The following is a 55374-nucleotide window of genomic DNA, read 5'->3' as shown; positions in this document are numbered from 1 at the left end:
TCACTGGACGGACGAAGGCTGGGCGAAGCCCTCGGGCGTCGACTCGGTGCTGGCAGCATTCCGTGGCTTCGACACCGTTGCGCGCACCGTGCTGATGGCCACGCCGCCCGAGCAGTCTTTGTCGCGCGGACTTTTCGCTCGCGATCCGCTGCCGGCCTGGACGCAGGGCCGTGTAACCCTGCTCGGCGATGCCGCACATCCTGCCGCACCGTTTCTGGATCGCGCCACCGATCTTGCGCTGGAAGACGCGCTCGTCCTGGCCCGTGCGATTGCCGCGGCCGGCACAACGCCGGAAGCCCTGCAGCGTTATGCGGCGGCAAGGATTCCGCGCGCCAGCGCGTCAATGGTGGCGGCCGAAGAACAGGGCGTGCGCCTCACCACCCTCAATCCCGATACCTATGTGGCAGGTGCCACGGACGATTCGGACTATGACCCCGTCACGGTATCCGTCTGAATGAGCATCACGGTTGAAGAACCGCTGGCCGCCGGTTCGCTCGATATCGTCGGCGACGTACACGGCGAACTCGAAGCACTGCGCGCCCTGCTGCAACACCTTGGCTATGACGCCGACGGGCAGCATCGGGACGGCCGTCACCTGGTCTTCGTCGGCGACCTCTGCGACCGCGGCCCCGACAGTCCCGGCGTAATCGAACTGGTGCAGGCGCTGATCGCGGGCGGCAGTGCGCAATGCGTGCTCGGCAATCACGAACTCAGCGTGCTGCGCGGCGCGAGAAAATCCGGCAATGGCTGGTTCTTTGCCGAAAACCACGATCACGCCAAGGGCCGGTTTCCGGACTGCCGGGGAACGAGCGCAGCCCAGCGCGAGGAGTTTCCGGTTTTTCTGGCCAGCCTGCCGCTCACACTGTCGCGCGATGATCTGCGCGTGGTGCATGCCGCCTGGCACCAGGAATCGCTGCTGGCGCTTGCCGCCGATGCCAGCCGACAGCCGCTCACGGACATCTATCGCGAATATCACCGGCGCGCCGGGCAGTGGCTGGAGGATTCCGGACTGTCGGACAGCCTGGCCAAAGAGCACGAGCAGTGGGGAACCGCGATGGCCGACGAACAGGCCCCCGTACCGCTGCTGCGGGCAACTGGCCAGATGAGCGCGTACTTCCAGATGAACAACCCGATCCGCGTGCTGACTTCAGGTGTCGAGCGACTAGCCGGGAAACCCTTCTACGCCACCGGCAAGTGGCGCATGGTGGACCGCGTCGCCTGGTGGCACGACTACCGGGACGAGGTGCCGGTCATCTTCGGGCACTACTGGCGCTGGAGCGATCATGCCGTACCGCCGGGTCATTCCCGCGGCGAACCGGACCTGTTCAAGGGACGGGCTGCGGGGGCATGGCTGGGACCGCGCGCCAACGCCTTCTGTGTGGATTTCTCCGTCGGTGTGCGCTACCGCGAACGCCCGCTGGCACCCGGTGCGCGACACATGGGCCGGCTGGCCGCAGTCCGCTGGCCGGAGCGCGAACTGGTATTCGACGATGGCGAGCGGCTGGCTTTGATTGCCGACTGAAGGCGCTTCACCTGCCCGGCGATGACCCCAGCGCCGAGCGCAGACCCCCGATCAGCCGCTCCCGGTCTACCTTGTGTGCCACGCCCGCACGCCGCCGTTCTGCCCACACCGGATCGGGGAAGTGGGCGTCGTCGGCAAAGCGCGGGATCACATGCCAGTGCAGATGCGGCACCTGGTTGCCGAGCGTGGCGAGGTTGATCTTGTCGGGCGCAAGCTCGGTACGCAGCACACCTTCGACCGCCAGCACCACGCGCAGCAGATGTTGCTGTCCGGCCGGATCCAGATCGGTCATCTCGCGCACATGGGCCTGCCAGATCACGCGCAGAAAAGCCGGGTAGTCGGCGTCGTCCGCACTGACCACCCGGCATTTCTCGTCACGCCACAACGCCGGTGCCGCAGCATCTCGGCACAGCGGACAGTCATTCGTCTGCATGCAGAACCTGCTCGCTTCAGAACCAGAAACGCAGACCGGCAACGATGTGCGCATCACGTACCGCTTCATCGTTGCTGCGGGCCATATCGGCAGTATCGCCGAACTTGCCCGTCCACTCGACGCCGACATAGGGCGCAAACTCGCGACGGATTTCGTAGCGCAGACGCAGGCCGGCCTTTACATCGCTGACACCGTTGCCGATCTCGTTTGCCATATCGTCCTTGCCATAGATGTCGGTTTCGAACTTCGGCGTCAGGATCAGCCGGTTGGTCAGCAGCAGCTCATACTCGAGCTTGAGCGTTGCCGCCGTCTGTCCGCGTTCGCCGGCCCAGGCCGTCGCCTCCACATGCAGCCACTGCGGTGCGAGACCCTGCACGCCGATACCGACGTAGTTGCGTGTCGTCCCCGGCTCGGTATCCATGCGTGCGCCGGCCACCAGGTCCCAGTAGGCGGCGACCGGGTGTGCCCACAGCAGTTCGAGACGGTTTTCCGTGGTGTTGCCGTCTTCACGCTGACCTTCGGCGCGCAGCAGCGCGCGGTGCATGTCGGTACCGATCCACGCATGGGCATCCCAGCTCAGGGCATCGCCGTCGCGCTGGTCCTGCCACTCGAATTCGTCGAAGAGCAGCATCCAGTACACGGGATCGTCAGGCATCTGCTGGCTCATGGTGGTGCCGAGCTGCGGAAACGCCGCATCGCGCTCATCTTCGGCGTGCACCGGTGTCACGCCCGGCAGCATGGACAGGAGCGTGACCAGCCATACCAGGCGGGCCGCTTCTCGTATGCGATCAACCATGGTGATGCCCTCCGTGCCCGCCGGCATCCGCACCGTCGCGGTCCACGATGACGACACGAAAGATTCCCGCCATGTGCAGCGCCAGGTGACAGTGATAGGCCCAGCGCCCGAAGGCATCGGCGGCTACGCGGTAGCTCAGCTTCTGGCCCGCCTTGATGTTGATGGTGTGCTTGCGGACCTTGAACGCACCCGCTTCGTCTTCGAGGTCACTCCACATGCCGTGCAGATGGATTGGATGGTCCATCATGGTGTCGTTGACGAGTACGACGCGGATCCGCTCACCATGAATGAGCCGGATCGGTCCGGCTTCCTCCATCGGGATGCCGTCGAACGACCACATGTACCGCTCCATATTGCCGGTCACATGCAGCTCGATGGTGCGACCGGGCTCGCGGCCATCCGGATCGTCGTACACACTTTCGAGATCAGCATAAGTGAGTACACGTCGCCCGTTGTCACGCAGACCCACGCCGGGATCGTCGAGGCGAGTCGAGGGCTGATCCACCCGCATGTCCACACCGGGGCCGAATTCCGTCGCCGCATGCGTGATCACTGCCGGCGCGCCACCGCCCTCCATGGCCGACATGTCGTGGCCCGCATGCATGCTGTGCGCGGAGTGATCCATCGCCGCGCCGGAGTCGGCGGGCATCGCATGACCCATGTCCGCCATGGTCAGCGGCACGCGCCGGTCAGGCACGGGCACCACGGCGCTCATGCCGGCGCGCGGCGCGAGCGTACCGGCCGCAAATCCGCTCCGGTCCATGGACTGCGCAAACAGCGTATAGGCCTGATCCTGGTCGGGCGTCACGATCACGTCGTAGGTTTCGCCGGCGCTGATGCGGAACTCATCGACGGCCACCGGCCTGACGGGCTGACCATCGGTGCCGATCACCGTCATTTGCAAGCCGGGAATGCGCACGTCGAAGATCGTCATTGCGCCGGCATTGATGAAGCGCAGGCGGATGCGCTCGCCCGGACTGAAGAGTCCCGTCCAGTTGGCGGCCGGCGGCTTGCCATTCAGCAGATAGGTATAGGTGCAGCCGCTGACGTCAGCCATATCCATGGGATTCATGCGCATCGCGCCCCACATGCGACGCTCGGCAACTGTCGCGAAAAAGCCGTCGCGACGTACATCGCCGAGAAAGTCGCCAGCCGTACGCTGTCCGTGGTTGTAGTAGTCCGATTGCTTCTTGAGCTTCGCGACAACGCGGGCCGGGTTCTCATCGGTCCAGTCGGACAGCATCACCACGTAATCGCGGTCGCAGGCCACCGGGTCCGGCGTGCGCGGCTCGATGACGATCGCGCCGTAGATGCCGGTCTGCTCCTGCAGGCCGGAGTGGCTGTGATACCAGTAGGTGCCGGTCTGACGGACGGGAAAGCGGTAGACAAAAGTTTCGCCGGGGCCGATGCCGTCGTAGCTGAGCCCCGGTACACCGTCCATCGCCGCCGGTACGAGCACGCCATGCCAGTGCATGGAACTGGATTCAGCGAGGTTGTTGGTGACGCGGACGGTGACCGTATCGCCATCGCGAAAGCGCAGGGTCGGCCCCGGCAGCGAGTCATTGATCAGCGTCGCCAGTCGCGGTTGACCGGTGATATTGACCGGCGACGCGCCGAGGCGCAGGTCAAACTCCGTACCACTGATAATTTGCGTCGTGCCCCGGGCGTCGAGCGCCCAGGCCGGATTCCGCCACAGGCCCAGCCCGGCGGTGATACCGCCGAGGGCAAGGCCGCGGACAAAGGTCCGCCTGGCCGGGTCGGCAATCGGATTGCAGATGGGGGCAACCCGCCCCTTTTTGTCGTGCATGAACAGTCTCCTCGAGTTGAACCAGGTATGGCCAGCAGTCGAGGGGACGGTCTAGTTGCGGAAATGTCCGTAGAGCAGGTGGAGAGGCGGATCACCGCCATGGCGTCCACTGCGGCGGGCGATTGCGGCCGCAGCCGATTCAGCGCGCTGCAGAACCTGTGGCGCAGCGGGCAGAAGCAGAATACTGAAAACACCGCCGGACGGCGGAACAGCGCCCAATCGATCAGGCGAGTTCAGCCCTGCATCGACTGCGGACTCATCGGCGGCAACCATGCAGTGTGAGGGCCGCTCGGCACCGTCACAGTGTTCGCAATCGCCGCCTGACTGCATGGCCATCGCACAGGGCAGCACGGCAAACTGCAGGGCAACCACGAGGGCGGGCAGCAGTCCACGAATTTTCAGCTCGGCGAACATGCCTGAACTATACACCGGTGCATTCACGCCATGCAGCGGTCCCGGTAGTATGTGCGCCGCACCAGAACCACAAGGACCTCCATGTCAGGCCGCATATTGCTGCTGTCCGCTGTCGTCGGCTTTGCCACGCTGTGTCAGGCAGCGACCGACCCCCTGCCCGCCTGGCGTGACGGTGCGGGCAAGCAGCGTATTCTCGATTTCGTGCGGGAGGTGAGTACACCCGGTGGCAGTCATTATGTGACCCCGGCGGAACGCATCGCCGTATTCGATGATGACGGCACCCTTTGGCCCGAGAAACCCGGCCCCCAGGGCCTGTTCGCCCTTGAGCGACTGCGCCTGCAGGCGCCACAGCACCCGGAATGGCAGAACCAGATGCCTTTCAAGGCCGCACTGGAACTGCAGGGCAGGTACCTGCAGGAAGCCGACGATGCTTCCGTGTTCCAACTGGTGGCAGCGGCCCATGCCGGACGCACGCAGGCCGCGTTCCGCAGCGATGCGCGCGAATTCCTCGGCACCGCCCGGCATCCGCGCTTTCAGCAGACCTGGACCCGGCTCGCCTATACACCGATGCGCGAGTTGCTGGCTTATCTGCGCGCCAACGGCTTTCACAATTTCATCGTTTCGGCGGGCAGCGTGGACCTGGCGCGCATACTGGCCAGCGAGACCTACGGCATTTCCAGCGACGATGTGATCGGCAGCAGCGTGGTGGCCACGCTGCGCGAAGAGGACGGAAAACTGGTGCTGCGCCGTCTCGCCACAGTGCACTCATTGAATGACGGCGCGATAAAGCCACTCAGCATCGACCAGCATATCGGCCTGCGGCCCATACTGGCCGCGGGCAATGTCCGTTCAGGTGGCGACATCGACATGCTTCGTTACAGTCAGCGCGCAGAAACCCCGGGTGCCCGCCCACAGCAGAGCCTGCAGATCTTGATCCGGCATGACGACTTCGAGCGCGAGTACGCATACGATGAAAAGGATCGTGCCTCCCTCAATGCTGCTGATGCCAACGGCTGGATGATCGTGAGCATGCGCTACGACTGGCGACAGGTCTTTTCCTTCCAGACTGCCGAGGCGCCCGCGCCCGCACCGGCCGACGCACCGTGACGGCTCCTTTCGTCACCGAGGCCGGATCGCGCCACCCGCCCGGCGCGACCTGGAGCCGGCAGCGCACCAACTTCTGCATCTACAGCCGGGAGGCCACCGGCGTCGAACTGCTCCTGTATGCCGACGCCAAGGCAACCGCACCGCTGCAGGCCATCCGGCTGGAACCCCGGGAGAACCGCAGCTACTTCTTCTGGCATGTTGCCGTATGCGGGCTGCCGGCCGGCATGCACTACAACTGGCGTGTGACCTTGCCGCCGGCTGCACGGCACAGTGAAAACGCCGGTACCCCGGTCGCCACGCGGCTGGAAGTACTCGACCCGCTTTGTCGTGCCGTCAGCGACCACCACTGGGACCGCAGCGCACGCGTCGCCGCACCCGGATCGGCGCTTGGCCTGCGCGGCATCGTCACCCGACCGCCAGAACACGGCGCACCGCGCCCCCCGCCGCGCGGCCTCGACCAGGCCATCATCTATGAACTGCATGTCGGTGGTTTCACCCGGCACCCCTCGGCCGGCGTCGATCAGCCTGGCAGTTATGCCGGGCTGATCGAGAAGATTCCGTACTTGCGGGACCTCGGCATCACCCACGTGCAGCTCCTGCCGGTCGCCGCCTTCGATGAGCAGGACGTACCGGCGTCGGTGGCTGCAATGGGTTTGCGCAATTACTGGGGTTACGCCCCTCATTCGCTGTGCAGCCCGCATCCGGGTTATTGCCTGAACCGTGATCAGGCCGGCCAGACGGATGAATTCCGCGCCCTCGTCGAGGCGCTGCACGCGGCGGACATCGGCCTGATACTCGATGTGGTACTCAACCACACCGCCGAAAGCGGCGAAGGTGGCCCGGTCATCAACTACAAGGGCCTGATGCCGGAAATCTTTTATCACCACGACAAGGGCGTACTGCGCGACTACACCGGCTGCGGCAATACCATCAACTGCAACAACCCCCTGGTCACGCAGACGCTGCTGCGTGCGCTGGAGGTCTGGGTTCAGGAGTATGGCGTCGATGGTTTCCGCTTTGACCTCGCCAGCGTCTTCGTGCGCGGCGAAGACGGTGAACCGCTGGCAAACCCGCCTTTTCCAGCCGCGATCGAGTTCTCACCGGCACTGGCTGGCGTGCCGCTGATCGCCGAGGCCTGGGATGCGGCCGGCCTGTACCACGTCGGCAATTTCCCCGGTGTGGCCTGGAGCGAATGGAACGGCCGCTATCGGGATGCCATACGCCGCTTTCTGCGCGGCGACGCCGGACTCGCCGGCGAGATGGCCACCTGTCTGGCGGGCAGCAGCGACCTGTATCAGGCCAGCGATCGCACACCGCAGAGCAGTATCAACTACATCACCTGTCACGACGGATTCACGCTCAACGATCTGGTCAGTTACCGCGAGAAGCACAACGAGGCCAACGGCGAAGAGAATCGCGACGGCTGGGCGCACAACGACAGCTGGAACTGCGGCACCGAAGGCGAAACGCTCGATGAGAGCGTCATGCGTCGGCGCCGGCAGGACATCCGCAATGCCTTTGCCCTGCTGCTGCTCTCGCAGGGCGTGCCGATGCTGCTCGCCGGCGACGAAGTACTGCGCACGCAGCACGGCAACAACAACGCCTGGTGCCAGGACAACGGGATCTCGTGGTTTGACTGGCGGCTGACTGAAACCAACAGCGACATGCTGCGCTTCGTGCGCGAGATGATCGCCCTGCGGAAGCGTCACCCCGCACTGTCACGGGCGCGGTTCCTCAGTGGCGAGACGGACCCCGCACACGGCAGGCCGGATATCCGCTGGTATGACGCGAAACTCGGCACACCCCGCTGGGAGGATCCGGACACGCGCTTCCTGTCCTTCACGCTGACCGGCATCACGCCCGCCGAAGAAGACCTGCATGTCCTGATCAACATGTCAGACGAGGTTGAAAGGGTGGACCTGCCTCCCGTCGCGGAACGGTACTGGCATGTCGCAGTCGATACGGAGATGGAACCACCCGGGGACATCATCACGCGTGATGCACGGATTCCATGGACGCAGCCGCAATACCTGTGTCAGCCGCGCAGCGTGGTGGTCTTCGAGGCGGGTCAGGGCTGACAGAGACGCGGCATGCCGGCCATCAGTGCCTGCGTCTTGTCGAACTGCGCGACCAGTGCCGGCGAGGGCTCACGGCTCTCGGGCAGATAGACGCCGAACATGCCTTCCCCCTGCTGATCCACGAAGGTCACGCCGCGCATCGGGCCTTCGGCACCAACGAGATTCACCGCGTAGATCGCGCCGATGAGATCGGGGCGCAGGTGACCACCGAGGCCGGTCTCGGCCGACTGCAGATTGAAAAACGGGCTCTTCGTTGACGGTACACCGGCCGGAATCCGCCCGTGGATCTCGAATACGTTGGCACCCTTCAGGACCAGCGTGAGCGCCTGATCCCAGCCCTGCAGGGATTCCCATACCTTGCCGAAAGCCGCACCCGACACACCGGTTGCCTGCGCAGCTGGCAGGGCGCTGGCAACGATGCCCTCGGGCAGACCAAGCTTCGTTGCCGCCATGAAAGGCGGCGGCACAACGGTGCCGGCGTACAGTGGTGCGATCTGCGCCTTCTGTTCAGCCGTTGCGCAGAGCGCGGCTGCTTCGCCCGCCGAAACAAGTGACGGCAGACAGGCGATCAGGGCCGCTGCGGCGATCCGGGCAGTACGCATGACTTTGTCTCGCATGATGATCTTCCGGTTGTGATTCAGCGCGGTGGCCGCGGCACGAAAGCACTCGTGCGCCGCATGTAATCCTGATACGCCGGACGGCGCGTGGCAATATCTTTTTCCGTCAACGCGATACCCGAGACCTTGAGCAGGAACACGCTCAGCAGGAACGGGCCGATGAGCGCCCACCACGCCCCGCCGGCGACCGCGATCAGGCCAATACCCCACCAGAGGACGAACTCGCCAAAATAGTTCGGATGGCGGCTGAAGCGCCACAGACCGGTATTCATCACGCCACGCGCTGCCCCACCATCCCGCTGAAAGCGTGCCAACTGGTAATCCGCCACCGATTCAAAGACCAGACCAAAGGCCCACAGGAGCGTACCGAAGCGGTCCAGGCTGCCGATCGGCGCACTGCTGATGACGCCACCGAGCAGTGGCATCGCGACCAGCCAGGCGAGCACGGCCTGCAGACCAAAAACCAGGTAAAGGCTCTTGAAGCGGAAGTTCGGCTCATTGCGGGCACGGATTTCCCGATAGCGCCGGTCTTCGGCCTGCCCGCGGCCGCGCCAGAGCAGATGTGCGCCGAGCCGTATGGCCCAGACAGTTGCCAGCAGCGCGACCAGTACGCCACGCGTACTGGTCGCCGGCCAGAGATAAAGCCAGCTGATGCCGGCACCGGCAATCGCAATGCCCCAGAACACATCGACGATTGCCACGTTGTGCGTGCGGAGACTGATCAGCCATGCAACCAGCATCAGCGTGAGCGTTGCGCTGAAACCGGACAGGGCGAGCGGCAACAGGTTGTTCATGCCGGACTCATGGCCGCGCGAAGCGGTAATGGGCGACAAACCACTCGGTGCCACGCGCATAACCGAACAGCTCGGCGACGGCCATGAAGAACATGCGCCAGCGGTTGAACCAGAGCAGCGCGTCGGCCGGCCCATGGGCCTGTCTCAGGACCGCCATCACCGCCTCGCGATTGCGGTCCTGACGGGCCAGCCAGTCGTTCGCCGTACGCGCATAGTGCGTGCCCGGCACACGCCACTGCTCCTCGATCTTCAGCTGCTCCTGGAAATACAGCAGGGTCGATTCGGCCGGCATCAACCCGCCGCTGAAGAAATACTTTGCCATCCAGTCGTAGCTGTCGCCGGTGGTGAAGGGATACATCAGCGTGCGATGACAGAAGATATGCACGAAGAGCTTGCCACCCGGCTGCAGCCAGCCGGCAATGCGTCCCATCAGCGTGGCGTAGTTGCGCATGTGCTCGAACATCTCGACCGAAACGACCCGGTCAAAGCGCTGGTCCGTACTGAACGCATTGGCATCGGCCGTGATCACCTCGACGTTGGAAAGGCCGCGTTCACGCGCCTGCCCGACGATGAACTCGCGCTGCGACGCCGAGTTCGATACCGCGGTGATCCGGCTGCGCGGATAGTGCGCTGCCATCCACAGCGTGAGTGAACCCCAGCCGCAGCCCAGCTCGAGGATGCGCTGGCCATCGGCGAGCTCGGCCCGCTCGCAACTGAGGCGCAGCATGGCGGCTTCCGCCGCATCAAGGTCCTGCACACCCTCACCGTACCAGCAGCAGCTGTACTTCAGATGCGTACCGAGCACCTGACGGAAGAATGCTGCCGGTACCTCGTAGTGCTGCTCATTGGCCTTGTCGGTCTCGATTGCCACCGGACTGCTGCGCAGCTCGGCCAGCCGGCGGCGAAACTGCTCGGCCTCGGCAAGCCCGCGATCGGCCGACTCCTGCACCAGACGACTGGCCATCAGCCGTCGCATGCCGGCGCGGGTGATGAGATCCGGAACCAGGCCGCGCTCGCACAAATCAATCAGCATGTTTATTCCGCCCCCGCTTCGGCGGCGGCACGCACGCGGCGGACAACGCTGCCGAGCACCGGCAGCTGCTCATAAAGCGCCGTGCCTGAATCCCAGAAATCCTTGTGCAGCAAGACGCGTCCCTCGCTGTCGAACCGGAACTGCGTGACGCCATAACTCAGCACCGGCTTGCCGCCGGCGAGCGACCCGTGTTCAACGGTCATCTCCCAGCGCACGAAGTAATCGATGCCGGACTGGGCACGATCCAGAAAGCGGACATCCAGCTTCCGGGTGTCCTCCATCGTGTGCCCGAGGTAGGCCTGGATGCCTGCCACGCCATTGATACCCACGAGGGTGTCATTGAGATAGGCCTCGGGCGCATAGACGTTGGCCGTCTGCTCGCGGACCGAGGCTGCCGTCATGTCCCTGAAGTAGGCCTGCAGGCGATCGAACGCCACCCGCTGTGCCTCGCTGCCGGGCTCGTGAACGACCGCCAGCGGCGCGGTGCGCGCCAGCGCCTGCTCATAGGAGGCGTTGAGTTCCGGCAGGGGTACCGGCGACCCGCCGCAGCCAGCCACCACGCCGGTGAGCAGTAAAAGCAGTCCGCACCGGCCTCTGCGGCATCCGTTGAAGCTCGTTTGCATGGCAGGCATCAGCGATCTCTCCATCAGGCCACGTACAGGTGGCAACAGGGATTCGTCGCCAGGTGCAAATCTGATTCAGAAAAAGTGCATCCGGCTGCACACCAGCAACGAATCACATTCTATGCAACCATAACCCTGCAGGGGGATTCACGTGCGCGTAGCGATTATCGGCAGCGGCATTTCGGGCCTGTATGCCGCCCATCGGTTGTCCGGACACTGCGAGCTGACCATTTTCGAGGCCGACAGCCGGCCCGGCGGCCACAGCCATACGGTCGATGTGGCGATGGACGGGCAGCGTCTTGCCATGGATACCGGCTTTCTGGTCTTCAACGAGCGGAATTACCCCCATTTCACAAGGCTGCTGCGCGTCCTGGGCGTGGCATATCAGCCCGCAGACATGAGCTTCAGCTTTCGCTGTGCAGACAGCGGCGTCGAATATCGCGGCGATACCGACTTCAACGCGATTTTTGCCCAGCGCCGCAACCTGCTGCGCCCGGCCCACTACCGGATGCTGCTCGACATCCTGCGCTTCAACCGTCTCGGCGGCGAGCTGCTGGCGGCGCCACCCGAGCGGACCCTCGGCGACTTCCTGGACCAGCACGGCTTCAAGGGTCCCATGCTCGACGACTACCTGCTGCCGATGGCCGGTGCCATCTGGTCGGCGGAACCGGCACGCATCCTCGACTTTCCCGCCAGCCATTTCGGGCACTTCTTCAGCAACCACGGGCTGTTGCAGACCACAGGGCGACCGCAGTGGATGACGGTGAGCGGCGGCGCGCGGGAATATGTGCGCGCCATCATCACCCCGCTTCGCGACCGGTTGCTGCTCAATACCCCGGTCGAGTGGGTGCAGCGGCATGCCGACCGGGTGGTGATCAAGGCACGCGGGCGGGCGGAAGCCAGCTACGACCACGTCGTGCTGGCCTGTCACAGCGATCAGGCACTCAGCATGCTGCGCGATCCATCGACGGCCGAGCGCGAGATACTCGGCGCCGTTTCATTCCAGGACAACGAAGCGGTACTGCACACCGACGCAAGCCTGATGCCCCGCACCCGGCGTGCCCGGGCAGCCTGGAACTACCATCGCAGCAGCACACAGGACAGCGGTCGCGTATCCGTGACCTACGACCTCACCCGCCTGCAGTCGCTGCCCGGCCCACGGGAATTTCTGCTGACCCTGAACGACACTGGCGCCGTGGATCCGCGGGCTGTCGTGGAGCGACTCAACTACATGCACCCGGTGTACAACCACGCGACGATCGCGGCCCAGCAGCGGCACGCCGAGATCAACGGCGTGAATCGCAGCTACTATTGTGGCGCCTGGTGGGGTTATGGTTTCCACGAAGACGGGGTACGCAGCGCAATCGCCGTGTGCGATGCTTTCACGCGAATCACCGGCCTCGTCCTGGACGGGACCGCGGCAGAAACCACGACCGAAACACAGGCGGTAGCCTGAGCATGCACAGCTGCATCTATCAGGGTCAGGTCAGCCACCGGCGCTTTCATCCCGTGCGCCACGACTTCCGCTACCAGCTGTTCATGATGTATGTGGACCTGGCGGAACTCGATCACCTGTTTGACGGCTACTGGTTCTGGTCGGCACACCGCCCCGCCCCCGCCCGCTTCAGACGCAGCGATCACTGTGGTGATGCGGCCATTCCACTGGAGCGCACGATCCGCGACCTGGTGGAAGCCGAGGCCGGCTTCCGGCCGGCCGGTCCGATCCGGCTGCTGACGCACTTCAGCTACTTTGGCTACAACTTCAACCCGATGAGCGCGTACTACTGTTTCGATCAACACGGAACCCTGGAAGCGGTGGTGCTTGAAGTCAGCAACATGCCATGGCGGCAGATGCACCCCTATGTACTGACCGGCGGTCGGCCGATCGCCAACAACGGCATACGCTTCGAGTTCGCCAAGACCTTTCACGTTTCGCCCTTCATGCCGCTGGACATGCGCTACGTCTGCAAGCTGGCGCCACCGGGCGAACGGCTGGCGCTGGCACTGGAAAACTGGCGCGATGGTGCCCGGCGTTTCGATGCCCACCTCAGCTTCGAACGCCAGGCCATCAGTTCCGCCTCGCTGGCCCGCGTGCTTGCCACCGACCCCTTCGCCACCCTGCGGGTGGCCAGCCTGATCCACTGGCAGGCACTGAAACTATGGCGCAAGCGCGCGCCGGTATACGATCGTCCAGAGAACCGGAAGGCCGCATGAACGATTTCGACGACACCTTTGACAGTGTGGAGAGCAACTCCACCGCGCAGCACACGGGCCTCGCCATCCGCCTGGCCCGGCGCGCCGTGCATCGGCACTTGCGTGCCCTGCGCCACGGCCGGCTGCACATCCAGGATGCGCTGGGCACGGCCGTTTTCGGGCAGACATCCGGTCCTGCAGCCATCGACACAAGCGTGCGGATTCACGACCTGTCTGCCTGGCTGGATATCGCCAGCGGCGGGACCATCGGTGCCGGTGAAGCCTGGATGGCCGGAAAGTTCAGCAGCAACGATCTGCTCGCGGCCATGCGCCTGCTGGTCATCAACCGCGAAGCGATGGACGGGATTGAATCCGGCATGGCGCGCTTCGGCAGCACACTGCTGCGTCTCGCTCACTGGCGACACCGCAATACGCGTGCGGGCAGCCGGCGCAACATCCACGCCCATTACGATCTGGGCGACGAACTGTTCAGCCTGTTCCTCGATCCGGCGATGATGTACTCGGCGGCCGTCTTTCCGCACGCCGGCGCAACACTCGAAGAGGCCTCCCTGCACAAGCTCGACCTGATCTGCCGCAAACTCGAACTGAAAGCCGGCGATCACCTGCTGGAAATCGGCACCGGCTGGGGTGGCCTTGCCATCCATGCGGCGCGCCACCATGGCTGCCGGGTCACGACCACCACGATCTCGGAAAACCAGTTCCGCTTTGCACAGCGTCGGGTGCAGGAGGCAGGACTCGCCGATCGCATCGCGGTACTGAGCCAGGATTACCGCGATCTGCAGGGCCAGTTCGACAAGCTCGTGTCGGTGGAGATGATCGAGGCGGTCGGCCACCGTTTTGTGGACCAGTACTTCCGGATCTGCAGCGAGCGGCTCAAACCGGCCGGCCGCATGCTGCTGCAGTCCATCACCATCGCCGATCGCTATCACGAACGGGCCCGGCATGCGGTGGACTTCATACAAAAGTACATTTTCCCGGGCGGGGCCCTGCCATCGATCACTTCGATCAGCTCTGCGGTTTCGCGCATGACCGATCTGCAGCTGACGCATATGCAGGAAATCGGCCTCGACTACGCACGCACGCTGCACATCTGGCGCGAGCGTTTCCTCCAGCGCCTGCCGGAAGTCCGCCGTCTCGGCTATCCGGACGAGTTCATCCGCATGTGGGAGTGGTATCTGCTCTATTGCGAAGCGGGTTTCATGGAGCGTGCGATCGGCACCGTGCAACTGGTGTTCGACAAGCCCGACTGCCGGCTGGCGCCCGCCGGCGCACAATGACACGAATCTGGCGGCATCTGGGGATGTCAGTGGTCGTTGCGGCGCTCTGCGCTGCAACCTGGTATGCCGGTGAACCGACAGAAGCGACAGCCCGGCTGAGCCTGCTCACCGCCTGGCTGTGCTTCGCGCTGCTGGCAGCAGCACTGTGCATCGGGCCGTGGCGGGTACTGCATGGCGGACAGCCCACAGTCAATTCCCTGCTGCGAAGGGATCTCGGCATCTGGGCGGCAATCACCGCGCTCGCACATCTGCTTGCCGCAACCGTCGTGGTGATGACGCCCGTGTACTACGGCCGTTACATCAACGGTACGGATAACCAGCCGCTGTCGTTTCCGGTCGGACAGGCCAGCATCATCAGCGGCTACCTCATCGGCATCGTTTGCCTGCTGCTGCTGGCCGTTTCCAGCAACCTGGCATTGCGCGTACTCGGCGCACAACGCTGGAAGTTCCTGCAACGCTGGGCCTATGGCGTGTTCGCCCTGACTGCGGCACACGGCCTGGCGTTTCAGTACATCGAGTTTCGCACCGGGATATGGCTGATCGTGCTCGGCCTCTGCAGCCTTGCGGTGCTGGCCCTGCAACTTGCCGGAAGACGTGCCGTGCTCCGCCGTACACGGCGGGGCTGAGTATCAGCTGATGCCGACCAGCCGGGCACCGAGCGCCAGGGCCTCATCGATACTGGCGGCATAGCCATCGCTGCCGATGCGCGACCACAGATCGGGCGCGTCGTCGAAAGCCGCACCACCGACCACGATACGTACCGGACGCTCGCAGCGTTCCCGGATCGCGGCGATCGCCTGCTCCACACGGGGTATATGCGTGACCAGGGTCGCCCCCAGCATCAGCAGATCGGCTTCATAAAAGCCGAGCAGCGCCGGCAGATCCAGCATCGGCACATCGGAACCCGCGTAGATCACGCGCCAGCCGGCCAGCTGGTACATGTCGGCCAGCGCACGCAGGCCGATGTCGTGCACATTGCCGGATACCGCCGCGACGACGGCCGTGTGCCCGTTGGCGGGCAAGGGTGCGGCCTGGCTGATCACCACTGCCATCGCACGCTGGGTAACCGCCGTCACCATGTGCTCCTCGGCGACGCTCAGTTCGCCGGCATGCCACAAGCGCCCGACTTCACGCTGGGCCGGCAGCAGCACCTGCATGTACAACGCCTGCGGGCCGAGACCGTTGGCCACCGCGCTGCTGGCAAGACGCACCGCTTCGGCCGCATTGCCCTCGAGGATCTTCTGCAGATATTCGAGGGCCAGGCGATCCGTTGGACGTTGCGGATCCAGTTCAGTCGGCTCCGGTGCGCCAGGGGGCGCGGCGAGTTCGTCCAGTGTCGCGTCGAGACAGGCCAGGGGCGCGTCGAGCGCCGGCTTCGGGAGTCGCTCGGCCAGCACATCGCGCAGCGCCTGGATGCTCCGCCGGATGTCCGCCTCGTCCCGCGCCTGGGCGCGGAAGGCCTTGCGCGTCCACAACACCCGGCCCGTAAAGAGCTGCGGCTCACCTGCCGACAGGGCTGCGGCCAGATCGAGCACACGCTGGGTCAGGTGCGAACGCCACGCGGCCGGTGCACCGGCGCCATCGCGCTCCTGCATGGCCGGATCACGCTCGAGCATCAGCGCCGCGGCGAAGCCGGCATAACCGGAGGCGCTGCGCTCGAGAAGATCAGCCGAGAACCTGTCTGGTGTTGTCATCTGCATGCCTGGCCATTATTGCGGAATGTGCCCCTTCTGTGCACTTCGACAAACAGGGGGCAACGGATTCGAGGCCATTATTGCGTGGATCCCGACCGGGTCCCTCGTATCAGCCACCAGCCCACGATCAGCGCAGCGCCGGCCGCCACCACCATCCCGTAGGCCAGAAACATCCCGGTGGAAAAGCCCAGGGCGATGCCCCGGGTGATGTTCAGCACTGCGTGCCAGACCACCGCCGCAAGAATGCTGCGCGTCCGTTCACGCAGGAAGCTGAGCCAGACCGACGCGCAGAGGATTCCAAAACCAAAGCCGAAAAACTGCGCCAGCCCGAATGCCGGCCGGCTTAGAAAAAATGGCAGGTGCCACAACCACCACACCGGAAACAGGAGCAGGGTCGCCGGCAGTATCCTGAAGCGATTCAGCATCCTCGGCAGCAGGTAGCCTCGCCAGCCGGGTTCCTCGCCCAGCGCCTGCAGCAGTGCCGCGACGAGAACCAGATCGAGGACTTCCGACAGACTGCCCAGACGTCCGGTGGACAGCGCCTGCCATGATGGCGGCGTACCGGTCTGCAGGACGGTCAGCCCGGCAGCCAGCGCCAGAAATGCCAGTGGTGAAAGGAGTGTCAGTGCCCAGCCTGCCGCACCCAGACGCCATCGGCTCAGGCCCTGCCACAGGGCGGCAAGGCCACCCCGCCCTTCGGTGTGACGCAGAACCACACAGGCCGCGATGCAGGGCCCGAAGGCGCCGATGACCTCCCAGGCATCCGGCAGGCCGAAGTCGACCAGGCCGCGCTTCTGCAACAGCAGAGGCAAGATCGTCACCCAGGTCCACAGCCAGGCCACCGCGATATAAGCGAGAAGCGGATGTCTTTTCATGCCGGACCCACGTCAACCACCTGGCCACCCAAGCGTTTAACCGGACTATATGACAACAGCAGACCGTGACCTGCGGGTTAGCATTGACCACAGTTCAGACAAGAGCCATGTACCTTTGGGCACCACTGACACGCTCGACAGCTTTCTGGCCGGTGTGGAACGCCGGGCCTTCAGGATGGCGCGCATCAGCACCGGTGATGCCGACGCGGCGCTCGATATCGTGCAGGACGCCATGCTGAGGCTGGTCAGATCCTACCGGAGCCGACCTGCAGCGGAATGGACGCCCCTGTTCTACCGGATTCTGGGCAATGCCATGACCGACTGGCACAGGCAGCAGCGGCAGAGCGGGAAGATCTTTGACCGCTGGTTTGGCAGCAGTGTGGAAGATAACGACGACGCGATGGACAGCCTGCCAATGCCTGCCGGACAACAGCCGGATGAGCTGGTCGACATCGGGCAGAACCTTGCAGCTGTCGAAGCGGCGATCAATGCGCTGTCGCTGCGCCAGCAGCAGGCTTTCATGCTGCGCTGCTGGCAAGGCTTCTCGACGGCTGAAGCGGCTGCCGCGATGGGCTGTACCGAAGGCACGGTGAAGACCCTCTATTCACGCGCCCTGCACAGTCTGCGCGCCACGCTGACAGCAGATACGGCGAGCTGAGAACATGAGCAACGATCTCGAAAAGCAATTGCAGGATCAGCTTCGCGGCAGCGAAGAGCACCTCGATGCGCCCACGCTCGCCAGACTGCATGCGGCTCGCAATCGCGTACTTGAAGCTGGCGACCACCGGAAGCCACGTTGGGGGGGAAGCTGGCTGGCTGTGACGGCAGCGGCCGGCGCGGCAGCGATCGTCATGGCTGTCGCTCTCAGGCAACCGGCCGATACCGGGCAGCCCGCAGCGGCAGAATTTGAAAGCACCCTGCTGGCTGCCGCCGGCAACAACGAAATCATCAGCCCGGCGACCGACGAACCGCTAACCGGCGGAGGCGACGCTGACGAAACCCTCGACCTGCTGGAGAACCTCGATTTCTACGAGTGGCTAAGCCAGGAAGCAGCAGAGGAGCAGCCCACATGAAGCGCATCCTGCTCTGCTGCCTGCTGTTTGCCGCGAACCTGCAACCGGTACTCGCGCAGGAATGGGCGGAACTCACGACACGGCAGCAGGAATTGCTCGCACCGCTGGCTGACAAATGGCCAGCCATACCGGAAGAGCGCCGCCAAAAACTGCTGCGCGGCGCCGAGCGATGGAACAGCCTGACTCCTGAACAGCAACAGGGAATGCGCGATCGGATGCAGACCTGGCGTCGCATGAGCCCCGAACAGCAGGCCCGCGCGCGGCAGCGCTTCCAGCGGTTCCGCCGGCTGCCACCGGAAGAGCGCGCGCGACTGCGGAATGCGCAGCAGCGATTCCAGGACCTGTCGCCGGAACAGCGTGAACGCCTGCGCCAGCGCTTCCGCGACCTGACGCCGGAGCAGCGCCAGCAATTGCGGGAACGCCGGCACCCGCCGCCCTGAACAGGGGCCGGCTGCACGCGGCAGGCGCGATCCACTCCGTGGCGTCTTGCGCCGATCCTGCATGGCCGGCCGGCCGGGTCCTTATACTGGCGGCATCGTTCGCCCCGACCGAAAGGATCATTCATCCATGCGTACCACATTCACCCGCCTGATCGGCTGCGCCCTCCTCCTCGTCGCACAGGCCAGCCTCGCCGGCCTCAAGCCGGATCAGCCCACCGTACTGATCACCGGCGCCAATCGCGGCATCGGCCTCGAGTATGTGCAGCAGATCGCCGCACGCGGCTGGAATGTGATCGCGACAGCCCGCAATCCGGACGACGCAACGGAACTGCAGGCGCTGGCCAAGGACCATCCCGGCGTCGTGATCGAAAAACTGGATGTCACCGATCATCCGGGCATCGACGCGCTGGCGGCCCGCTACAAGGATCAGCCGATCGATGTGCTGATCAGCAACGCCGCGATCACCCCGCGCCTCAAGACCGCCTTCAGCGGCAAGGCGGAGATGATCGACTACGCCGTCGCGCGCAACAGTCTCGAGACCAATGCCCTCGGCGCGATCAAGGTGGCAAGCACCTTTCTGCCCAACGTGACGGCCTCGCAGCAGAAAAAGATCGTGTTCATCTCCAGCAAGGGCGGGTCTTTCACCGAGGGTCCGAAGGGGCCGATCATGTTCGAGTACCGCGCCAGCAAGGCGGCGCTGAACATGCTCGTCTACGCGTTCAGCTTTGAAACGAAGAACAAGGGCGTGACCACCATCGCACTGTCACCCGGCTCCGTGAATACCGAGCCCGCACCGGGTGAGTTCGGCTATGGCAAGAACATTCGCCAGCCGGGTGCCATCGAACCGGCCGAGAGCGTGAGCGCCATGCTGAAGGTCATCGACGGCCTGACCATCAAACAGAACGGCCAGTTCCTCGACTACAAGGATGGCCGCGTCCTCGGCTGGTAAGGCGAAGCGGCTACTCGGCCCCTGAACTGCCGGCGTCGATCGCCTCGTCCAGCTCGTTCTTGCGCCCGGCGTTGAGGTCCTCGACACCGGAAGCCTTGTCGAGTGCCTCGTGCAAGGGCGCGCCGATCACATCCGAAGCCGGGTCATAGGCTTTCGGTTCGGGTGGTTCTGCGGGTTTACCGCAGGCGGTGATGGCGAGTGCGGCGAGGGTGATTGTGAGGTTACGCATGAGGGTCTCCCTTTTGATGCCGAATAGCCCGCAGCTTAGTATTGGGGCACATTCGGCAACAATAGCCGATGCCCGAGGTGAATGAATGAGCGACGCGGCCAAATCACCTAAGAAAGGCGCAAGACGGTCAGCCAATTGGTCGAGAGAGCAGACCTTGCTCGCTTTCCAATTCTATTGCGAGACCCCTTTTGGCCAACTGCACGGCAAAAACAAGAGAGTTATAGAGCTGGCAAACTTGATCGGCCGTACGCCAGGTGCTCTTGCGATGAAATGCGTGAACATCGCCAGTCTCGACCCGGCAATCCGCGAAAGTGGGCGGAGCGGACTGAGTAATGCTTCTGCTCTTGATCGCGAAGTATGGAGAGAGTTCCATGCCAACTGGGAGCAACTAATTGATGAGTGCGAGTTGCTGAGATCACGCCTGCTGGCCGCGAGGAGCGACAAAATACCGCCAGCTGCTGATCGTGATACCGAAGCAGATTATTCGGGAGAAACTCGCGAGGCATTGGTACGGCAGCGCATTGGCCAGGCATTCTTTCGCCGCGCCATCTTAAGCAGCTATGGCAACAAGTGTTGTATTTCCGGAGTCAGCGATGGACGATTTCTCGTCGCAAGTCATATCGTTCCCTGGAGAGATGACGCGTCTATCCGTTTGCATCCGGGTAACGGCCTATGCCTTTCTGCAATACACGACAAGGCTTTCGATAGCCACCTGTTCTCCTTGACTGACGACTATCGTATCGTGCTATCGGAGCAACTGAAGACGACAAGAGACAAGTTCTTGCGCGAGGTATTTTGGTCGATTGAAGGTACTTCAATTTCCTTGCCGGACAAGTTTATTCCAGAGATCGATTTCGTGACTCGTCACAGGAGTCGTCTGGAAGGCGCAAACACCGCAGGAGTCTCGTCATGAAGATAAGTGGATACGACTTCATTTCTGAGCAGGATTTCGTTGCGCACTGGGGCGCGCATGCAAAGCCAAACGGCGATCTGTACTGCCACGATGAAGCCAGATCGTTGCCCATTGAGCATGTATGGACGGTATCTGAGGGCGAAGACCTTGATGAATATGGGTTCAATCGTGACGACAACTGGTATGCCTCCCCCGGAGTTTTCGTCATCAATGCGCTTGGCTACCTGATAACGGAAAGGCCATGGGCCGACGACACCCATGACGCAGTCTGGTACCTGGATGACGATGACGAAGCGCGCGAGGAGCGAAGAACGGATTTTGTCGCGCTGCTGGATGAGAGCTAGGCTTTGGGCTTCCCGCGTGGTCTCTGGAACGCTCCCGAAGCGTGAACTGGTTACGCCCGCAGCCGAACCGAGATTTCCAGGCCCGCCTCGCGGAGCACCGCATGCACGGTGCGAAACGACGGGTTGCCATGCCGCGACAGGGACCGGTAGGCCTGCGTCACATTGACCCCCACGCGCCGCGCAATGTGCGGCAGCCCACCGAACGCGTCGGCCACCCGCCGGACCGCCACGGCGATTTCCTCCGGCTTGCCATCGCGCAAGGTGTCATTGAGCATCTCGATGGCCAGATCGGGATCTGCGCGCAGCAGTTCGCCCATCACCTGGCGATGCGGCCTGACGGTTCCCGTTCTCTTTTTCTTCATCAAACGCTCCGAAATTCGTGCCACCAGCGCCGTACCCAGTGATGTACCACAGCAGACCCGTGGTCGTCTATAAACGAATGATGAAATGATACGGGTTACCACCCTGAACTGACAGACACCTGGATGGGAGCCACAATAGTCGTGCTTTCAGCGGAATAGCCCCAATTGCAGCTCGCAGAGCCCCGCAACTCCAGGTACCGGGGCTATTGTCGCCATCGTGACACAACGTAGAATTGGCCCATGCATCCACTGATCGAGCAAAACCGCAAGGCAATTGCCGACTTGTGCCGCCTTCATGGCGTTCACAAGCTGGAACTGTTCGGGTCCATCTTGCGGGACGACTTCGATCCGGCTCGCAGTGATATCGATGTGCTGGTCGAGTTTGCACCGGGTAGCGCAAGCAGCTTCAGCAATTTCATGCGACTCAAGGAATCGCTCGAAGCCTTGTTTGGACGGACTGTAGATCTTGTGGAACTGAAGGCGGTTCGCAATCGTCGATTGCGCTATTACATCGAGCACAGCAAGGCACCGGTGTATGCCGCAGCGTGACCCCGGCGTTTATCTTGAGGATATTGAGCACTACGCTGGGTCGGCCATCCGTTTCACTTCTGGAATCAGCCTTGAGCAGTACCTGGTTGATGAAAAGACGCAAGCGGCAGTCGAGCGCGTATTGGAAATCTGCGGCGAAGCCATGAGTAACCTTTACAAGGTTGCACCAGATATCGCAGCCGGCATTCCTCATGCGAGGAACATCGTTGGATTTCGCAATATATTGGCGCATGGCTACGCAGAGTTGGATCACAACAAGGTCTACGATATCGCCGTCAGATACGCTCCGGACTTGCTTGCGGCGACGCGAGAGCAATTGAAGCTATTTCCCGATCCATCCGCCCCATAGCGGGTAGTCCGACCACCGCCGATCACCCCGGCCAGTCGGCAACCCAGACGTCGTTGTCCATCGGCCAGGGCATGAATCGCTCGCGATCGCCGCCGAAAGTCCAGATCCTGTTGTCGCGAACCTCGATGCGGAAATCGCTCTTGCCCTGGCTCAGCGAATCGTCGGCAGCGCCCCAGACATTGTTGGTCACGAGTTGCCAGCCGTCGATGCCGTCCTGCGGATCCCAGAGCCACAGGTCATGGGCGACTGCCTGAATCTTCGATGCGTGGCCTTTCGGGCCCGGAACGTGCCCGCCGATCACGACGATCTTGCCGTTGTGCGCGATTGCCTGATGCCCGGTCCGCGGGCACCATGCCGCATGGCCTAGCAGTTCCCAGGTCGCACCCTTGTCGTCGGACTTCCAGACATCGTTGCGTCGGCCTGCCCAGTTCGGCAGGAACACCGGCCTGTCGTGATCGCCGCCCATGTAATAAAGGGTGCTGCCGACATGACAAACCTGCATGCCGGCCCGCCCCATGTCTTCGGGCAACTCGCAGCGCAGCTCCCAGGTCTCGCCGAGATCCTTGCTGACCCACAGTTCGGGGTAGAAGATCCGGTCACGGGAATTGCGCGCGCCGCCGAACAGGTAGATCTCGTCATCCATGACGTGACTGTGATGACCGGCGCGAATGCCCCACGGCGCTTCGGCACAGACCTGCTCCCAGGTGCGCCCCTGATCGGCCGAACGCCAGACGTCATTGTAAAAAGTCGTCAGGCTCTGGCCGCCGTTGAGGATCAGGTGACCCCGCACGACATCGACTTCCGGATAGCAGCGCTTGCCCCAGCCGGACGCCTTCGACATGCATTCCCAGTGGATGCCGTCGGCGCTGCGCCACGTGTCGCTGAACACGCTGAATGGTCCGGCACGACCGCTGATGATGTAGAAACAGCCGTCCATCTGCCCGCCGCGCGGCATCGCACGCCTGGCCCACGGTGCATGATCGAGAACGCGTTCCCATTTCATTTCACAACACCCGCAATACGTAGCACTTCAGGTAGCGGGTCTCGCGCAGCGCGAGCAGCACCGGGTGGTCGCGTCCGGCGCCGCGCCTTTCGATGATCTGCACATCGCGGTGCGCATCGGCGGCCGCGGCCTGCAGCATGCTTTCAAAATGCGCCTCGTCGACGTGATGACTGCAGCTTGAACTGATCAGGTAACCGCCGGGCGTCAGCAACTGCATGGCGCGCAGGTTGATCTCCTTGTAGCCGCGCAGGCCCGCATCACGGGCCGCCTTGTTCCTGGCAAAGGCCGGCGGGTCGAGGACGATGGTGTCGTACCGTTTGCCGGCGTCGAACTCTGCGCGCAGGAAATCAAACACATCGGCACACAGCACCTCGACATTGCCGAGCTTGTTGCGCCCGACGTTGGCACGGATCTGCTCGCAGGCCGGTTCCGAACTGTCGATGGCTGTCACCTGGTCCGCACGTCGCGCCATCTGCAGGGCAAATCCGCCGACATAGCTGAAGCAATCCAGCGCGCGGCCGCGTGCATAGCGCCCGGCGACGATGTGATTCTCGCGCTGATCGAGAAAGGCGCCGGTCTTCTGCCCCTCAAGCAGGTTTGCCGCCAGTTCGATCTGGCCTTCGCGCATCAGCACCGTATCCGGCACCGTGCCGTGGATCACCCCCTTCTCGGCGGGCAAGCCCTCGAGTCCGCGCACCGCGACATCCGAGCGGTTGACGATCCCCCGACAGGCAAAGGTCTCGACCAGCAGGCGCGTGAACATCTCCCGGCGCTGCTCGATGGCCGGAATCAGGAACTGTACGGACAGATAATCGCCGTAGCGGTCCACGACCAGACCGGGCAACTCGTCGCCATCGCCGTGTATCGCGCGCCAGCTGTTCTCGCCCGGCAGCATCGCCCGCCTCAATTGCACGGCAGTCTGGATACGCTGCCGGAAAAACGCCTCATCGACCGGCTGTTCGTCGCGACTCAGGCGTCGCAGTGAAATCTTTGAAGCCCGGGAATAGAAAGCCTGGCCCAGACAGCGGCCGCGCGGGTCGCAGACCCGCACGACCTCGCCCCCGGCGAGCGTGGCCGGGGGCGTGACGTCGGACTGGAAGATCCACGGATGCCCGGCCATCCAGCGGCTGGCGCCGCGCGGGCTGAGCACCACCTCCATCAGCGGTTCTTCAGCGCGTCGCGTATCTCGGTGAGCAGTACCTGGTCTGGCGTCGGGCCCGCTGGCGGCGGTGGCGGCTCGGCCTTTTTCAGCTTGTTCATGGCCCGCACCATCATGAAGATGATGAAGGCCAGGATCAGGAAATCGAGCACCGAGTTGAGAAAGGCGCCGTACTTGAGCACCGGGGCACCGGCATCCACTGCTTCCTGCAGCGTCGCGTAGTCGCCGCCCGACAGGTTGATGAACAGCGTGCTGAAGTCCACCTTGCCGAGCATCAGCCCGACGACCGGCATGATCACGTCGTTGGTCATCGACGCGACGATCTTGCCGAATGCAGCGCCGATGATGACGCCGACGGCAAGGTCCATGACATTGCCGCGCAGGGCAAATTTCTTGAATTCCTGCAGCATGACTTCCCCCTGAATTGACGATGGAAACAGGACCCCGATGGCGGGGAGCCGGCTTTAGGCTAAGCTCAGTGGCAGCGGACCGCAACAGGAGCGCGAATGGCGGGGCTGATTGCCGCCACGTCATGCGGGCGAATCGGACAACCCCGAAACAACACGGACAGGAATCATGCAGGATTACGAGAAGCTGGGTGTTTTCTACCTCGGCAAGCGATATGAAGCGCAGGGCGGGAAGCTCGGCGACGAACCGGTACTGTACGACTCGCGGGACCTGACCACGCACGCAGTGATCATCGGCATGACCGGCAGCGGCAAGACCGGTCTCGGCATCGACCTGCTCGAAGAAGCCGCCATCGACAAGGTGCCGGTCATCGCACTCGATCCAAAGGGCGACATGGGCAACCTGCTGCTCAGCTTTCCGGAACTGCGCGCTGCGGATTTCGAGCCATGGGTCGATGCCCAGGCAGCCGCGACTGCCGGCCAGTCGGTGGCTGAATTCGCCTCCGCGCAGGCGGAGACCTGGCGCAAGGGCCTCGCCGAATGGGGGCAGGCGCCGGAGCGGATCGCCCGGCTGCGTGCCGCGGCCGAGTTTGCCATCTACACACCGGGCAGCACGGCCGGCCTGCCGATCTCGGTACTCGGCTCCTTTGCGGCGCCGCCGGCAGCGGTACGCGAGGATGCCGACATCTACCGTCAGCAGGTACAGGCCACCGTCACCGGCCTGCTCACGCTGCTGGGCATCGATGCCGACCCGCTGTCGAGCCGCGAACACATCCTGCTCTCAGCGGTACTCGACCAGTGCTGGCAGCAGGGGCAGAGCCTGGACCTGGCCGGGCTGATTCATGCGGTACAAGAGCCTGGCATGAGCCGGATCGGTGTCATGGAACTCGAAACCTTCTACCCTGCCAAGGAGCGTTTCGAACTGGCGATGCGCCTCAACAACCTGCTCGCCGCACCCGGCTTCGAGGCCTGGACGCAGGGTGAGCCGCTCGACGCCGGCAAGCTCCTTTACACCGCGAGCGGCCAGCCGCGCGTTTCGGTGCTGTCCATCGCGCACCTCGACGATGCGGAGCGGATGTTCTTCGTCACCCTGCTGCTCAATGCCATCATCGCCTGGATGCGCAGTCAGCCGGGCACGGCATCGCTGCGCGCCATCTTTTACATGGACGAAGTGTTCGGCTATCTGCCGCCGGTGGCCAATCCGGCTTCAAAGCAGCTGCTGCTGACGCTTCTCAAACAGGCCCGCGCTTACGGCCTCGGCCTCGTGCTGTCCACGCAGAATCCGGTCGATCTCGACTACAAGGCGCTGTCGAACGCCGGAACGTGGTTCATCGGCCGCCTGCAGACCGAGCAGGATCGCAACCGCGTGCGCGACGGACTGCTGTCGGCAGCAGCCAGCGAGGGTCTCGATGGGGCGCAGCTCGACCAGATCCTCGGCGGCCTCGGCAAGCGCAGCTTCCTGATGCACAACGTGCATGAAAGCAGCCCGGTGCTGATGCAGTCGCGCTGGGCAATGGCTTATCTGCGCGGCCCCCTGACACGCGATGACATCCGGCGCCTGACGGGCACGAAGCCTCCTGCCGTGGCAGCAGCACCGCAGCAGCCGACCGCAGCGGCACCGGTTGCGACGCCGGCGGCCACGGTCGAGACGCGACCCCTGCTGTCGCCGGACATCCCGGTGGTGTATGCCGATCTCAGTCGAACGCCGCCCACTGCGGGGCCGCGTCTCTATCAGCCACGACTGCTGGCAGCGGCGCGCGTCGCCTATGTCAGCAGCAGGCACGATGTCGATCTGAGCCACAACGTCGTACTTGCACTCGATCCCGGCGACGGACCGCTGGACTGGGCTGCAGCCGAGGAGCTCGACATCGATATCACCCAACTCGGCCAGGAGGCGCCAGCCAGTGCAGCCTGGGCCACCTTGCCCGCTTCGCTCGGCGACCCGAAGAACTACAAGGCCTGGCAAAAGCAGTTTCAGACCTGGCTGTCTCGCGAACGGCCACTGACACTGTGGCGCTGCCCGGCGCTCAAGGAAGTATCGCGACCCGATGAAAGCGAGGGTACTTTTCGTGCCCGGCTCCAGCATCTGGCGCGCGAGGCACGCGACAGCCAGACCGATGCCCTGCGCAGGAAATACGCTGCAAAGGCTGCCACGCTTGCCGACAGGCTGCGCCGTGCCGAGCAGGCCGTACAGCGCGAGCAGGAACAGTCCACCGGTGCAAAGCTCGACGCGGTTGTCTCCGCCGGCTCCGCCATTCTCGGTGCGCTGTTCGGCCGGCGGAAAATCAGTGCCACATCAATGACACGGGCAGCGACAGCGATGCGCAAGGCCGGCAACGTGCGCAAGCAATCCGGCGACGTGGTCCGCGCTGACGAAACCGTCGCCAGCATCAATGCGCAGATTGAGGAACTCGAGAACAGCCTGCAGGCGGAGATCAGCGACATGGAAGAGACCATGAACGCACAGGCCAGCGAACTTGAAGAAGTGGCCATCCGGCCAAAGGCCGGTGACATCAGCATCCGCTTTTGCGGGCTCGCCTGGCTCAGCTAGACGAGCGGCAGGTCCATGGTCACCAGCAGGCCGGGCTGATTGTCCTCGAGGCGCAGACTGCCGCCATGCAGTCTTGCAACGGCAGCCGCAAGGCTCAAACCCAGCCCGGACCCGTCGCGCGAGGGTGTTTCGTTCAGCCGGACAAAGGGTTCGATGGCACGGCCACGCTCGTCGGCGGGTATGCCCGGCCCGGTATCGGCAACCGTGAGCACGAGACGGGCGCCATCAGCATGGGCGGCAAGCTGCACGCCGCCACCTGCCGGCGTGAACTTGAGCGCATTGTCGATCAGGTTGGCGACCGCCTGCGCGAGCAGCTGACGGTGCCCCATGACCTGCCTGTCGGGCTCCGCGGACACGCCCAGCGCGATACCCTGCTGTTCCGCCTGCGGCTGGTAGAGCTCGACCAGCTCGGCGAGCAGCACGTCCATGGCCACTGCTTCCGGACGCGCACCCACCGCACCGCTTTCCGCTTCGGCAATCTGCAGCAGCGCCGTGAGCACGCGCTGCATGTGATCGAGATCCTGCAGCGTCACCTCCACCGTTTCACGGGACGCACCGGCCACCGGATCGGCAAGCGCCCGCTCCATGCGCAGACGCATGCGGTGCATCGGACTGCGCAAATCATGGGCAGCGCTGTGCAGCGAGGCACGCAGGATTTCCGTGGTACGCGCGAGACGCGCGAGCAGCGCGTTCACCTCGCCTGCCAGCGTGTCGAACTCATCTTCCGCACCCACCACCGGCAGACGGCGCGACAGGTTGCCGCCGAGAATTTCCGCACAACTGCGGCTCACGTCAGCGACCCGCGCGAGGATGCGCTGACTCTGCCGGTAGCCGATACCCAGCGCGAGGATCGTCACCAGCAGACTGCCCACACCGGCTGCAACGGCAAAGCGCCGCACCAGGGCATGGCGCTCGCTCAGATCGGTGCCGACCATGAAGCGCAGGCCGGGCGCCGGTTCCAGCACCATCGCACGTATCGGCCGTTCGATTTCCACACCGGCTTCCTGTACCGAAATCACGAAATCCACCCAGGGCCCGCCGTCGCGGTGCACCGTCGGCCAGGCCGGGAGATTGCCGGCCAGCACATAGCCCTGTGAATCGGTGAGCAGATAGATCGCGTTGGTCCGGCTCCAGTTTTCGGCACGCAGATTCAGCTCTGCCGCCAGCGTGCGGACCCCGCCCCGCGCGTAGGCTTCGAGAAAGCCCGCGGCATCGCGCTCGATGGTTACATCGACTTCCGTATCGATGAAGCGCGTGGTGAGCAGATAGATGACGAAGACCAGGGCCAGCAGCGCGGCGGCAAAGATCGCCGCGTATACCACCGACAATCGCAGTGCGGAGGTACGCACTCAGTCCGCTCGAACCATGTAGCCTGCGCCGCGCACGGTGTGGATCAACGGCCGGTCGAAGTCCCGGTCCACCGCCTGGCGCAGCCGGCTCATGTGCACATCGATCACGTTGGTCTGCGGATCGAAATGCAGATCCCATACCCCTTCGAGCAGCATGGTGCGCGTCACGACCTGCCCGGTACGACGCAGGAGATATTCGAGCAGCTTGAACTCGCGCGCGGTCAGTTCGATGCGCCGCCCGGCACGGGTGACCGTCCGCGCCAGGATGTCCATTTCAAGATCGGCGAGGCGCAGCTTCATTTCGGGGGCCGGCGCCACCTGACCGCGGCGCAGCAGTGCCTCGATCCGCGCCAGAAGTTCGGACAGCGCAAAGGGCTTGGTCAGATAGTCGTCGCCACCGGCGCGCAAGCCCTCGACGCGATGATCCACCGAACCCAGCGCGGAAAGAATCAACACCGGCGTGCGATTGCCCTGCTTGCGCAGGACCTCGATGACCGTCAGGCCATCGAGGTGCGGCAGCATGCGATCAGCGATGATGCCGTCATAGCTGTGTTCCGTCGCGTGAAACAGGCCGTCGCGGCCATCAACGGCGTGGTCGACCTGATAGCCCGCTTCGGTCAGCGCCTTGACGAGATATCCGGCGGCATCACGATCGTCTTCGATGAGCAGGAGATGCATGCCGCAATCCTAGCAGGCAGACACCCCGCAGTGCCTGCCACGGGGCGTCTGCCGCCTTCAGCCGGTAATCGTCAGCGGCAGGAACAGTCGCGCCTCATCACGCTGTACCAGCAGCGGCACAGGCTGTCCTTTGGGCAGCTTCTTTGCCAGCCCGGCCAGCTGCTCCGGGCTGTCGACATCGCGACTGCCCAGCCTGAGGATGATGTCGCCCCGACTGAGGCCTGCCCGTGCCGCCGGACCATCGGCCACACGCACCACCAGTACACCGCCGGATTCCACACCTGATTCCTCGCGTTGCTCCGGCGTCAGGGCCACGACCTGGATATTCAGCACACCGGGCACCTTGTCGGTCGTGGCGTTTGCAGCGACCACCTCGTCGTCATCAGACTTCAGGCGCGCAACGGTGACCGGAATGGTGCGTACCGCCTTGTCCCGCCAGACTTTCAGGGTGACGGTCGTGCCCGGCGCGGTTTCACCGACCAGCGGCGGCAGATCTCCATGCTGTGCCAGCTTGTGGCCATTGAACTCGAGAATCACATCACCGGGCTTGAGGCCCGCGCGAGCCGCCGGCCCGCTCTTGTCGACCTGCCCCACCAGCGCACCGGCGGGCTTTGCCAGACCAAAAGACTTCGCCAGCTCGCCATTCACGCCCTGGATCCCGACGCCCAGCCAGCCCCGCTCGACCCGGCCATTGGCCGCGAGCTGGCGCGCCACATTGCTGGCAACGTTGACCGGTATGGCAAACGACAGGCCCATGTAGCCGCCGCTGCGACTGTAGATCTGCGAGTTGATGCCCACGACCTCGCCGCGCAGATTGAACAGCGGACCGCCAGAGTTGCCGGGATTCACGGCAACGTCTGTCTGTATGAAAGGCACGTAATTGCCATCCGGCAGGCTGCGGCCGATTGCGCTGACGATGCCCTGCGTGACCGAGTGTTCCAGACCGAAGGGCGAACCGATGGCCAGCACCCAGTCGCCCACCTCCACGCTTGATGAGTCGCCGAGCTTCACGGCCGGAAGACCGCTGGCGTCGATCTTCAGCAGGGCGACATCGGAGGCCTTGTCCAGCCCGATGAGCCTGGCGGGCTTTTCGCTGTTGTCGGACAGCTTGACGATGATCGAGTCGGCACCATCGACCACATGCGCGTTGGTCAGAATCTCGCCGTCGGCGGAAATGATGAAGCCGGAACCCAGCGAGCGCGCCTCACGCGGTTCAGGCATCGGCATGCCGCGGAAGTGACGGAAAAATTCCTCCATGCCGGGCGGCATTCCGGGCGGCATGCCCGGCGGCCCGAAAAACTGCGGACCACGGCCTTGCGCCGCCGCAACGTTCTTCATGTCCTGGGTGGTGCTGATGTTGACCACACTGGCCTGGTTGCTGCGGATGATCGGCTTGAAGTCAGGCAGATCAGCCTGCGCCAGCGGCCCGTAAAACAATGCTGCCGCGAGCAGCAGCGCTCCGACGGATCTACCGGACCTGGAAACAGCCATCGACGATCTCCTCAAAATTCAAAAACAGAAAAGGGGGCCTGCCCGTCTGGCAGACCCCCTTTCTGAACTTCACGACAACGGAAACAACGGTGCTGAAAAGTCGAGGAAGGTTCGGCGAGGCTGTCCAACCCGGGTTCGTCCAGCGAGCACGCCATTCAGAGCACACAAATGACCGCTGCATTCCGACACGCCGTATCGCCAACAACCCCGCCGTAACACTTGCTCCCCATACCGGGGAGGTCCGGTTCAGCTACCACACCGGAGGGAGGCGGCCTCAAGCGACTGTCTGGTGACACCGGCAGGTCGTCAGTACTAAAGCCTTGCCTGTACAGGGGGGGGAAAGCCAGGTTACGACTTCTTTCAACCCACCGGTGCCACCCGACTGTTACTTGCTGCCGCTCCTTCGGCTTGCCTGTCGTCCCGTGAGGGGTGTCTCCCGGGACGACGGTTGTCATGGTGGACCCGGCCCCCTCGCGGGAGCCTTGCGTGCAAGTTAAGAGTTCTTAAGGATCGGGCCGGAGGCTCGAAAAGGTCTCGCGCCAGGCGCCTGGGGCGGCTTCGGGATCGTTGACCAGTTCAAAGGTCGTGCGGCGGGCGGCCGGATTACGCAAGGACTCGATCAGCACCAGCGCCAGGTCATCGCGGGACAGGGTACTACGCAGCAGCGGCCGCCAGTGGTCACCCTGTTCGATACGCAGCCCTTTTTGGCCGGCCGGGTCGTTGACCAGTCCGCCCGGCCTGACGATGGTGTAGCTCAGGCCGCTGGCGCGCAGATAGTCCTCACCCTTGAGCCGCCAGCCCAGCGCCCCTTTGGTCGCCTTGTTGAACGGGTGATCGGGATCGGTCACACCGATCGCTGTCAGCAGCACGAAGTGCCTGACCTTCTGCGCCAGCGCTGCATCGACCAGGTTCTTCACGCCACCGTAATCGACAAACTCGGCGCTGTTCGGGCCGGTGATCTGGTTGGCACCGATGACGCTGATGACTTCCGTCACGCCGCGCATCGCAGCCGCCACCTGGGCCGCATCGCGCACATCGCATTCCACCCAGTCGACGTCGGCAAAGGCCGGCCCCAGACGCTTCATCGCTTCCTCACGACTGCGCGTCATGGCCCTGAAAGCGACCCCCTCCTCGCGCAAATGCTCCACGACGAAGTGGCCGGCGCGCCCCGATGCGCCGGCGACCAGAATCAGTTCGACCGGCTTCGTCGTTGCGGATGGTCGGGGAGCGACCGGCTGTGTGGCGCAGCCCGCCAGCAGCAATACGCTGCCGGCTGCCATCAGGACGGCGTGCAGAGTTCTACGCATCATCAGCCCTCATCTCACCGGCATTGCATCGAAGGCAATGCTGATGCGCTTTTCGCCGGAAGTAAACGGAATGGTGCGGTGATAGAAGGCCGACGGGAACAGCGCAAGCCGGCCCTCCCGCGGTGCGACCACGCGCAGCTCGGCCGGCGCCCGCACCAGCAGGCGCTCCGGCGGGCGGCTGAACTCCAGCGCGCCGGCAATCGATCGTGAATCGGCTGCATCCGGCAGCGGCTGCATGTCCTGCGGTACACGCACATAGTACGCACCGCTCAGCCAGCCCAGCGGATGCATGTGCGGTGCCTGGTGCCCACCCGGCCCGAGCACGGTACCCCAGACCCGCAGCGTCCAGCGATCGGATGCGCGCGCCATCATCGGATGTGTGGCGAGACCTGTGCGTCTGAAGTATTCGGCACTGTCGCGGACGGCCGTATTGATCAGCTCACGCAGTGCGGAGAGCGCCGGATGCGCATCCAGATCGAGCTCGCCCGTCTGGCCGCCGAGCCGCGTCGACTTGCCGAGCGGGTTGGCGTTCAACGAGGGATCGTTCGTGATGCAGCGGGCAAGCTGCGCATTGAAGTCAGCGAGATCGGCAAATCCCGCCGGCACCACAGGCTCGATGACCCGCACGCAGTGCTCCAGGTCGAGGATCTGTCGCGCCTCATCGGCGCGACCGGCATCGCGCAGCGCGTAGGCATACACCGTCAGCACCAGGCATTCACCCGGATGACGGCGAAGAAACGTTTCACACAGCGACAGCGCGGCGCCCATCTGGTCGTGAGCCGCCAGCAGGTTGGCGAGATCAGCCGTGGCACGTGCATTGTCCGGATTGATGCGCACCGCGGTGTGCAGGATCGCGATTGCCGCTTCATGCTCGCCGAGCATGCGCCGTGCGAGACCGAGGTTGATCAGCGCCATGTCATCGGCCGGCTGGATCTTCAGCGCGCGCTCGAGGTCCGCAACAGCCTCCGCATAGCGTTCGATGCCGCAAAGTACCGCGCCGCGCGCGACCAGCAGGAGCGCCCGGCCGGGCCAGTCCTTCAGCGCGGCATCGCTTTCGGCCAGCGCCTCGACACCACGCCCCGCTTCCAGCAGGGTATTGATCAGGTTGCAGCGCACCTCGATATCGTCGGGATCCAGCGCCAGGGCACGGCGATGACAGTCGACGGCCGCATCGACATGGCCCCGGTATTGCAGCAGCGCGCCGAGATTCGCCAGTGCCCGCAGGTGATCGGGGGCAAGACGCACCGCTTCGCGCAGCGCTTTTTCCGCCTGCAGCAACTCACCGGTCGCCAGATGACAGAGACCGAGTTCGGCGGCGGCTTCCGCATCATCAGGTGCCGCAGCGCAGGCCTGCTGCAGCAGCGCGAGCGCGGTGCCGGCATCGCCCTGCTCGCGCAACAGCACGCCGCGCAGACGCAGTGCCTGCGCGTGCTGCGGCTCGACCGCAAGGAATCGCGCATAGCACTCATCCGCGGCTTCGATGCGGCCGGCCCGGTGCAGGGACATCGCCTCGTGCAGCAGCTTGCGGCTTTCAGCTTGCTCGTTCGGGTTCACGGGTGGCAAGGGTACAGATTCGGGATGGCTGACAAAATGCCCGCTCGCTTCAGGCGAGGTGCGAGATCGCGCGCCACGCCGCCAGCTTGTCGGCCGGCGTGATGCCGGCATTGGCCGGACTTGTGGATGGCAGGGTGGCATAACGCAAGTCCGGAAACCGGACAGCAAGCGTCGGCAACACGAGGCGACGATAAAGCTCGGCCGCGGTCTTGCCATTGAAGAACACTGCGCAGATCTGTGGATGGCGCACAAAGAACCGCACGAAATCGTTGGGCAGCGCCGATGAACGCCGGATGTTCGAATCGAGGCTGCCCGGACGCTGACAGGATTCGAGCACGTCCCAGAGCGCCACGCGGTGGGCAATCAGGGCCTCCAGTCGCTCTCCGTAAGGTGCCCGGCGGTCGATGCCATAAAGCTGCTCGATGATCTGCCAGAACACGTTTTGCGGCTGCGCGTAGTACTGCCCTGCCGTCAGTGAGGCCACGCCCGGCATGGAGCCGAGGACCAGCACACGGGCATCGGCACGGGAGACTGGCGAAAAACTGTTCAGGCGACCGGACATCTGCTGCGATTATGCGCCGGACGATCCTGTTCTGTGGCATCGTCGACTTCTGGCCCGACCGTCCGAACAGGAGCATTCATGTCCGAGCACACAGCCCTCATCCGCTGGCAGAACAGCAGCACGACGATGGACTACGACAGTTATCCGCGCGATCACCACTGGGAATTCCCCGGCGGGCCCGCCGTGTGTGGCTCGGCCGCCGAAGGCTACGGCGGCGGCAAAGGCTGCATCGATCCCGAGGAAGGACTGGTCGCCTCGGTATCCGCCTGCCACATGCTGACCTTTCTCGCCGTCGCGGCAAAGAAAAAGATGGTCGTGGCAAGCTACACCGACCGGCCCGTCGGACATCTGGAGAAAAATGCGGAAGGCCGCATCGCGGTGACCCGCATCGAACTGCACCCGGTCGTGCAGTTTGGCCCCGGCACCGACGTTTCGGCCGAGGAGCTGCGGCGGCTGCATGACTCCGCGCACCGCAACTGCTTCATCGCCAACTCGATAAAGGCCGAGGTGACGGTCAGCAGCAATGGCAACCTTGGTTGACAGCCCTCGCCGTCACTCAGCATGATCGGGACATGATGTCGATAAAAGTCGGGTACTGATGTTTCTGGCGCTGCGGGATCTCGCTTTCGCGAAGGGCCGCTTCCTGCTGATGGGCCTGGTCGTGGCGCTGGTCGCGTTCCTGACCACTTTCCTGTCGGGACTCTCCGAAGGACTGGTCAGCAACAACATTTCCGGCCTGCTGCATCTGCCCTGCGGCTACGTGGCACTTCAGTACGATGAGCGGCCGACTTTTCGCGGCAGCCTGATCGAGCGCGCACAGTGGGAGGACTGGGCATCCCGTGCCGGCGTGACGCGCGCCGAGCCCATGGGACATACGACCTTCACGGCCCGCGTCCAGAACAATGTGCCGGTCGAACTGGTGCTGTGGGGCGTGCGGCCCGGTTCATTTCTCATGCCGCAGGTCCTTGAGGGCGAGCAGATCGGCGGCACCGAAAACGGCGTCGTTATTTCACGGCTGCTGGCCTCACGCGGCGTCGGCATCGGCGACACCCTCACCCTGGACCGCGTGCTTACCGAACTGAAGGTCATCGGTATCACCGACGAGCAGAACTACGAGCACATCCCGATCGTGTATGCACCGCTGCGCAAATGGCAGGAAGCCACCTACGGCCCGCCGGGCGGCGCGCCGCCGGGCGAAAAACTTCCGGACGTGCTGTACGACTACGCCAGCCTGGTGGCAATGGACCTTGCGCCCGGTATGGATTACCGGGCCATTGACGAAGAGATCGGCACGATCACACTGACGGTCAGGGAATCATTCGATACCTCGCAGGCCTACTCTGTAGAGGTCAATACGGTAACCGCCATCCAGGCCTTCATGATTTTCACCGCCACCATACTGGTCGGCGCGTTCTTCACCATCTGGACGATCCAGCGAACCCAGGAAATCGGACTGGTAAAGGCCCTCGGCGCATCCAACGCCTACCTGCTGCGTGATTCACTGGGCCAGGCACTGATCGTGATGCTTGTGGCGACGGTGATCGGTGTCGCTCTCGGCATGGGCGTCGGCCTCGCATTCCGGATGTTCATCAGCGCCGAATTTCCTTTCATGCTGAAAACCGCGCCGGTACTGGGTGCAGCTGTCCTGCTGCTGGCAGCCGGACTCATCGGTGGTGCGATATCGATCCGCCTGATCACGCGGGTGGATCCGATCATCGCGCTCGGACGGGATCGCTGAGCGTGGACACCGGCAAGGGGCTGCGCGTCGAACATGTATCGCTGGTGCTGGGCGACGGCGATCAGCAGGTCACCGCACTGGACGATGTATCGGTGACCGTAAAGGCCGGCGAACTGCTCGCCGTGCTCGGCCCTTCGGGCGCTGGCAAGTCAAGCCTGCTGGCCGTCTGCGGCGGGCTGTGCACGCCTACCAGCGGGCACATACATGTCGGTGAGGTCGATATCACCGGCCTCAGCCGGTCCCGGGTGACCACGGTGCGCCGGGAGCAGATCGGTTTTGTTTTTCAGCAATCCAATCTCGTGCCGTCATTGTCGGCGCTCGACCAGCTGCTGCTGATGGTGCATCTGACCGGCCGCCGGCCGGGACGTACAGATCGCGAAAAAGCCATGGGCCTGCTGCGGGAAGTCGGCATGGAGCAGCGGGCCGGCCGGCGTCCCGGCCAGTTGTCCGGTGGGGAGCGCCAGCGCGTCGGTATCGCGCGGGCCTTCATGGGCCAGCCGACGGTCCTGCTGGTCGATGAGCCCACCTCCATGCTGGATCACCAGCGCGGCCGGCAGATCGTCCAGCTCCTGGCGCAACAATGTCACGATCGCCAGGTTGCCACGCTGATGGTGACACACGATCGCGATATGCTTTCACTCGCTGATCGCGCCGTGCACATGCTTGACGGTCGCCTGCAGCCGCTGGAGGCTGCGTTTGCTCCGCACTAACACCGGCCTGAAGCCGGTCAGGGGACTTGCACCATGAACTCCATGCATCATCGGCCCGGCCCATTCATGATGGCGAGCGCCGCCGCGTTGCTGCTCCTCGCAGGCAGCCTCCACGCCCAGGAAGATCACTCGCATCACCACGACCATGACGCAGTGCCGGAGATGGACGCACAGGGCAAGCGCCTCACCTCCTACAACCAGCGTCACGAGATGACGCCGGAAGCGCGCGCCGGGCTGCGGAAGAAAGTCGCCCTGTACCGCGGCATGACCGACCGCGAACTCGACATGAACATGAATGCGATGGGCCCTGACTACGCATGGTATGTCAGCGACCCGAAGCTGCGTGGCGATACCGGCGTGCTGGTACTGTCGCACGGTGTCGGCGAGAACAGCGACGCGGCGATGAAAAAATCCCTCGAGCCACTCGCGGCAAAGCAGCCGATGGCCATCGCCTTCGGCATGGCGATGATGGGTTCGGCACACATTCAGGCCGCCGTCGATGACCTGGCGGCGCGGGGCGTGAAGCACATCGTGCTGGTGGACGGCGGCACGACAACTGCATTCAACACGCTGACGCGCCACTGGCAGTACATCTTCGGCATGTATCCGGAAGCCAGTTATCTGGATGTGCCGAAGATCAAGGCACCGCCGGGCGTCACTTTCAGCTATGCAGGACACATGAACGACCGGCCGGTCATCACCAGGATGCTCTACGCCAACATCAAGTCGGTCAGCAAGGATCCGGAGAATGAGGTCGTGCTCATCGTCGGTCATGGCCCCGAAGACAAGGAAGACAACATCCCGGACCTGAAGCTGATCCAGGCCCACGTCGACCGCCTCAAGGCGAAGAAGGAATTCGCCGACGTCAGGATCATCAACCTGCAGGACGATGCGATCCTGCCGGTCCGCGAATCCAACGTGCGCAAACTGCGCGGCTGGGTGCAGCAGGCCGACAAGGCCGGAAAGCGTGTCATCGTCGTGGCCATAGCGGCCGCCAGTCATGGCGTGCAGATGCATATCAGGAACGACCTGCGTGGCCTGAACTACACTTTCGCCGAGCAGGGCCTCGCCGAGAATCCTGATTTCGTGGAGTATGTCGGGGAGCTGATCAGGGAAGGCAGCACCAGGTAACTCCTGACAAACGACAACATTTCCCGTGGAGAACAATCATGGCCTTGCATCATGCGGATTCCGGCGAAATCATCGATATCCGGCCACTTGGCAAACAGCTGAAAGACGCCATCGCAACGACTCTGGTGAAAACCGCCCACATGCAGGTTTTTCGCTTCATCCTGCAGAAGGGCGCCGAGTTTGCCGAACACAAGGTGCACGGCGAGATCACGGTGCAGTGCCTGGAGGGCGTCGTTGAACTCGGGTCGGGCGCAGGCAAACAGACCCTGCGCGCCGGCGAGCTTGTCTACCTGAAGAGCGACGTCCCGCATGCGCTCCGGGGCATCGAGGACGCATCGGTACTGGTGACGATTGTGGCAAACCACAAGAGCTGAACCGGCGGCACCGCTCACGGCCACCCGCCAAAGCTGCCGGAATTCCGGCAGGATGGCAGGTCTATAAGGTATATCCCATATATTGCTTTCCAGAAGCCGCCGGGTACTATAAGAACTATCTTTAATCGTTCTTATGAAATCCGGAAGGCTGACCCATGCGCTCTCCCCGTCTGATCTGGAAAACCCTCGCCGTGGTTTTCGTTCTTTCCTTCGCCGTGCTCGGCTGGACAGGCCGGGAAATCTACCTCGCCGCGCCGCCAATTCCCGCCAGGGTTGTCGTCGACGACGGCAGCATCATCTACACCGGCGCTGATATCCAGCGCGGCCAGCAGGTCTGGCTGGCCGCCGGCGGCCAGCAACTCGGTTCGGTCTGGGGACACGGAGGCTATGTGGCGCCGGACTGGTCGGCCGACTGGTTGCACCGCGAAGCACTGGCATTGCGGGAAGAACTGGCGACAAGCGTCTTTGCAACACCGTACGCGCAACTGACTTTCGAACAACGCGCCGGTATCGACGCGCGGGTGAAAGTCCAGATGCGCCGCAACGACTACGACGCCGACAGCGGGACACTGCGCATCCCCGCATCGCGGGCTGCAGCCATCAGCACCGTCTCGGCACATTATGGTGAATTGTTCGGCAACGGGCAGGCGCTGGATACGCTGCGCGAGCAGTATGCGATGAGCGCCGATACCGTGCCGGCCGCGGCCGATCGCAGGGCGCTCTCGGCTTTCTTCTTCTGGTCGTCATGGGCCGCGGCCACCGACCGGCCGGGAGAAACCGGCCTCTCCTACACCAGCAACTGGCCGCACGAGCCGCTGGTCGGCAACCGCATGACCGCGGGCAGCGCCATCTGGTCGATCGTCAGCATCATTCTGCTCATCGCCGGCATTGCCGCCATGCTCTGGTATCACAGTGCGCAACATGAGCCCGAGCCACCGGCGGTGCCGGCCAGGGATCCGCTGTTTGGTGCGCAGGCGACGGCCTCGATGCTTGCAACCCGCAAGTACTTCTTTGCAGTCGTCGGGATACTGCTTCTGCAGGTCGCGATGGGAGTCATCACCGCGCACTATGCCGTCGAGGGACAAACCTTCTTTTCCCTGCCGCTGGGCGAACTGCTGCCCTATGTGGTGAGTCGCACGATCCACACGCAGACCGGCATCTTCTGGATCGCCACTGCCTGGCTCGCCACCGGGCTCTATATCGCTCCGCTGCTCTCGGGCAAGGAACCTGCCGGCCAGAAGCTCGGCGTCGATCTGCTGTTCTGGGCGCTGGTCGCCATCGTGGTCGGCTCCACCGTTACCGGCTGGCTCGGTACGCTGCAGGCGCGCGGCACGGACTACGCCTTCTGGATCGGCAACCAGGGACTGGAGTTCACCAGCATGGGACGCGTATGGCAGACCCTGCTGTTTGTCGGCCTGATGTTCTGGCTGTTCCTGCTCGGGCGCGCGCTGTGGCCGGCACTGCGCCAGCCAGGCGAAACGCGCGGGCTGATCGCCATGGTCTTTCTGTCCGCGACGTGCATCGGCGGTTTTTATGCCACCTCGCTGGTGTGGGGCCAGGAAACGCACTACTCGATGATCGAATACTGGCGCTGGTGGTTGGTGCACCTGTGGGTGGAGGGCTTCTTCGAAGTATTTGCCACCGCGGTGGTAGCCCTGATCTTCACCCGGCTCGGACTGATCCGGACCAGCACCGCCAACGTCGCCATCGTCATGGAGACCACGGTATTCCTGTTCGGCGGCATCCTCGGCACGCTGCACCATCTGTATTTCACCGGTGCACCGACCTCGGTGATTGCACTCGGCGCGGTGTTCTCGGCCATGGAGGTGGTGCCTCTGGCACTGGTCGGCATCGAAGGCTATCGCACCTACCTGCGCAGCAAGGCGGCGCCGTGGGTCGCGAGCTATCGCTGGCCGATCCTCTTCTTCGTCGCCGTGGGCTTCTGGAACACGGTCGGCGCAGGACTGCTCGGCTTCTCCATCAACCCGCCTGCATCGCTCTATTTCGTGCAGGGGCTCAACCTGACGGCAGCCCACGGGCATGCGGCACTGTTCGGCGTCTACGGCATGCTCGGCATCGGCCTGATGCTCTTCTGCCTGCGCGGCCTTTATGCGCCCGGCCGTCATGCCGAAGCACTGGTAGGCAAGGCCTTCTGGTGTCTCAACGGGGGTCTGGCCATGATGGTGTTCATGTCCCTCCTGCCCGCCGGCATCTATCAGGCAGCGGCAAGTATCACGCAGGGCCTGTGGTATGCGCGCTCGCCGGAAATCGTGCACTCCCCGGTGATGGAGTTCCTGGTCTGGATGCGGGTGCCCGGCGACATCGTCTTTGCACTCGGGGTCCTCGCGCTGTCTGCTTATGTACTGAAACTCCTCGGGCGGGAGCCCGGGGAGCTGAGGCAGGGCGAACTCGCGTCGGCCAGTAAAACCGCCTGAGCCGGCTCAGGCATAATATGCAGCATGCGCCTCACGACATTTACCGATTACAACCTGCGCGTGCTCATCTATCTGGCCATCCAGCCGGACAAGCGGGCCACCATTGCCGAGATCGCCGCTGCCTTCGGGATTTCGGAGAGTCACCTGATGAAGGTCGTGCACTTCCTCGGCAAGCACGGGATTCTTGCCAACGTGCGCGGCAAGGGTGGCGGGCTGACGCTCGCCAAGCCCGCGGAGGAAATAAATGTCGGCGCCATTGTACAGCTGACCGAAGCCGACGCCCTGCTCGCCGAGTGCTTCAGCGACGAGCACAACGCCTGTGTCATCACCCGCGTCTGCCAGCTGCGCAAGGTGCTTGGCGAGGCGGCGAAGGCCTTCAGTGATGTTCTCAACGAGTACACCGTCGCCGACCTGGTCAGCGAGCGCCCCAAGCTGGCCCGCATCCTGTCGATTCCGATCGATGCTGTGGGGCGGAGGTAAGTCGCCGTCGACCGCCGCAGGCCGTCGCGCCCGCCGTCAGTTACAGCCGGAAAACGCAGCCGGAACGCCGCTCACCGGTAAGGCTCCCCGCTCTTGTGCCTGAACTGCCATGAACCGTCTGCAAAGCAAGCCTCCAGATCATCGTCGGGGTAACTGACACCATCACCGGGGGTGCGGTCGCCGACTTCAAGGTAAACGACCACGGCGCTGCTGCGATTGACCAGGTGGTGACCACCACCCTCCCCGGCCCTGAATCCCGCACACATGCCAGGGGCCAGCGACGTTTCTCCCGCATCGGTTACCAGCGTCGGGGTACCCTCAAGGACGTAGACAAACTCGTCCTGCCTCGTGTGTGAATGGCGGAGCGCCGATACAGAACCCGGCTCCATGCGGACAAGGTTTACCCCGAAGTTGGTGAGCCCGAAGACTTCACCAAGCTGGCGCTTGATGCGGCCGCTTACCCGCGAGGCAAACGGTTGCGGATAGCTCGATGGACTGGTTCGCGGTGCGACTTCATGCGCCGCGACCGCGACACGCTTCTTGTCACTCGACATGCCAGCGCTCCGGAAAATCAGCGAATACGGCGATGGTCACGAACATGGCGACGATACCGCGCCCTGCCGAAAAGTTCATCGCGCCTGGCGCAACCACTTCTGCTTTGCACCGAAGCCCAGTTTCCACAGCCAGGTCTCGGTGTAGAGGATCTTGTCGGGGACGATCTTCACGACCTGGCGTTCGAAGGGTTTGCTGGTGTCCATGGCCAGGTCGCTCACCCATTCGTGCCAGCGGAAAACCTGCATGCCGCGCTCCCAGCCAGGCGCGTGCGGCTCGATGATCTCGGCGCGGCCGAAGAGCTGCACGCCGCGGGCGCTGTGCCAGCCGTGGTAGGCGCCATGCACGGCGACCGAGATGCGCGGATCGCGCTGCAGGGCCCTGAGCTTGGGCGTACCGGGGTCCGGCAGGATGTAGAGATCGAGACCATCGGCGTAATACTCGATGGGACTGGCGATCGGGCCGCTCTTGCCGATCGTCGCCATCACGCACATGTTGGTCGAGCCCAGCAGCTGCTGGATCCGGTCTTCAAGCTGCTCGCGCGGCAGCTCGGTCGTGGGCCAGGGTGGTTCAACCCAGCGGTATGCGGTACTCATGGTGTGCTCCCCGGATGATGAACAATTTCTCCTGCTCAGCGCTGCGCATCGGCCACGGAAAGCGCGCAGCGCCGCTCGGCATAGGCCACATCCTCGACCCACAGGCGCGCGGCCCGCTTCTCGATCAGCGGACGGATCCAGCGCGCCAGGGGCAGTACGTATTTCATTTGCGGGCGGTCCGAAGTGGCAAGCGTGGACTCGATGACAGCGCAATGCGTATCGTCGATCGGCGTGGCATGTGTCTCGACCACCGAGCCGACGCCATCCCCGCCCACGATGGTCATGACGATCGTGCGCGGCTCGGGGCAGTGAAAGCGCGCATCCACCTCGACACCCAGCCGGCCGAGCACGAGGAAAGCCACGCGCACGATGATGTCCTCGTCGCTACGCTCGATGACGCGCAGGCGGCCGAAGGTGTGCGGATGAAAATGCGCGCCGTGCCAGGGATCGAGCCGGTTGGCGAGGATGTCTTCCGGACGGCAGCGGGCTTCCATGCGCACCGTGGCATCCAGATATGTTGCCGGGCGCGGCGCCATGATGGGCCGTTCGGTGGGCTGCTCACCGCAATCATCAAGCCGTATCCACACCAGCACGCCGTCGTCATGTACCGGCAAAGGCGCCCAGTTCCCCATCGGCCGCTCGCCGAGTTCCAGCCCGTGCCAGGGGCAAACCAGACAGCCGTTGCGTACCGCGCCCGCGCTCAGCGATGCGCCCAGATGCGGGCAGGTGTCGGAGGCGGCCAGCAGGCCGTTTTTCCCCTGCCAGAAGACGAAGTCACGATCATCGATGCGGTAGCGGCGCGGCTGCGCACCGAACTTCCGGCGATCATCGACCACGAACCAGCCGCCGCCGGGCTTGTCCATCGCGCGCCGCAGCGCCTGGCTGATCCAGCGCGGATCCGCCTGCTGCCAGTCGGGCAGCGTCGAGGTGACCGGACGCGGCTCGAGTTCACGACCGAAGATGATCAGCTCACTCATGCCGTTTTCTTCCAGGCAGCCGGGCCACGCAGTGCGACCGACCAGAGCGGTTCCGGGCCGACGTTCCAGGCATCCAGCAGCGTGCTTGCGGCGAGGAACCCGGCGGCGGCGGCGCGCTCCATGAGCGCGGTCGGAAATGGCAGTTTCACAAAGTCTCCCGCCAGGGCGAGTCCTCGCCAGGGTGTGGCTGTTTCCGGGCGCGCAGCGTAGCTGCCCGGTGCAAACGCCGGACAATCCTGCCGCAGCAGGAAGCGCTCTTCAACGATCCGTGCGCCGGCCGTCTCCGGATAGAGCGTGTGCAGGCCGGCCAGCAGGTCGCGCTTGAGTGCTTCCGTATCCGTCGTGCCGCCGGCCAATGCATAGGCATGCAGTTCGACCACCGAACCGCCGGTACGCGCCGCCCACTCGCGGCTCTCATCCTCCAGCAATTCGAAGACGGAGATGTTGTCGAGCGGTCCGACGCCAGCCGTGCCGGCGAATTGCGCACGTCCGGCAGCGACCGGCCGGTCCAGCCACAGGCGCCAGACGGCGAAGGCATTGGTGACACGCAGTGTGTCCACGGATGCACGCCAGCTCGCATCATCGAGAGTCGGTGATGCCGCAACGATTGACTTGACCGCTGACACATCGGTAGCCAGCACCAGCGCATCGGCAGTCACGGAATCGCGATCGGTTTCAACGACCCAGCAGTCATCGCGGCGAACCAGTGAACGCGCCGATACACCGGTGCGCAGCGACACGCCCAGCCGGTCGAGCAGGGTCCCGAGCGGCGTGAATATGCAGGCGGAGAAAGGCCGGTTGGCCACATCGAAGACCAGGCCATCGTGATTGGCGGTGAAATAGAAGTGCATCATCTGCAAGAGCTCCGCCGCCGACATGTCGGCCTGCGGATTGAAGCAGGAATGCGCGAACACATGCAGCAGGCGCTGACGGGCCAGCGGCGGGAAACGCAGTGAATCCAGATATGCGCCGGCGGTCTGCCCGTCGAACTGTCCGTAGGTGCGGCTGCGTTCGAAGCGCAGCATCTCCATCGCGGCGGGGACATTCACCTTGATCAGGTCCCGCAAACCGAGCGTCTCGGTTCGCCAGGTCAGCGTGGCGACATTGCGCAACGGTGCATGACTGAGCCCGGCAAAGGACTCGTTACCGGTCGGTGTGAGGATCGGGTAGTCGGTGGTGGCAGCCAGAAAGCCGAGCTCGGGGTCGATCCGACGCAGCAGCTGGCGCAGGTTGTAGTACTGGCGGAAGAAGGCGTGAAAGCCGCGCTCCATCTGGAAACGCGTGCCGTCGCGGAGCTGGTCAGGCCAGGCGCCGGCGCGGCCGCCGAGATGCGCGTCGCGCTCCAGCAGCGTGACTTCGGCGCCACGCTCGGCGAGCACTGTCGCCGCGGCGATTCCGGCGAGGCCGCCGCCGATGACGACCACACGCCGATTGGTTTCCAGCCGTGTTGCACGGCCGGTCAGCGTCGGCAGCAGGACCGGCTTTGCGTGTCGGGACGGTGAGTTCTGCACGCCCCTATTCTGTCAGACCCCGACGGGGACGGGCCGGTTTTTCCGTTATGCTCGGCAGCATGCGCGTTGACGTGATTTTGTCCCCGGACCTGTCACCCGGCGAGATCCTCGAACTCGGCCTGCTGGCCGAGCGTTACGGCATCGGCGCGGTATGGACCTCGAACTACCCCTCCTCGCGCGACCCTTTCATCAGCCTTTGCCCACTCGCGCTCGCCTCCAGCAGGATCAGGCTGGGCCCGCTGGTGATCACGCCTTACGAACTCCACCCGCTGAAAATCGCCAAGGCGCTGGGCAGCCTGAACGAGCTTTGTCACGGACGCGCCAACATCCTGATCGGCGGACCCACCGGCGTGAACGCCACCATGGGCATGGGTCTCACACGGATGGTCGGCCGGGTGCGCGAATGCGTGGAAATCCTGCAGGCCACCAGTGCGGAGCGGGTACTCAACTACAACGGCAGGATCTTCCAGGTCTGGGGGTACAAACCGGTCTGGGCAACTGATGCGCCGCCGGCCATTTATGTCGGCGCCAACAAGCCGCAGATGCTGGCCATGGCAGCGCGCGTCGCCGACAACATCATGCTGGGTGACATCACGCCACACCACCTCGGCACCGCCGTCGCCACGCTCGACCGGAATTTCGCCGCAGCGGGCAGGCGCCGTGCGGACGTTCCGCTCAGCGGCCTGGTCGCCTGGCATGTGAAGGCCGACCGGCAGACAGCCGTGGCCGAAGCGCGGCAACAGCTCGCCCTGCGCGGCATGCTCGACAGCTGGTATCTGCGGCCGTTTCTGAGCGAAGAAGAATGCCAATTCGTGGAAGCAAACCGCGGGGCGTTCTTCAGTGCCTACAAGAACAACACGCCGGAAATCGCCGGCGTGCCGGACGCCCTGATCGACCGCATCATCGACAATCTCAGTTGCACGGGCAGTGCCGATGACATCGACCGGCATATTGAACGTCTCCGGCACTTCAGGGATCTGGGCCTGAGCCAGGTGGCCCTCAAGCTCCACAACGACAGCGCTGCGGCCATCCGCCTGATCGGCGAGCAGCTTGTCCCGGCCCTGCAGTAGACTCCCGGGCTGATCGCAACGATGGAAGGACTGGTCGCATGGAAATCGACATCATCCTCAACGAATTCGCCTCGCCACAGGAGGCTCTCGAGCTCGGCCTGATGGCAGAGCGATACGGCGCCCGCGGCGTCTGGTCCAGCAATTACGGCTGGTCGCGCGATCCTTTTTTCACACTGTCGCTGCTCGCGCATCAGTCGTCGCGCATCCGGCTCGGGCCGATGGCCGTCAGTCCGGCCGAACTGCATCCGCTGAAGATGGCCAACCTGCTGTTTTCGCTGAACGAGTTGTCGCGCGGCCGGGCCATGATCATGGTCGGTGGCGGTGGCGCGGTACTGCAGGCCATCGGCGGCAAGCGCGAACGGATGATCCGGCGCACCCGCGAATGCCTCGAGATCCTCAAGGGCGCATCGCCCGACAAGATGATGAATTACAACGGCGAGATCTACAAAGTCTGGGGTTACCAGCCGAAGTGGTACACCGACACGCCGCCGCTGATCTATTTCGGCTCCAACCACCCGCAGAGCCGCAAGCTGTCCACCGAACTCGCCGACGGCCTGATCACCAGCGATTTCGTCGTGCCGCTGATGAAGGACTTCATCGGCAAGGCGCATGCCGAGCTGCAAGCCGCCGGCCGCTCGACGCATGATTTCCGCATCAGCAACTTCTGGGCCTGGCACATCAAGAAGGATGCGGCGGCGTCGATGCGCGAGGCGCGGCGCGAACTGATGCTGCGCGGCTGGCTCGGCGAGCAGTATTTCAGACCATTTCTCGACGCGGACGAAGTCCAGCTGATGCGCGCCCACGAGCAGGATTTCCTGAACGCCTTCCTGCGCGGCACCGATGTGATCGAGAACGTGCCCGATGAGCTGGTGACGAAGATGGTCCGCAACATCTCCTTTGTCGGCGGTCTGGACCAGATCGATGCGGCCATCGAAACGCTCAAGGCCTTTGCTGCGGCCGGCCTGACCGAGATCGCCCTGCGCGTACACGACGACCCCGCGGATGCCATCCGCCTGATCGGCGAGCGCGTGATCCCGGCGCTGCGCTAGACAGGCACCAGACCCGGTTCAGATCAGGAAACGACCTGCCCACCAGGCGCAGGCGGCGATCAGTCCGGAGGCCGGGATCGTCACGATCCAGGCGACAACGATATTGCCGGCGACACCCCAGCGCACGGCCGAGAAGCCGCGCTGCGCCGAGCCGACGCCGATGATGGAACCCGTGATGGTGTGCGTGGTCGACACCGGGATACCGAGGTCGGACGCGAAAAACACCGCCATCGCACCGCCGGTTTCTGCCGAGAAACCACCGACCGGCTTGATCTTGGTGATGCGCTGACCCATGGTCTTGACGATACGCCAGCCGCCAAACAGGGTGCCGCAGGCTATGGCAACGAAGCAGCTCGTGATGACCCACGTCGGCAGATGCTCGCGGGTCGCGCCCCCCGAGGCAATCAGCAGCAGCCAGATGATTCCCATCGTCTTCTGCGCATCATTGCTGCCGTGGCCAAGGCTGTACATGGCCGATGAAACGAGTTGCAGTTTGCGAAAGACGCGATCGACCCGGTTGGGCGGGATCCTGAAACATATCCAGGATATCGTGGTGATCAGTATCGCACTCCACAGAAAACCGATTACGGGTGAGGCAACGATGAACAGGGCGGTCTTGAGAATGCCCGGGGCAAGCAATGCGCCGGTACCGGATTTCGCCAGCATCGCACCGATCATGCCGCCGATCAGCGCGTGCGATGAACTCGACGGGATGCCGTAGTACCAGGTAATGCCGTTCCAGATGATCGCGCCGATGAGTGCGCCGAAAATCACATGGTAGTCAACGAGTCCGGGTTCAATGATGCCCTTGCCGACGGTAGCCGCCACCTTCATCTCGAAAATGGCGATGGCAAGAAAATTGAACATCGCCGCCCAGACCACGGCCTGGTAGGGCTTCAGCACTCCGGTGGAAACGACCGTCGCGATCGAGTTCGCGGCGTCATGAAAGCCGTTCATGAAATCGAAGACGAGCGCCAGTCCGACGAGCAGGACCAGGGTGCTGAAGGTGAACTGCGGATCGATGTTCAACCGTTTTCCAGCACAACGCCTTCGATCACGTTGGCAACGTCCTGGCACTTGTCGGTGGCGGTTTCGAGCAGTTCGTAGACAGCCTGCAGCTTTATCACCTGGCGCACGTCAGTCTCGTCGCGAAAGAGTCTGGAGATGGCGCCCCGCATCACGCGATCCGCATCCGACTCGAGCCCGTCGATCTCCTGGCAAACCATCAGGATCGATGGCGCGTTCTTCATCGAGGACAGCAACACGGTTGCGGCCTGCACCCTTTCGCAACAGATTCGCACCAGGTCGGCAAGATGTGATGCTTCCGGTTCGACGGCCTGGATATCGTAGAGCAACAGCGATTCGGCGGCGTCCTGCATCAGGTCCAGGATGTCGTCCATGCGCGAGATCATGCGGTGAATATCATCCCGGTCGAACGGGGTAACGAAGGTCTTGTGCAGCAGCTGTACCGTATCGTGAGTCACACGGTCGGCCGCCCGCTCGAGCTCACCGATCCGGGTAATTCGTGCGGCGCGCGCCGGCACGTTGGCGTAATCCTCAAGCAGTTCGGCGAGCACCGTACCACCCTGCACCAGCAGAGCGGCATGCTGGTTGAACAAATCAAAAAACCTCCCCTCTCGGGGCATCAACCGGGAGAACAATTGCATCAGGATGTCTCGTTTATGCTCGTTTTCCGCACAGGCTAGCAGAAATCACCCTGTTCGCAGCACCGTCGACCTGCAGAAGCAGCAAAGCCCCGGCCAGCGGTCACCATGAACACGATGGCCGGGGCCGCTCAGACCGCGAGCCGCCAGGCATCCCCGTCGCGCACGATGCGGCCCGCCGAGGGCGTGGCGAAGTGGCTGCCGAACACCAGCACCGGCGCATCGCCGTAGCGCGCGATGAAATCGAGCCGGGTGCGCAAGGCCATGGCCTTGTCGAAATCAAATGGGCTGGACCAGTGCGGCCGGGCCAGCTGGCAGGGGTGATGCATGAGGTCGCCGGTCACGACCGCCTGCTCGCCCCGCGATGCGATGCGGATCGACACATGGCCCGGTGAATGACCCGGCGTCGACTCGAGCCAGACCTCGTCGGTGATGCGGAAATCAGGGGCGACACATTCGCCCTGCCCCGTGTCGAATACCGGTCGCACTGAATCCCCGGCGTAGTCGCCGAGCGGACTGACCGGCGCCTTGTCGAGCCAGGCCCAGTCCTGCGCGCTGAAGAGGTAGCGCGCGGAGGGGAAAGTCGGCTGCCAGCGGCCGTCGATGAGCATGGTGTTCCAGCCCACATGGTCCGGATGCAGGTGCGTGCAGACCACGAAGTCGACGCGCTCGCGCGGAAAGCCGGCCGCGGCGATCTCCTCGAGAAACTGCCCCTGGCGCCGGTTCCACTGCGGCACGATGCGCGGCTTGTCATTGCCGAGGCAGGTGTCGATGACAATCCGCTGGCCACAACTCTCGACCAGCAGCGAGTGAATGCTGCTGATGAGCTGTCCCTGCGGCGTCACGAAGTGCGGCCTGAGCCAGTCGATCGGTGCGAGATTGGCCGGCGTCGCCTCGGGCAGCATGATCGCGGCACTCATCGATGCGTCTTCGGTCTCGATGATCCGCGTGATCGTGACGTCGCCGACTTTCCAGCGTTGCATGGCGTTTGTATCCCGCTCCATATCCGGCGACCGGAGTATAAATGCCGATTCCCGTATCCCGCGCAAACCCGGTAAGCTCGGCCCGGAACTGCCGCGGACACCGAGTCCTGACTCACCACCCGAGGGAGAATGCCCCGTGAAAGCCAGCAGCCTTGCCCTGATCCTGATCGGGGTCTTTCTCAATGCCAGTGCCCAGCTGCTGCTGAAAGCCGGTGCGAGCGACCTGCGCAGCGTCGACCTGGTGCTCGCCAATGCCGGCAACATCGCCCTGCGGCTGGCCACGAATCCGGCCATCATCGTCGGTCTCGGCTGCTATGCCGTCAGCGTCGTGGTGTGGATCCTGGCCCTGACCCGCGTCGACGTCAGCGTGGCCTACCCGATGCTGTCGCTGGGCTATATCGTCAGTGCGGTGGGCGCCTGGTGGCTGTTCGATGAAGGCATCACACCGATGCGCATGGCCGGCATTTTCACCATCATCGTGGGCACCTGGCTGGTGGCCCGCAGCTGAGGCCGGCGGCTGGACTTGGACCGGTCAATGCAGCAGTATCGCGCCCTCCCCGACCAGCCAGCCCCGCGCATGAGCAACGACCTTGCAAGCCCTCAGGGATCCGACCCCGTGATCAAGACCATCACGGCCGCGGCTCTGGACGAACTGTCCGGCAAGGCCGTCGCCGCCGAACGCCGGCGCGCCCACCTGAATGTCCATGCTTCGCTGGATGCCAACGTCCAGCGGCTGTTCATCGCCACCGAACCCGATACCTACATGCGCCCCCACCGCCACCCGGAAGCCCACAAGTGGGAGTACTTCATGGTGCTGAAGGGGCGCATTGACCTGCTGGTGTTCAGCGCTGCGGGCGAACTCACCCGGCGCATTCCGCTGTCGCCTGACACCACCGTCGCCACCGAAATTCCGCCGGGCGTCTTCCATGCCTATGTCTGCATGCAGCCGGGCACACTCGCGATGGAGATCAAGGAAGGCGCCTACATTCCGACGCCCGAAGCCGACTTCGCGAGCTGGGCGCCGGCCGAACGGTCAGCGGGTGCCGCAAGCTATCTGCAGTGGATGCAAACCGCGCAACCATGAGCGGCCCGCCGGACTTTCTGCCCTTTACCCGCCCATCCATCGATGAGGACACCATCGCCGGTGTGGCGGAAGTCCTGCGTTCCGGCTGGATCACCAGCGGCCCGCAGGTCAGGGCCTTCGAAGCAGCGTTGTCGGCCCACTGCGGCGGGCGGCCGGTACGGGCACTCAGTTCCGCGACCGGGGCGCTGGAAATCGCCCTGACGCTCGCCGGTGTCGGCCCCGGTGATGAAGTGATCACCACGCCACTGTCCTGGGTGGCAACGGCAAACGTGGTGCTTCGCGCCGGCGCACGACCGGTGTTTGTCGACGTCGCGGCTGCCACGCGCAACATCGATCTCGACAAGGTGGAAGCCGCCATCACGCCGCGCACGCGCGCGATCCTGCCGGTGGACTTCGCCGGCCTGCCGGTTGATCGCGACCAGCTTTATGCCATCGCAAGGCGCCACCAGCTGCGGGTGATCGAGGACGCGGCCCAGTCGATGGGCGCCAACTGGAATGGCCGGACCATCGGCAGCAGCGGCGACCTGGTGGCCATCAGCTTTCATGCCAACAAGAACATCACGACCGGCGAGGGCGGCTGCCTGGTGTGCAACGATGCGGACGAGGCGCGTCGCTGCGAGTTGCTGCGGCTGCAGGGCGTCGAACGCTTTCCCGATGGCGAAATCGAAGTCAGCGTGGCCGGCGGCAAACACAATCTCACCGACATCGCCGCGCGCATCGGCCTCGGCCAGCTGCGTCAGCTCGAGGCCTTCACTGCCCGCCGTCGCGAACTCGCGCAGCATTACTTTGCCACCTTGGACCGGAAGCTCGGCTGCGAGCTGCCGCCGGCCGACTTCAGGCAAAGCAACTGGCACATGTTCCAGCTGGTCCTGCCCGAGGGCACTGACCGCGGCCGCTTCATCGCCACCATGGCCGAACACGCCATCGGCATCGGCGTGCATTATCCGGCCATCCACAGGCTCGCGCTGTATCGTGCGCTGGGCTACAGTGACGGCGACTTTCCGGTGGCCGAGCGCCTCGGTCGTGGCCTGGTCACGCTGCCGCTGTTTCCGGCCATGACCGCCAGCGACGTGGAGCGCGTCTGCGCCGCAGTCGCCGACACCCTGCGCAAGCGGCAGGCCTGAGCCAGCCGCCCATGGAGAGCTTGCCCGCCTTGCAACCTGAACTGTCCATCGTCATCCCGGTATACAACGAAGAGGCCAGCCTGCCGCTGCTGTTCGCGCGACTCTACCCGGCACTCGACGCACTGGGGCGCAGCTACGAGCTGATTTTCGTCAACGACGGCAGCCGCGACCGGTCCGCCGGCGTGCTGCGCGCCCAGTTCGAGCTGCGCCCGGACGTGACCCGCGTGGTGCTGTTCACCAGCAACTTCGGCCAGCACCGCGCCATCCTCGCCGGCTTCAGCCACAGCCGCGGACGCTTCATCCTGACGCTCGACGCCGATCTGCAGAATCCGCCGGAGGATATCGGCAAGCTGGTCGCCGAGTTCGACGCCGGCCATGACTACGTGGGCACCATCCGCACCAACCGGCAGGACAATGCCTGGCGGCGCTATGCCTCCCGGATCATCAACCGCATCCGCGAACGCACCACGCGCATCCACATGACCGACCAGGGCTGCATGTTTCGCGGCTACTCGCGGCAGATCGTCGACGCCATCAACCAGTGCAGCGAAGGCAATTCCTTCATTCCCGCGCTCGGCTACATGTTTGCGGCAGATCCGGTCGAGATCGAGGTCAGCCACGAGGAACGCGCTGCCGGTGAATCCAAGTACTCGGTATACCGGCTCATCAAGCTCAATTTCGACCTGATGACCAGCTTTTCCATTCTGCCCGTGCAACTGTTTTCCGTGGCCGGTGTGCTGGTCTCGCTGGTGTCGCTGGCTTTCGTGGTCTTCCTGCTGATCCGGCGCCTGCTCATCGGCCCGGAAGCCGAAGGCCTTTTCACCCTGTTCGCCATCGCCTTTTTCCTGATCGGCATCTCGCTGTTCGGCCTCGGCCTGCTCGGCGAGTACATCGGGCGCATCTATGAGGAAGTCCGGAAGCGGCCGCGCTACCTGATCAGCGCCATACTCGAGCGCCCGGAAGACCCGCATTGACCCGGGCCGTCGTCTTCGCCTACCACAATGTCGGCGTCCGTTGCCTGCGCGTGCTGCTGGCCCGGGGCATCGAGGTTCCGCTGGTCGTCTCGCACGCAGACCAGCCCGGAGAGGAAATCTGGTTCGAGAGCGTCGCCCGTCATGCGGGCTGGCACGGCATCCCGGTCATCACGCCGGAGGATGCCAACACGCCGGAGGTCCTCGCGCAGATCGCGGCCGCCGCACCGGATTTCATCTTCTCCTTCTATTACCGGCAGATGCTCGGCGCTCCGCTGCTCGGCCTGGCAAAGCGCGGCGCCTACAACATGCACGGCTCCCTGCTGCCGCAGTTCCGCGGCCGGGTACCGGTGAACTGGGCCGTGCTGCACGGGGCGACGGAGACCGGCGCCACCCTGCATGTCATGGCCGACAAGCCGGATGCCGGCGCCATCGTCGATCAGCAGGCGGTACCGATCCTGCCGGACGACACGGCATTCGAGGTCTTCCAGAAGGTCACGGTCGCCGCCGAACTGACACTGCACCGCTGCCTGCCGGCGCTGGTGGCGGGCAACGCACGCCTCATGCCGCAAAACCTCGCCGCCGGCAGTTATCATGGGCGCCGTACCGCCGCGGATGGCCGTATCGACTGGCGTGCCGGCGTGGCGAGCATCCACAATCTGGTGCGCGCTGTCGCTCCGCCGTACCCGGGCGCGTTTTCGGAAGCCGGCGGTCTGGCGCTGCGTATTTTCCGCTCGTTGCCGGCCCCCGGGCCGGCCACTGCCGAGCCGGTATTGCGCTGGCATGCCGGCGAAGTACAGGCACTGTGTGTTGACGGGATATTACGCCTGCTGGAATTCGAACTCGGCGCGGAGATCCGCAGCGCCGCAGCCTTCCACGAACGTTTTGGCGACGCTTCACTGCCTCTGACAAGGAATTGATGATGACCAACGTGCTGATCCTCGGCGTCAACGGCTTTATCGGCCACCACCTGTCCCGGCAGATTCTCGCCACGACGGACTGGAACATCTTCGGCATGGACATGTTCAGCGACCGGCTGATGGAGTACATGGACAATCCGCGCCTGCGCTTCTTCGAAGGTGATATCACCATCAACCGCGAGTGGATCGAATACCACGTCAAGAAGGCCGACGTGGTCGTCCCGCTGGTCGCGATCGCCACGCCTGCCACCTACGTCAGCGATCCGCTGCGCGTTTTCGAACTCGACTTCGAGGCAAACCTGCACATCGTTCGCCTGTGCGTGAAGCACAAGAAGCGTGTCATCTTTCCCTCCACCTCCGAGGTGTACGGCATGTGCCGGGACAGCGAGTTTGATCCCGCGACCTCGGAACTCGTCTACGGCCCGATCGAGAAGCAGCGCTGGATTTACGCCTGTTCCAAGCAGCTGCTCGACCGCGTGATCTACGCCTACGGGCAGGAAGGCAAACTGGATTTCACGCTGTTCCGGCCATTCAACTGGATCGGTGCCGGGCTGGACAACCTGCATGCCGCCAAGGAAGGCAGCTCGCGCGTGGTCACCCAGTTCCTCGGCAATATCGCGCGCGGGGAAAACATCCAGCTCGTCGATGGCGGCTCGCAGGAGCGCTGCTTCACCGGCATCAGCGACGGCATCGCGGCGCTCATGAAGATCCTGGAAAACCGTGGCGGGAAGGCCAGCGGCAACATCTACAACATCGGCAATCCGCACAACACGCTGTCGGTGCGCCAGCTGGCCGAGAAGATGCTGGTCATGGCCGCCACCTATCCCGAGTATCGCGACAACGCAGCCCGGGTGAAGCTGGTGGACGTCAGCGCCAGCGGCTACTACGGCAAGGGTTACCAGGACGTCCAGCATCGGGTACCGGGAATTGCCAACACCACCGCGGACCTCGGCTGGACGCCAAAGGTCACGATGGATGATGTGCTGGGCCAGATCTTCGAAGCGTATCGACAGGAGATCGCCAGCGCCGGTCGCCTGGTGGAGAGCGAATAAGCGGCGGCGACGCCTGAAATGCTGCTTGCCCTCAAAGTCGACGTGGATACCCTGCGGGGCACGCTGGAGGGTGTGCCGCAACTCGTCGATACCCTGCGCGATGCCGGCGCCGGGGCAACCTTCCTGTTCAGTGTCGGGCCCGACCATACGGGCCGAGCGATCCGGCGGGTATTCCGTCCCGGCTTTGTCGCCAAGGTCAATCGCACTTCGGTACTCAGTCACTACGGTCTGCGCACCCTGCTGTACGGCACGCTGCTGCCTGGCCCGCATATCGGCCGACGGGCCGGCGAGACCATGCGCATGGTGCGGGATGCCGGTTTCGAGGTCGGCGTGCACTGCCACGATCACATCCGCTGGCAGGACTTTGTCGCGAAGCGCGATGCGGCCTGGACCAGCCGCG

General features: G+C 64.0%; 61 protein-coding genes (2 of these 61 only partly in view). 33 read left to right on the top strand and 28 right to left on the bottom strand.

Annotated elements, in window-relative coordinates; translation table 11 throughout:
- Together H6979_12350 and H6979_12345 are read left to right on the top strand one after the other, a co-directional pair.
- Positions 1-454, top strand: partial view of an FAD-dependent monooxygenase gene (locus H6979_12350; GenBank protein ID MCP5140634.1) — the 3' end only. The gene continues 677 nt to the left of window position 1, outside the view; the window shows 454 of its 1131 coding nt (coding positions 678-1131); its start codon lies beyond the left edge, outside the window; the stop codon is at positions 452-454.
- Complete coding sequence (locus tag H6979_12345; protein ID MCP5140633.1) at positions 455-1522, top strand: metallophosphoesterase; 1068 nt, start codon at positions 455-457, stop codon at positions 1520-1522.
- A gap of 7 nt (positions 1523-1529) precedes the next feature.
- On the opposite strand, the gene H6979_12340 is transcribed toward H6979_12345, so the two are convergent.
- The 4 genes from H6979_12340 to H6979_12325 are packed head-to-tail and all read right to left on the bottom strand — an operon-like array spanning position 1530 to position 4999.
- Complete coding sequence (locus tag H6979_12340; GenBank protein MCP5140632.1) at positions 1530-1955, bottom strand: HIT family protein; 426 nt, start codon at positions 1953-1955, stop codon at positions 1530-1532.
- A gap of 16 nt (positions 1956-1971) precedes the next feature.
- The gene (locus tag H6979_12335) at positions 1972-2751 is read right to left on the bottom strand and encodes a copper resistance protein B (protein MCP5140631.1); all 780 of its coding nucleotides are present in this window, start codon (positions 2749-2751) and stop codon (positions 1972-1974) included.
- Complete coding sequence (locus tag H6979_12330; protein ID MCP5140630.1) at positions 2744-4558, bottom strand: copper resistance system multicopper oxidase; 1815 nt, start codon at positions 4556-4558, stop codon at positions 2744-2746. Before H6979_12330 ends, H6979_12335 begins: the two co-directional genes overlap by 8 nt.
- A 51-nt stretch (positions 4559-4609) precedes the next feature.
- The gene (locus H6979_12325) at positions 4610-4999 is read right to left on the bottom strand and encodes a hypothetical protein (GenBank protein MCP5140629.1); all 390 of its coding nucleotides are present in this window, start codon (positions 4997-4999) and stop codon (positions 4610-4612) included.
- A gap of 54 nt (positions 5000-5053) precedes the next feature.
- On the opposite strand from H6979_12325, the gene H6979_12320 reads away from it, so the two are divergent.
- The gene (locus H6979_12320) at positions 5054-6079 is read left to right on the top strand and encodes a haloacid dehalogenase-like hydrolase (protein MCP5140628.1); all 1026 of its coding nucleotides are present in this window, start codon (positions 5054-5056) and stop codon (positions 6077-6079) included.
- Positions 6076-8157, top strand: a complete 2082-nt coding sequence (locus tag H6979_12315) for a glycogen-debranching protein (GenBank protein ID MCP5140627.1) — start codon at positions 6076-6078, stop codon at positions 8155-8157. Before H6979_12320 ends, H6979_12315 begins: the two co-directional genes overlap by 4 nt.
- Here the strand turns inward: H6979_12315 and H6979_12310 are convergent.
- Genes H6979_12310 through H6979_12295 form a run of 4 tightly spaced genes read right to left on the bottom strand, consistent with a single transcriptional unit; the run spans position 8148 to position 11233 of the window.
- Positions 8148-8774 (bottom strand): hypothetical protein, encoded by a 627-nt coding sequence (locus H6979_12310; GenBank protein MCP5140626.1) that lies wholly within the window; start codon positions 8772-8774, stop codon positions 8148-8150. The two genes, H6979_12315 and H6979_12310, sit on opposite strands and share 10 nt — an antisense overlap.
- A 20-nt stretch (positions 8775-8794) precedes the next feature.
- On the bottom strand, positions 8795-9568 hold the full coding sequence (locus tag H6979_12305) for a DUF1295 domain-containing protein (protein MCP5140625.1): 774 nt from the start codon (positions 9566-9568) through the stop codon (positions 8795-8797).
- A gap of 7 nt (positions 9569-9575) precedes the next feature.
- Complete coding sequence (locus H6979_12300) at positions 9576-10601, bottom strand: class I SAM-dependent methyltransferase (GenBank protein MCP5140624.1); 1026 nt, start codon at positions 10599-10601, stop codon at positions 9576-9578.
- A gap of 2 nt (positions 10602-10603) precedes the next feature.
- On the bottom strand, positions 10604-11233 hold the full coding sequence (locus H6979_12295) for a nuclear transport factor 2 family protein (GenBank protein ID MCP5140623.1): 630 nt from the start codon (positions 11231-11233) through the stop codon (positions 10604-10606).
- A gap of 142 nt (positions 11234-11375) precedes the next feature.
- Between H6979_12295 and H6979_12290 the strand changes: the two genes are divergently transcribed.
- Genes H6979_12290 through H6979_12275 form a run of 4 tightly spaced genes read left to right on the top strand, consistent with a single transcriptional unit; the run spans position 11376 to position 15341 of the window.
- Positions 11376-12680 (top strand): FAD-dependent oxidoreductase, encoded by a 1305-nt coding sequence (locus tag H6979_12290; GenBank protein MCP5140622.1) that lies wholly within the window; start codon positions 11376-11378, stop codon positions 12678-12680.
- A 2-nt stretch (positions 12681-12682) separates the two neighbouring features.
- On the top strand, positions 12683-13438 hold the full coding sequence (locus H6979_12285) for a DUF1365 domain-containing protein (protein ID MCP5140621.1): 756 nt from the start codon (positions 12683-12685) through the stop codon (positions 13436-13438).
- Entirely contained in the window at positions 13435-14715 is a 1281-nt protein-coding gene (locus tag H6979_12280; GenBank protein ID MCP5140620.1) for a class I SAM-dependent methyltransferase, read from the top strand. Before H6979_12285 ends, H6979_12280 begins: the two co-directional genes overlap by 4 nt.
- On the top strand, positions 14712-15341 hold the full coding sequence (locus H6979_12275; GenBank protein ID MCP5140619.1) for a ferric reductase-like transmembrane domain-containing protein: 630 nt from the start codon (positions 14712-14714) through the stop codon (positions 15339-15341). The genes H6979_12280 and H6979_12275 overlap by 4 nt, the downstream gene beginning before the upstream one ends.
- A gap of 3 nt (positions 15342-15344) precedes the next feature.
- On the opposite strand, the gene H6979_12270 is transcribed toward H6979_12275, so the two are convergent.
- On the bottom strand, positions 15345-16409 hold the full coding sequence (locus H6979_12270) for a B12-binding domain-containing protein (protein ID MCP5140618.1): 1065 nt from the start codon (positions 16407-16409) through the stop codon (positions 15345-15347).
- Between the two features lie 77 nt (positions 16410-16486).
- Positions 16487-17284 carry a CPBP family intramembrane metalloprotease gene (locus H6979_12265; protein MCP5140617.1) on the bottom strand — a complete coding sequence of 266 codons (798 nt, stop codon included), beginning with the start codon at positions 17282-17284 and terminating at the stop codon, positions 16487-16489.
- Between the two features lie 49 nt (positions 17285-17333).
- On the opposite strand from H6979_12265, the gene H6979_12260 reads away from it, so the two are divergent.
- From H6979_12260 to H6979_12245, 4 genes are all read left to right on the top strand, one after another.
- A complete protein-coding gene (locus H6979_12260; GenBank protein MCP5140616.1) occupies positions 17334-17942 on the top strand; it encodes an RNA polymerase sigma factor in 609 nt (202 codons plus the stop codon).
- Between the two features lie 4 nt (positions 17943-17946).
- The gene (locus H6979_12255; protein ID MCP5140615.1) at positions 17947-18357 is read left to right on the top strand and encodes a hypothetical protein; all 411 of its coding nucleotides are present in this window, start codon (positions 17947-17949) and stop codon (positions 18355-18357) included.
- Positions 18354-18797: a DUF3106 domain-containing protein gene (locus tag H6979_12250; protein MCP5140614.1), complete on the top strand. Its 444-nt coding sequence runs from the start codon at positions 18354-18356 to the stop codon at positions 18795-18797. Before H6979_12255 ends, H6979_12250 begins: the two co-directional genes overlap by 4 nt.
- Positions 18798-18924: 127 nt before the next feature.
- Positions 18925-19746 (top strand): SDR family oxidoreductase, encoded by an 822-nt coding sequence (locus tag H6979_12245; GenBank protein MCP5140613.1) that lies wholly within the window; start codon positions 18925-18927, stop codon positions 19744-19746.
- Between the two features lie 10 nt (positions 19747-19756).
- On the opposite strand, the gene H6979_12240 is transcribed toward H6979_12245, so the two are convergent.
- Complete coding sequence (locus H6979_12240) at positions 19757-19975, bottom strand: hypothetical protein (GenBank protein ID MCP5140612.1); 219 nt, start codon at positions 19973-19975, stop codon at positions 19757-19759.
- An 85-nt stretch (positions 19976-20060) separates the two neighbouring features.
- Between H6979_12240 and H6979_12235 the strand changes: the two genes are divergently transcribed.
- Positions 20061-20888 carry an HNH endonuclease gene (locus tag H6979_12235; protein ID MCP5140611.1) on the top strand — a complete coding sequence of 276 codons (828 nt, stop codon included), beginning with the start codon at positions 20061-20063 and terminating at the stop codon, positions 20886-20888.
- Positions 20885-21232 carry a hypothetical protein gene (locus tag H6979_12230; protein MCP5140610.1) on the top strand — a complete coding sequence of 116 codons (348 nt, stop codon included), beginning with the start codon at positions 20885-20887 and terminating at the stop codon, positions 21230-21232. The genes H6979_12235 and H6979_12230 overlap by 4 nt, the downstream gene beginning before the upstream one ends.
- A gap of 50 nt (positions 21233-21282) precedes the next feature.
- On the opposite strand, the gene H6979_12225 is transcribed toward H6979_12230, so the two are convergent.
- Positions 21283-21594, bottom strand: a complete 312-nt coding sequence (locus H6979_12225) for an addiction module antidote protein (GenBank protein MCP5140609.1) — start codon at positions 21592-21594, stop codon at positions 21283-21285.
- Positions 21595-21834: 240 nt separating this feature from the next.
- On the opposite strand from H6979_12225, the gene H6979_12220 reads away from it, so the two are divergent.
- Both H6979_12220 and H6979_12215 read left to right on the top strand, forming a co-directional pair.
- Positions 21835-22143, top strand: coding sequence for a nucleotidyltransferase domain-containing protein (locus H6979_12220; protein ID MCP5140608.1), 309 nt, complete (start codon positions 21835-21837; stop codon positions 22141-22143).
- Positions 22130-22492 (top strand): DUF86 domain-containing protein, encoded by a 363-nt coding sequence (locus H6979_12215; GenBank protein ID MCP5140607.1) that lies wholly within the window; start codon positions 22130-22132, stop codon positions 22490-22492. Before H6979_12220 ends, H6979_12215 begins: the two co-directional genes overlap by 14 nt.
- Before the next feature lie 22 nt (positions 22493-22514).
- Here H6979_12215 and H6979_12210 read toward each other — a convergent pair whose 3' ends face one another.
- The 3 genes from H6979_12210 to mscL are packed head-to-tail and all read right to left on the bottom strand — an operon-like array spanning position 22515 to position 25064.
- Entirely contained in the window at positions 22515-23495 is a 981-nt protein-coding gene (locus H6979_12210) for an exo-alpha-sialidase (GenBank protein MCP5140606.1), read from the bottom strand.
- 1 nt (position 23496) lies between these two features.
- Complete coding sequence (locus H6979_12205) at positions 23497-24654, bottom strand: class I SAM-dependent rRNA methyltransferase (protein ID MCP5140605.1); 1158 nt, start codon at positions 24652-24654, stop codon at positions 23497-23499.
- Positions 24654-25064 (bottom strand): large conductance mechanosensitive channel protein MscL, encoded by a 411-nt coding sequence (mscL, locus tag H6979_12200; GenBank protein MCP5140604.1) that lies wholly within the window; start codon positions 25062-25064, stop codon positions 24654-24656. The genes H6979_12205 and mscL overlap by 1 nt, the downstream gene beginning before the upstream one ends.
- Positions 25065-25230: 166 nt before the next feature.
- On the opposite strand from mscL, the gene H6979_12195 reads away from it, so the two are divergent.
- The gene (locus H6979_12195; protein ID MCP5140603.1) at positions 25231-27612 is read left to right on the top strand and encodes a DUF87 domain-containing protein; all 2382 of its coding nucleotides are present in this window, start codon (positions 25231-25233) and stop codon (positions 27610-27612) included.
- Here H6979_12195 and H6979_12190 read toward each other — a convergent pair.
- From H6979_12190 to H6979_12165, 6 genes are all read right to left on the bottom strand, one after another.
- A complete protein-coding gene (locus H6979_12190; protein MCP5140602.1) occupies positions 27609-28961 on the bottom strand; it encodes a HAMP domain-containing histidine kinase in 1353 nt (450 codons plus the stop codon). The two genes, H6979_12195 and H6979_12190, sit on opposite strands and share 4 nt — an antisense overlap.
- Positions 28962-29639 (bottom strand): winged helix-turn-helix domain-containing protein, encoded by a 678-nt coding sequence (locus tag H6979_12185; GenBank protein ID MCP5140601.1) that lies wholly within the window; start codon positions 29637-29639, stop codon positions 28962-28964.
- 57 nt (positions 29640-29696) lie between these two features.
- Positions 29697-31130: a DegQ family serine endoprotease gene (locus H6979_12180; protein MCP5140600.1), complete on the bottom strand. Its 1434-nt coding sequence runs from the start codon at positions 31128-31130 to the stop codon at positions 29697-29699.
- Positions 31131-31633: 503 nt separating this feature from the next.
- Positions 31634-32440, bottom strand: a complete 807-nt coding sequence (locus tag H6979_12175) for an SDR family oxidoreductase (protein MCP5140599.1) — start codon at positions 32438-32440, stop codon at positions 31634-31636.
- Positions 32441-32446: 6 nt separating this feature from the next.
- Positions 32447-34000, bottom strand: a complete 1554-nt coding sequence (locus H6979_12170; protein MCP5140598.1) for a tetratricopeptide repeat protein — start codon at positions 33998-34000, stop codon at positions 32447-32449.
- A 40-nt stretch (positions 34001-34040) separates the two neighbouring features.
- Positions 34041-34553 (bottom strand): DNA-deoxyinosine glycosylase, encoded by a 513-nt coding sequence (locus tag H6979_12165; protein MCP5140597.1) that lies wholly within the window; start codon positions 34551-34553, stop codon positions 34041-34043.
- Between the two features lie 78 nt (positions 34554-34631).
- Here H6979_12165 and H6979_12160 point away from each other — a divergent pair, with 78 nt between their 5' ends.
- From H6979_12160 to H6979_12130, 7 genes are all read left to right on the top strand, one after another.
- Entirely contained in the window at positions 34632-35093 is a 462-nt protein-coding gene (locus tag H6979_12160; protein MCP5140596.1) for an OsmC family protein, read from the top strand.
- A gap of 58 nt (positions 35094-35151) precedes the next feature.
- The gene (locus H6979_12155) at positions 35152-36291 is read left to right on the top strand and encodes an ABC transporter permease (GenBank protein ID MCP5140595.1); all 1140 of its coding nucleotides are present in this window, start codon (positions 35152-35154) and stop codon (positions 36289-36291) included.
- A complete protein-coding gene (locus tag H6979_12150; protein ID MCP5140594.1) occupies positions 36288-37001 on the top strand; it encodes an ABC transporter ATP-binding protein in 714 nt (237 codons plus the stop codon). The genes H6979_12155 and H6979_12150 overlap by 4 nt, the downstream gene beginning before the upstream one ends.
- A 33-nt stretch (positions 37002-37034) precedes the next feature.
- Positions 37035-38132, top strand: coding sequence for a hypothetical protein (locus H6979_12145; protein ID MCP5140593.1), 1098 nt, complete (start codon positions 37035-37037; stop codon positions 38130-38132).
- Between the two features lie 38 nt (positions 38133-38170).
- Positions 38171-38506, top strand: a complete 336-nt coding sequence (locus H6979_12140; protein MCP5140592.1) for a cupin domain-containing protein — start codon at positions 38171-38173, stop codon at positions 38504-38506.
- Positions 38507-38661: 155 nt separating this feature from the next.
- Entirely contained in the window at positions 38662-40941 is a 2280-nt protein-coding gene (locus tag H6979_12135; GenBank protein ID MCP5140591.1) for a nitric-oxide reductase large subunit, read from the top strand.
- Positions 40942-40965: 24 nt separating this feature from the next.
- On the top strand, positions 40966-41421 hold the full coding sequence (locus H6979_12130; GenBank protein ID MCP5140590.1) for an Rrf2 family transcriptional regulator: 456 nt from the start codon (positions 40966-40968) through the stop codon (positions 41419-41421).
- Between the two features lie 71 nt (positions 41422-41492).
- Here H6979_12130 and H6979_12125 read toward each other — a convergent pair whose 3' ends face one another.
- The 4 genes from H6979_12125 to H6979_12110 form a co-directional block, all read right to left on the bottom strand.
- Complete coding sequence (locus tag H6979_12125) at positions 41493-41975, bottom strand: cupin domain-containing protein (protein ID MCP5140589.1); 483 nt, start codon at positions 41973-41975, stop codon at positions 41493-41495.
- Positions 41976-42050: 75 nt separating this feature from the next.
- The gene (locus H6979_12120; GenBank protein MCP5140588.1) at positions 42051-42569 is read right to left on the bottom strand and encodes a pyridoxamine 5'-phosphate oxidase family protein; all 519 of its coding nucleotides are present in this window, start codon (positions 42567-42569) and stop codon (positions 42051-42053) included.
- A 35-nt stretch (positions 42570-42604) separates the two neighbouring features.
- Positions 42605-43546: a Rieske 2Fe-2S domain-containing protein gene (locus H6979_12115; protein ID MCP5140587.1), complete on the bottom strand. Its 942-nt coding sequence runs from the start codon at positions 43544-43546 to the stop codon at positions 42605-42607.
- Positions 43543-45057 (bottom strand): FAD-dependent oxidoreductase, encoded by a 1515-nt coding sequence (locus H6979_12110; protein MCP5140586.1) that lies wholly within the window; start codon positions 45055-45057, stop codon positions 43543-43545. Before H6979_12110 ends, H6979_12115 begins: the two co-directional genes overlap by 4 nt.
- 47 nt (positions 45058-45104) lie before the next feature.
- On the opposite strand from H6979_12110, the gene H6979_12105 reads away from it, so the two are divergent.
- Both H6979_12105 and H6979_12100 read left to right on the top strand, forming a co-directional pair.
- Complete coding sequence (locus tag H6979_12105; protein MCP5140585.1) at positions 45105-46127, top strand: LLM class flavin-dependent oxidoreductase; 1023 nt, start codon at positions 45105-45107, stop codon at positions 46125-46127.
- Between the two features lie 38 nt (positions 46128-46165).
- Positions 46166-47176, top strand: coding sequence for an LLM class flavin-dependent oxidoreductase (locus tag H6979_12100; GenBank protein MCP5140584.1), 1011 nt, complete (start codon positions 46166-46168; stop codon positions 47174-47176).
- 18 nt (positions 47177-47194) lie between these two features.
- Here the strand turns inward: H6979_12100 and H6979_12095 are convergent, their stop codons facing one another.
- The 3 genes from H6979_12095 to H6979_12085 all read right to left on the bottom strand — a co-directional run bounded on the left by H6979_12095 (position 47195) and on the right by H6979_12085 (position 49823).
- Positions 47195-48133 carry an inorganic phosphate transporter gene (locus H6979_12095; GenBank protein ID MCP5140583.1) on the bottom strand — a complete coding sequence of 313 codons (939 nt, stop codon included), beginning with the start codon at positions 48131-48133 and terminating at the stop codon, positions 47195-47197.
- A gap of 68 nt (positions 48134-48201) precedes the next feature.
- Entirely contained in the window at positions 48202-48837 is a 636-nt protein-coding gene (locus H6979_12090) for a DUF47 domain-containing protein (GenBank protein MCP5140582.1), read from the bottom strand.
- A 134-nt stretch (positions 48838-48971) separates the two neighbouring features.
- Positions 48972-49823 (bottom strand): MBL fold metallo-hydrolase, encoded by an 852-nt coding sequence (locus H6979_12085; GenBank protein ID MCP5140581.1) that lies wholly within the window; start codon positions 49821-49823, stop codon positions 48972-48974.
- A gap of 136 nt (positions 49824-49959) precedes the next feature.
- On the opposite strand from H6979_12085, the gene H6979_12080 reads away from it, so the two are divergent.
- From H6979_12080 to H6979_12050, 7 genes are all read left to right on the top strand, one after another.
- Positions 49960-50331 carry a 4-amino-4-deoxy-L-arabinose transferase gene (locus H6979_12080; protein ID MCP5140580.1) on the top strand — a complete coding sequence of 124 codons (372 nt, stop codon included), beginning with the start codon at positions 49960-49962 and terminating at the stop codon, positions 50329-50331.
- Positions 50332-50400: 69 nt separating this feature from the next.
- Entirely contained in the window at positions 50401-50907 is a 507-nt protein-coding gene (locus H6979_12075) for a WbuC family cupin fold metalloprotein (GenBank protein ID MCP5140579.1), read from the top strand.
- Positions 50904-52031, top strand: a complete 1128-nt coding sequence (locus H6979_12070; protein MCP5140578.1) for a DegT/DnrJ/EryC1/StrS aminotransferase family protein — start codon at positions 50904-50906, stop codon at positions 52029-52031. Before H6979_12075 ends, H6979_12070 begins: the two co-directional genes overlap by 4 nt.
- Before the next feature lie 11 nt (positions 52032-52042).
- Positions 52043-53005: a glycosyltransferase gene (locus tag H6979_12065; GenBank protein MCP5140577.1), complete on the top strand. Its 963-nt coding sequence runs from the start codon at positions 52043-52045 to the stop codon at positions 53003-53005.
- The gene (locus tag H6979_12060) at positions 53002-53922 is read left to right on the top strand and encodes a formyltransferase (protein MCP5140576.1); all 921 of its coding nucleotides are present in this window, start codon (positions 53002-53004) and stop codon (positions 53920-53922) included. Before H6979_12065 ends, H6979_12060 begins: the two co-directional genes overlap by 4 nt.
- Before the next feature lie 2 nt (positions 53923-53924).
- Positions 53925-54974 carry a bifunctional UDP-4-keto-pentose/UDP-xylose synthase gene (locus tag H6979_12055; protein ID MCP5140575.1) on the top strand — a complete coding sequence of 350 codons (1050 nt, stop codon included), beginning with the start codon at positions 53925-53927 and terminating at the stop codon, positions 54972-54974.
- A gap of 18 nt (positions 54975-54992) precedes the next feature.
- Positions 54993-55374: the start of a 4-deoxy-4-formamido-L-arabinose-phosphoundecaprenol deformylase gene (locus H6979_12050; GenBank protein MCP5140574.1), read on the top strand. Its footprint extends 536 nt past the window's final position; the window shows 382 of its 918 coding nt (coding positions 1-382); the start codon lies at positions 54993-54995; its stop codon lies off the right edge, out of view.

The organism is Chromatiales bacterium (assembly GCA_024234935.1).
Classification (GTDB): Bacteria; Pseudomonadota; Gammaproteobacteria; order Steroidobacterales.
The sequence above is the reverse complement of the archived record's forward strand: the minus strand, read 5'-3'. Positions and strand labels throughout refer to the sequence as shown.

What these genes read in the sequence shown, in the direction of transcription:
- H6979_12345 (MCP5140633.1), top strand. Translation starts at nt 455, where the DNA reads ATGAGCATCACGGTTGAAGAACCGCTGGCCGCCGGTTCGCTCGATATC.
- H6979_12340 (MCP5140632.1), bottom strand. Translation starts at nt 1,955, where the DNA reads ATGCAGACGAATGACTGTCCGCTGTGCCGAGATGCTGCGGCACCGGCG.
- H6979_12335 (MCP5140631.1), bottom strand. Translation starts at nt 2,751, where the DNA reads ATGGTTGATCGCATACGAGAAGCGGCCCGCCTGGTATGGCTGGTCACG.
- H6979_12330 (MCP5140630.1), bottom strand. Translation starts at nt 4,558, where the DNA reads ATGCACGACAAAAAGGGGCGGGTTGCCCCCATCTGCAATCCGATTGCC.
- H6979_12320 (MCP5140628.1), top strand. Translation starts at nt 5,054, where the DNA reads ATGTCAGGCCGCATATTGCTGCTGTCCGCTGTCGTCGGCTTTGCCACG.
- H6979_12310 (MCP5140626.1), bottom strand. Translation starts at nt 8,774, where the DNA reads ATGCGAGACAAAGTCATGCGTACTGCCCGGATCGCCGCAGCGGCCCTG.
- H6979_12305 (MCP5140625.1), bottom strand. Translation starts at nt 9,568, where the DNA reads ATGAACAACCTGTTGCCGCTCGCCCTGTCCGGTTTCAGCGCAACGCTC.
- H6979_12300 (MCP5140624.1), bottom strand. Translation starts at nt 10,601, where the DNA reads ATGCTGATTGATTTGTGCGAGCGCGGCCTGGTTCCGGATCTCATCACC.
- H6979_12295 (MCP5140623.1), bottom strand. Translation starts at nt 11,233, where the DNA reads ATGCCTGCCATGCAAACGAGCTTCAACGGATGCCGCAGAGGCCGGTGC.
- H6979_12285 (MCP5140621.1), top strand. Translation starts at nt 12,683, where the DNA reads ATGCACAGCTGCATCTATCAGGGTCAGGTCAGCCACCGGCGCTTTCAT.
- H6979_12280 (MCP5140620.1), top strand. Translation starts at nt 13,435, where the DNA reads ATGAACGATTTCGACGACACCTTTGACAGTGTGGAGAGCAACTCCACC.
- H6979_12275 (MCP5140619.1), top strand. Translation starts at nt 14,712, where the DNA reads ATGACACGAATCTGGCGGCATCTGGGGATGTCAGTGGTCGTTGCGGCG.
- H6979_12270 (MCP5140618.1), bottom strand. Translation starts at nt 16,409, where the DNA reads ATGACAACACCAGACAGGTTCTCGGCTGATCTTCTCGAGCGCAGCGCC.
- H6979_12265 (MCP5140617.1), bottom strand. Translation starts at nt 17,284, where the DNA reads ATGAAAAGACATCCGCTTCTCGCTTATATCGCGGTGGCCTGGCTGTGG.
- H6979_12260 (MCP5140616.1), top strand. Translation starts at nt 17,334, where the DNA reads ATGACAACAGCAGACCGTGACCTGCGGGTTAGCATTGACCACAGTTCA.
- H6979_12255 (MCP5140615.1), top strand. Translation starts at nt 17,947, where the DNA reads ATGAGCAACGATCTCGAAAAGCAATTGCAGGATCAGCTTCGCGGCAGC.
- H6979_12250 (MCP5140614.1), top strand. Translation starts at nt 18,354, where the DNA reads ATGAAGCGCATCCTGCTCTGCTGCCTGCTGTTTGCCGCGAACCTGCAA.
- H6979_12245 (MCP5140613.1), top strand. Translation starts at nt 18,925, where the DNA reads ATGCGTACCACATTCACCCGCCTGATCGGCTGCGCCCTCCTCCTCGTC.
- H6979_12240 (MCP5140612.1), bottom strand. Translation starts at nt 19,975, where the DNA reads ATGCGTAACCTCACAATCACCCTCGCCGCACTCGCCATCACCGCCTGC.
- H6979_12235 (MCP5140611.1), top strand. Translation starts at nt 20,061, where the DNA reads ATGAGCGACGCGGCCAAATCACCTAAGAAAGGCGCAAGACGGTCAGCC.
- H6979_12230 (MCP5140610.1), top strand. Translation starts at nt 20,885, where the DNA reads ATGAAGATAAGTGGATACGACTTCATTTCTGAGCAGGATTTCGTTGCG.
- H6979_12225 (MCP5140609.1), bottom strand. Translation starts at nt 21,594, where the DNA reads ATGAAGAAAAAGAGAACGGGAACCGTCAGGCCGCATCGCCAGGTGATG.
- H6979_12220 (MCP5140608.1), top strand. Translation starts at nt 21,835, where the DNA reads ATGCATCCACTGATCGAGCAAAACCGCAAGGCAATTGCCGACTTGTGC.
- H6979_12215 (MCP5140607.1), top strand. Translation starts at nt 22,130, where the DNA reads ATGCCGCAGCGTGACCCCGGCGTTTATCTTGAGGATATTGAGCACTAC.
- H6979_12210 (MCP5140606.1), bottom strand. Translation starts at nt 23,495, where the DNA reads ATGAAATGGGAACGCGTTCTCGATCATGCACCGTGGGCCAGGCGTGCG.
- H6979_12205 (MCP5140605.1), bottom strand. Translation starts at nt 24,654, where the DNA reads ATGGAGGTGGTGCTCAGCCCGCGCGGCGCCAGCCGCTGGATGGCCGGG.
- mscL (MCP5140604.1), bottom strand. Translation starts at nt 25,064, where the DNA reads ATGCTGCAGGAATTCAAGAAATTTGCCCTGCGCGGCAATGTCATGGAC.
- H6979_12195 (MCP5140603.1), top strand. Translation starts at nt 25,231, where the DNA reads ATGCAGGATTACGAGAAGCTGGGTGTTTTCTACCTCGGCAAGCGATAT.
- H6979_12185 (MCP5140601.1), bottom strand. Translation starts at nt 29,639, where the DNA reads ATGCATCTCCTGCTCATCGAAGACGATCGTGATGCCGCCGGATATCTC.
- H6979_12180 (MCP5140600.1), bottom strand. Translation starts at nt 31,130, where the DNA reads ATGGCTGTTTCCAGGTCCGGTAGATCCGTCGGAGCGCTGCTGCTCGCG.
- H6979_12175 (MCP5140599.1), bottom strand. Translation starts at nt 32,440, where the DNA reads ATGATGCGTAGAACTCTGCACGCCGTCCTGATGGCAGCCGGCAGCGTA.
- H6979_12165 (MCP5140597.1), bottom strand. Translation starts at nt 34,553, where the DNA reads ATGTCCGGTCGCCTGAACAGTTTTTCGCCAGTCTCCCGTGCCGATGCC.
- H6979_12160 (MCP5140596.1), top strand. Translation starts at nt 34,632, where the DNA reads ATGTCCGAGCACACAGCCCTCATCCGCTGGCAGAACAGCAGCACGACG.
- H6979_12155 (MCP5140595.1), top strand. Translation starts at nt 35,152, where the DNA reads ATGTTTCTGGCGCTGCGGGATCTCGCTTTCGCGAAGGGCCGCTTCCTG.
- H6979_12145 (MCP5140593.1), top strand. Translation starts at nt 37,035, where the DNA reads ATGAACTCCATGCATCATCGGCCCGGCCCATTCATGATGGCGAGCGCC.
- H6979_12140 (MCP5140592.1), top strand. Translation starts at nt 38,171, where the DNA reads ATGGCCTTGCATCATGCGGATTCCGGCGAAATCATCGATATCCGGCCA.
- H6979_12135 (MCP5140591.1), top strand. Translation starts at nt 38,662, where the DNA reads ATGCGCTCTCCCCGTCTGATCTGGAAAACCCTCGCCGTGGTTTTCGTT.
- H6979_12130 (MCP5140590.1), top strand. Translation starts at nt 40,966, where the DNA reads ATGCGCCTCACGACATTTACCGATTACAACCTGCGCGTGCTCATCTAT.
- H6979_12125 (MCP5140589.1), bottom strand. Translation starts at nt 41,975, where the DNA reads ATGTCGAGTGACAAGAAGCGTGTCGCGGTCGCGGCGCATGAAGTCGCA.
- H6979_12120 (MCP5140588.1), bottom strand. Translation starts at nt 42,569, where the DNA reads ATGAGTACCGCATACCGCTGGGTTGAACCACCCTGGCCCACGACCGAG.
- H6979_12115 (MCP5140587.1), bottom strand. Translation starts at nt 43,546, where the DNA reads ATGAGTGAGCTGATCATCTTCGGTCGTGAACTCGAGCCGCGTCCGGTC.
- H6979_12105 (MCP5140585.1), top strand. Translation starts at nt 45,105, where the DNA reads ATGCTCGGCAGCATGCGCGTTGACGTGATTTTGTCCCCGGACCTGTCA.
- H6979_12100 (MCP5140584.1), top strand. Translation starts at nt 46,166, where the DNA reads ATGGAAATCGACATCATCCTCAACGAATTCGCCTCGCCACAGGAGGCT.
- H6979_12095 (MCP5140583.1), bottom strand. Translation starts at nt 48,133, where the DNA reads ATGAACGGCTTTCATGACGCCGCGAACTCGATCGCGACGGTCGTTTCC.
- H6979_12085 (MCP5140581.1), bottom strand. Translation starts at nt 49,823, where the DNA reads ATGCAACGCTGGAAAGTCGGCGACGTCACGATCACGCGGATCATCGAG.
- H6979_12075 (MCP5140579.1), top strand. Translation starts at nt 50,401, where the DNA reads ATGAGCAACGACCTTGCAAGCCCTCAGGGATCCGACCCCGTGATCAAG.
- H6979_12070 (MCP5140578.1), top strand. Translation starts at nt 50,904, where the DNA reads ATGAGCGGCCCGCCGGACTTTCTGCCCTTTACCCGCCCATCCATCGAT.
- H6979_12065 (MCP5140577.1), top strand. Translation starts at nt 52,043, where the DNA reads ATGGAGAGCTTGCCCGCCTTGCAACCTGAACTGTCCATCGTCATCCCG.
- H6979_12055 (MCP5140575.1), top strand. Translation starts at nt 53,925, where the DNA reads ATGACCAACGTGCTGATCCTCGGCGTCAACGGCTTTATCGGCCACCAC.